The organism is Microbulbifer sp. JSM ZJ756 (assembly GCF_044383805.1).
GTDB lineage: Bacteria > Pseudomonadota > Gammaproteobacteria > Pseudomonadales > Cellvibrionaceae > Microbulbifer > Microbulbifer zhoushanensis.
Window position 1 is genome coordinate 113144 of record NZ_JBISER010000007.1, and the last position, 56993, is coordinate 170136.

Annotated in this window: 55 protein-coding genes and 1 tRNA gene (2 of these 56 running past the window's edge); 22 read left to right on the forward strand and 34 right to left on the reverse strand. The window is 60.8% G+C overall.

The window, feature by feature from the left end:
* From ACH6CX_RS12520 to ACH6CX_RS12540, 5 genes are all read right to left on the reverse strand, one after another.
* On the reverse strand, nt 1-1251 hold the 5' portion of the coding sequence (locus ACH6CX_RS12520) for a PKD domain-containing protein (RefSeq protein WP_396675503.1). 909 nt of this gene lie to the left of the window's left edge; the window shows 1251 of its 2160 coding nt (coding positions 1-1251); it begins with the start codon at nt 1249-1251; its stop codon lies beyond the left edge, outside the window.
* A gap of 379 nt (nt 1252-1630) precedes the next feature.
* The gene (locus ACH6CX_RS12525) at nt 1631-2266 is read right to left on the reverse strand and encodes a hypothetical protein (RefSeq protein ID WP_396675504.1); all 636 of its coding nucleotides are present in this window, start codon (nt 2264-2266) and stop codon (nt 1631-1633) included.
* Between the two features lie 634 nt (nt 2267-2900).
* Nucleotides 2901-3335: a VOC family protein gene (locus ACH6CX_RS12530; protein WP_334078435.1), complete on the reverse strand. Its 435-nt coding sequence runs from the start codon at nt 3333-3335 to the stop codon at nt 2901-2903.
* A 158-nt stretch (nt 3336-3493) separates the two neighbouring features.
* On the reverse strand, nt 3494-3949 hold the full coding sequence (locus ACH6CX_RS12535; protein ID WP_396675505.1) for a hypothetical protein: 456 nt from the start codon (nt 3947-3949) through the stop codon (nt 3494-3496).
* A gap of 144 nt (nt 3950-4093) precedes the next feature.
* A complete protein-coding gene (locus tag ACH6CX_RS12540) occupies nt 4094-5032 on the reverse strand; it encodes a DUF5655 domain-containing protein (RefSeq protein WP_237062015.1) in 939 nt (312 codons plus the stop codon).
* Nucleotides 5033-5393: 361 nt separating this feature from the next.
* Between ACH6CX_RS12540 and ACH6CX_RS12545 the strand changes: the two genes are divergently transcribed.
* The 4 genes from ACH6CX_RS12545 (at nt 5394) to ACH6CX_RS12560 (ending at nt 12889) form a co-directional block, all read left to right on the forward strand.
* On the forward strand, nt 5394-5837 hold the full coding sequence (locus ACH6CX_RS12545) for a DUF4145 domain-containing protein (protein WP_237062013.1): 444 nt from the start codon (nt 5394-5396) through the stop codon (nt 5835-5837).
* Between the two features lie 123 nt (nt 5838-5960).
* Nucleotides 5961-11489 carry a DUF4011 domain-containing anti-phage protein Hhe gene (gene hhe, locus ACH6CX_RS12550; RefSeq protein WP_396675506.1) on the forward strand — a complete coding sequence of 1843 codons (5529 nt, stop codon included), beginning with the start codon at nt 5961-5963 and terminating at the stop codon, nt 11487-11489.
* Nucleotides 11486-12487, forward strand: a complete 1002-nt coding sequence (locus ACH6CX_RS12555; protein ID WP_237062011.1) for a restriction endonuclease — start codon at nt 11486-11488, stop codon at nt 12485-12487. Before hhe ends, ACH6CX_RS12555 begins: the two co-directional genes overlap by 4 nt.
* Nucleotides 12488-12535: 48 nt before the next feature.
* Nucleotides 12536-12889: a hypothetical protein gene (locus tag ACH6CX_RS12560; RefSeq protein ID WP_237062010.1), complete on the forward strand. Its 354-nt coding sequence runs from the start codon at nt 12536-12538 to the stop codon at nt 12887-12889.
* A 390-nt stretch (nt 12890-13279) separates the two neighbouring features.
* Here the strand turns inward: ACH6CX_RS12560 and ACH6CX_RS12565 are convergent.
* The 6 genes from ACH6CX_RS12565 to ACH6CX_RS12590 form a co-directional block, all read right to left on the reverse strand.
* Nucleotides 13280-13355 (reverse strand) — tRNA-Phe (locus tag ACH6CX_RS12565).
* A gap of 186 nt (nt 13356-13541) precedes the next feature.
* The gene (locus ACH6CX_RS12570) at nt 13542-13817 is read right to left on the reverse strand and encodes an oxidative damage protection protein (protein WP_232939975.1); all 276 of its coding nucleotides are present in this window, start codon (nt 13815-13817) and stop codon (nt 13542-13544) included.
* 142 nt (nt 13818-13959) lie between these two features.
* Nucleotides 13960-15069, reverse strand: coding sequence for an A/G-specific adenine glycosylase (gene mutY / locus ACH6CX_RS12575; protein ID WP_396675507.1), 1110 nt, complete (start codon nt 15067-15069; stop codon nt 13960-13962).
* Between the two features lie 556 nt (nt 15070-15625).
* Entirely contained in the window at nt 15626-17671 is a 2046-nt protein-coding gene (locus tag ACH6CX_RS12580; protein ID WP_396675508.1) for an AsmA family protein, read from the reverse strand.
* A 185-nt stretch (nt 17672-17856) separates the two neighbouring features.
* Nucleotides 17857-20001 carry a TonB-dependent receptor gene (locus ACH6CX_RS12585; RefSeq protein WP_396675509.1) on the reverse strand — a complete coding sequence of 715 codons (2145 nt, stop codon included), beginning with the start codon at nt 19999-20001 and terminating at the stop codon, nt 17857-17859.
* 223 nt (nt 20002-20224) lie between these two features.
* The gene (locus ACH6CX_RS12590) at nt 20225-20554 is read right to left on the reverse strand and encodes a hypothetical protein (RefSeq protein ID WP_232939971.1); all 330 of its coding nucleotides are present in this window, start codon (nt 20552-20554) and stop codon (nt 20225-20227) included.
* Between the two features lie 109 nt (nt 20555-20663).
* On the opposite strand from ACH6CX_RS12590, the gene hisB reads away from it, so the two are divergent.
* The 6 genes from hisB to ACH6CX_RS12620 all read left to right on the forward strand — a co-directional run bounded on the left by hisB (nt 20664) and on the right by ACH6CX_RS12620 (nt 26043).
* The gene (gene hisB / locus ACH6CX_RS12595; protein WP_334078447.1) at nt 20664-21251 is read left to right on the forward strand and encodes an imidazoleglycerol-phosphate dehydratase HisB; all 588 of its coding nucleotides are present in this window, start codon (nt 20664-20666) and stop codon (nt 21249-21251) included.
* Between the two features lie 144 nt (nt 21252-21395).
* Entirely contained in the window at nt 21396-22070 is a 675-nt protein-coding gene (hisH, locus tag ACH6CX_RS12600) for an imidazole glycerol phosphate synthase subunit HisH (RefSeq protein WP_232939969.1), read from the forward strand.
* A gap of 128 nt (nt 22071-22198) precedes the next feature.
* The gene (hisA, locus tag ACH6CX_RS12605) at nt 22199-22930 is read left to right on the forward strand and encodes a 1-(5-phosphoribosyl)-5-[(5-phosphoribosylamino)methylideneamino]imidazole-4-carboxamide isomerase (RefSeq protein ID WP_232939968.1); all 732 of its coding nucleotides are present in this window, start codon (nt 22199-22201) and stop codon (nt 22928-22930) included.
* A 23-nt stretch (nt 22931-22953) separates the two neighbouring features.
* Nucleotides 22954-23712 (forward strand): imidazole glycerol phosphate synthase subunit HisF, encoded by a 759-nt coding sequence (hisF, locus tag ACH6CX_RS12610; protein ID WP_232939967.1) that lies wholly within the window; start codon nt 22954-22956, stop codon nt 23710-23712.
* Between the two features lie 673 nt (nt 23713-24385).
* Entirely contained in the window at nt 24386-25360 is a 975-nt protein-coding gene (locus tag ACH6CX_RS12615) for an alpha/beta hydrolase (protein WP_237061999.1), read from the forward strand.
* Between the two features lie 62 nt (nt 25361-25422).
* On the forward strand, nt 25423-26043 hold the full coding sequence (locus ACH6CX_RS12620; RefSeq protein ID WP_232939965.1) for a hypothetical protein: 621 nt from the start codon (nt 25423-25425) through the stop codon (nt 26041-26043).
* 318 nt (nt 26044-26361) lie between these two features.
* On the opposite strand, the gene rarD is transcribed toward ACH6CX_RS12620, so the two are convergent.
* Both rarD and serA read right to left on the reverse strand, forming a co-directional pair.
* Complete coding sequence (gene rarD / locus ACH6CX_RS12625) at nt 26362-27270, reverse strand: EamA family transporter RarD (RefSeq protein ID WP_232939964.1); 909 nt, start codon at nt 27268-27270, stop codon at nt 26362-26364.
* A 621-nt stretch (nt 27271-27891) separates the two neighbouring features.
* Nucleotides 27892-29124, reverse strand: a complete 1233-nt coding sequence (gene serA, locus ACH6CX_RS12630; RefSeq protein ID WP_232939962.1) for a phosphoglycerate dehydrogenase — start codon at nt 29122-29124, stop codon at nt 27892-27894.
* A 149-nt stretch (nt 29125-29273) separates the two neighbouring features.
* Between serA and ACH6CX_RS12635 the strand changes: the two genes are divergently transcribed.
* From ACH6CX_RS12635 to ACH6CX_RS12675, 9 genes are all read left to right on the forward strand, one after another.
* Nucleotides 29274-29936, forward strand: coding sequence for a fumarylacetoacetate hydrolase family protein (locus ACH6CX_RS12635; RefSeq protein WP_396675510.1), 663 nt, complete (start codon nt 29274-29276; stop codon nt 29934-29936).
* A 569-nt stretch (nt 29937-30505) separates the two neighbouring features.
* Nucleotides 30506-31033 (forward strand): asparaginase, encoded by a 528-nt coding sequence (locus ACH6CX_RS12640; protein ID WP_232939958.1) that lies wholly within the window; start codon nt 30506-30508, stop codon nt 31031-31033.
* Nucleotides 31034-31287: 254 nt separating this feature from the next.
* Complete coding sequence (locus tag ACH6CX_RS12645) at nt 31288-32799, forward strand: aldehyde dehydrogenase (RefSeq protein ID WP_232939956.1); 1512 nt, start codon at nt 31288-31290, stop codon at nt 32797-32799.
* Between the two features lie 159 nt (nt 32800-32958).
* The gene (locus ACH6CX_RS12650) at nt 32959-33264 is read left to right on the forward strand and encodes a DUF2007 domain-containing protein (RefSeq protein ID WP_232939954.1); all 306 of its coding nucleotides are present in this window, start codon (nt 32959-32961) and stop codon (nt 33262-33264) included.
* 33 nt (nt 33265-33297) lie between these two features.
* Nucleotides 33298-33696 carry a VOC family protein gene (locus ACH6CX_RS12655; protein ID WP_334078452.1) on the forward strand — a complete coding sequence of 133 codons (399 nt, stop codon included), beginning with the start codon at nt 33298-33300 and terminating at the stop codon, nt 33694-33696.
* A 293-nt stretch (nt 33697-33989) separates the two neighbouring features.
* Complete coding sequence (locus tag ACH6CX_RS12660) at nt 33990-34709, forward strand: SIMPL domain-containing protein (protein WP_233006703.1); 720 nt, start codon at nt 33990-33992, stop codon at nt 34707-34709.
* Nucleotides 34710-34719: 10 nt separating this feature from the next.
* Nucleotides 34720-35025, forward strand: coding sequence for a hypothetical protein (locus ACH6CX_RS12665; protein ID WP_232939952.1), 306 nt, complete (start codon nt 34720-34722; stop codon nt 35023-35025).
* 150 nt (nt 35026-35175) lie between these two features.
* Complete coding sequence (locus ACH6CX_RS12670; protein WP_232939951.1) at nt 35176-35559, forward strand: STAS/SEC14 domain-containing protein; 384 nt, start codon at nt 35176-35178, stop codon at nt 35557-35559.
* Between the two features lie 71 nt (nt 35560-35630).
* Complete coding sequence (locus tag ACH6CX_RS12675; protein ID WP_232939950.1) at nt 35631-36389, forward strand: TerC family protein; 759 nt, start codon at nt 35631-35633, stop codon at nt 36387-36389.
* Nucleotides 36390-37169: 780 nt separating this feature from the next.
* Here the strand turns inward: ACH6CX_RS12675 and ACH6CX_RS12680 are convergent.
* The 17 genes from ACH6CX_RS12680 to ACH6CX_RS12760 all read right to left on the reverse strand — a co-directional run bounded on the left by ACH6CX_RS12680 (nt 37170) and on the right by ACH6CX_RS12760 (nt 48165).
* Entirely contained in the window at nt 37170-37667 is a 498-nt protein-coding gene (locus ACH6CX_RS12680) for a hypothetical protein (RefSeq protein ID WP_232939949.1), read from the reverse strand.
* Nucleotides 37660-38148, reverse strand: a complete 489-nt coding sequence (locus ACH6CX_RS12685) for an FAD-binding oxidoreductase (RefSeq protein ID WP_232939948.1) — start codon at nt 38146-38148, stop codon at nt 37660-37662. Before ACH6CX_RS12685 ends, ACH6CX_RS12680 begins: the two co-directional genes overlap by 8 nt.
* The gene (locus ACH6CX_RS12690; RefSeq protein ID WP_232939947.1) at nt 38145-38780 is read right to left on the reverse strand and encodes a CDP-alcohol phosphatidyltransferase family protein; all 636 of its coding nucleotides are present in this window, start codon (nt 38778-38780) and stop codon (nt 38145-38147) included. Before ACH6CX_RS12690 ends, ACH6CX_RS12685 begins: the two co-directional genes overlap by 4 nt.
* 65 nt (nt 38781-38845) lie before the next feature.
* Nucleotides 38846-39448 (reverse strand): triacylglycerol lipase, encoded by a 603-nt coding sequence (locus tag ACH6CX_RS12695; protein ID WP_237061990.1) that lies wholly within the window; start codon nt 39446-39448, stop codon nt 38846-38848.
* On the reverse strand, nt 39445-40338 hold the full coding sequence (locus tag ACH6CX_RS12700; protein WP_237061982.1) for an MBL fold metallo-hydrolase: 894 nt from the start codon (nt 40336-40338) through the stop codon (nt 39445-39447). Before ACH6CX_RS12700 ends, ACH6CX_RS12695 begins: the two co-directional genes overlap by 4 nt.
* A gap of 30 nt (nt 40339-40368) precedes the next feature.
* Nucleotides 40369-41943: a serine/threonine-protein kinase gene (locus ACH6CX_RS12705; RefSeq protein ID WP_237061980.1), complete on the reverse strand. Its 1575-nt coding sequence runs from the start codon at nt 41941-41943 to the stop codon at nt 40369-40371.
* A gap of 323 nt (nt 41944-42266) precedes the next feature.
* The gene (locus ACH6CX_RS12710) at nt 42267-42608 is read right to left on the reverse strand and encodes a hypothetical protein (protein ID WP_232939942.1); all 342 of its coding nucleotides are present in this window, start codon (nt 42606-42608) and stop codon (nt 42267-42269) included.
* 17 nt (nt 42609-42625) lie between these two features.
* The gene (locus tag ACH6CX_RS12715; RefSeq protein WP_232939940.1) at nt 42626-43126 is read right to left on the reverse strand and encodes a GNAT family N-acetyltransferase; all 501 of its coding nucleotides are present in this window, start codon (nt 43124-43126) and stop codon (nt 42626-42628) included.
* 107 nt (nt 43127-43233) lie between these two features.
* Complete coding sequence (locus ACH6CX_RS12720; RefSeq protein WP_237061978.1) at nt 43234-43755, reverse strand: hypothetical protein; 522 nt, start codon at nt 43753-43755, stop codon at nt 43234-43236.
* Between the two features lie 33 nt (nt 43756-43788).
* A complete protein-coding gene (locus ACH6CX_RS12725) occupies nt 43789-44142 on the reverse strand; it encodes a hypothetical protein (protein ID WP_237061976.1) in 354 nt (117 codons plus the stop codon).
* A 119-nt stretch (nt 44143-44261) separates the two neighbouring features.
* Nucleotides 44262-44618 carry a hypothetical protein gene (locus tag ACH6CX_RS12730; RefSeq protein WP_396675511.1) on the reverse strand — a complete coding sequence of 119 codons (357 nt, stop codon included), beginning with the start codon at nt 44616-44618 and terminating at the stop codon, nt 44262-44264.
* A gap of 81 nt (nt 44619-44699) precedes the next feature.
* Nucleotides 44700-45338, reverse strand: coding sequence for an FMN-binding negative transcriptional regulator (locus tag ACH6CX_RS12735; protein WP_396675512.1), 639 nt, complete (start codon nt 45336-45338; stop codon nt 44700-44702).
* A 91-nt stretch (nt 45339-45429) separates the two neighbouring features.
* The gene (locus ACH6CX_RS12740; RefSeq protein ID WP_232939931.1) at nt 45430-45798 is read right to left on the reverse strand and encodes a DUF4870 domain-containing protein; all 369 of its coding nucleotides are present in this window, start codon (nt 45796-45798) and stop codon (nt 45430-45432) included.
* Nucleotides 45799-45873: 75 nt separating this feature from the next.
* The gene (locus ACH6CX_RS12745; RefSeq protein ID WP_396675513.1) at nt 45874-46212 is read right to left on the reverse strand and encodes a hypothetical protein; all 339 of its coding nucleotides are present in this window, start codon (nt 46210-46212) and stop codon (nt 45874-45876) included.
* A gap of 186 nt (nt 46213-46398) precedes the next feature.
* Nucleotides 46399-46758 (reverse strand): hypothetical protein, encoded by a 360-nt coding sequence (locus ACH6CX_RS12750; protein WP_334078459.1) that lies wholly within the window; start codon nt 46756-46758, stop codon nt 46399-46401.
* Between the two features lie 89 nt (nt 46759-46847).
* Complete coding sequence (locus tag ACH6CX_RS12755; RefSeq protein ID WP_237061972.1) at nt 46848-47090, reverse strand: hypothetical protein; 243 nt, start codon at nt 47088-47090, stop codon at nt 46848-46850.
* Between the two features lie 157 nt (nt 47091-47247).
* Nucleotides 47248-48165 carry a LysR family transcriptional regulator gene (locus tag ACH6CX_RS12760; RefSeq protein ID WP_232939927.1) on the reverse strand — a complete coding sequence of 306 codons (918 nt, stop codon included), beginning with the start codon at nt 48163-48165 and terminating at the stop codon, nt 47248-47250.
* Between the two features lie 205 nt (nt 48166-48370).
* Between ACH6CX_RS12760 and ACH6CX_RS12765 the strand changes: the two genes are divergently transcribed.
* The 3 genes from ACH6CX_RS12765 to ACH6CX_RS12775 all read left to right on the forward strand — a co-directional run bounded on the left by ACH6CX_RS12765 (nt 48371) and on the right by ACH6CX_RS12775 (nt 52127).
* The gene (locus ACH6CX_RS12765; RefSeq protein ID WP_232939926.1) at nt 48371-49816 is read left to right on the forward strand and encodes an NAD-dependent succinate-semialdehyde dehydrogenase; all 1446 of its coding nucleotides are present in this window, start codon (nt 48371-48373) and stop codon (nt 49814-49816) included.
* A gap of 126 nt (nt 49817-49942) precedes the next feature.
* Nucleotides 49943-51256, forward strand: coding sequence for an aspartate aminotransferase family protein (locus ACH6CX_RS12770; protein ID WP_232939925.1), 1314 nt, complete (start codon nt 49943-49945; stop codon nt 51254-51256).
* Between the two features lie 289 nt (nt 51257-51545).
* Nucleotides 51546-52127 (forward strand): HdeD family acid-resistance protein, encoded by a 582-nt coding sequence (locus ACH6CX_RS12775; RefSeq protein ID WP_232939924.1) that lies wholly within the window; start codon nt 51546-51548, stop codon nt 52125-52127.
* Nucleotides 52128-52178: 51 nt separating this feature from the next.
* Here ACH6CX_RS12775 and ACH6CX_RS12780 read toward each other — a convergent pair whose 3' ends face one another.
* The 4 genes from ACH6CX_RS12780 to gpmI form a co-directional block, all read right to left on the reverse strand.
* Nucleotides 52179-52469, reverse strand: coding sequence for a DUF6316 family protein (locus ACH6CX_RS12780; protein WP_232939923.1), 291 nt, complete (start codon nt 52467-52469; stop codon nt 52179-52181).
* A gap of 74 nt (nt 52470-52543) precedes the next feature.
* Nucleotides 52544-53896: a S41 family peptidase gene (locus ACH6CX_RS12785; RefSeq protein WP_305080368.1), complete on the reverse strand. Its 1353-nt coding sequence runs from the start codon at nt 53894-53896 to the stop codon at nt 52544-52546.
* 490 nt (nt 53897-54386) lie between these two features.
* Nucleotides 54387-55514 (reverse strand): murein hydrolase activator EnvC, encoded by a 1128-nt coding sequence (locus ACH6CX_RS12790; protein ID WP_232939922.1) that lies wholly within the window; start codon nt 55512-55514, stop codon nt 54387-54389.
* Nucleotides 55511-56993, reverse strand: partial view of a 2,3-bisphosphoglycerate-independent phosphoglycerate mutase gene (gene gpmI / locus ACH6CX_RS12795; protein ID WP_334078460.1) — the 3' portion only. Its footprint extends 56 nt past the window's final position; 1483 of the gene's 1539 nt are visible here — the last part of the coding sequence; the start codon falls outside the window, past its right edge; it ends in the stop codon at nt 55511-55513. Before gpmI ends, ACH6CX_RS12790 begins: the two co-directional genes overlap by 4 nt.

Below are 56993 nucleotides of genomic sequence, written 5' to 3' on the forward strand. Positions count from 1 at the left end.
GTTGGTGTCGGCGATGATCACGTCATACTGCGCCGATGCATTACGGGTATACATGGCCACAGTGGAGGAACCATTGGTGGCGTCCGGAGCCGGGTTGGCCGCGTCCTGCACAAAGGTGCCGTCGATGGTGGTGTAGGCCAGCTGGCGGTTCGCCTCGAAGTCATCCAGCACCTGCTCCTGCACCAGCTTCGGCGCCACGTACACCGGCAGGCTCAGGTCGGCGCTGCCGCAGCTGTCGCTCACGCTTACCGCCACATCGCCGCCGTTGCTGCCCCACTGCACGGTGATGGTGTCACTGCCGGCACCGGAGACCAGCGTGGCATCGGCAGGCAGGCTCCAGCTGAAGCCCCGGTTGCCGCCCACGGTACCGGCCACGGAATAGGTGGTGGTGGAGCCGTTCTCCACAATGCGGTCGCCAGTGATGGCCGGCTGGCCCTGGTCGTACACGCGCACGTAATCCACCTGCATGGTCTGCGGCAGCGCCGAGTCATCCACCGGGCCGCCCAGGTTGCCGCCCACCGCCATGTTCAGCAGGAAATGGTACTGGTAATCCTCGAAGGTCCAGTAGGAGGAATCGGTCAGATCCTGGGGCGTGAGGGTGGCGTACAGCTGGTCGTCCACATACCAGCGCATCTCGTTCGGCTCCCACTCCAGCGCGTAGGTGTGGAAGTCGGCCGACCAGGGCTCGGGCTGGGTCAGCAGCCGGTTGCCGGTAAAGGAATTGTCCGGGTAGGGCTGGCCGTAGTGCAGGGTGCCGGACACATACTCGTCCGCCTGGCCGGTGGACTCCATGATGTCGATCTCGCCACTGATGGGCCAGCCTTCGGCGGGATCAGTGGGCAGCATCCAGAAGGCGGGCCACATGCCGGCGCCGTCCGGCAGCTTGATGCGCGCCTCGAAGCGGCCGTTGGTCCACTCGCCGCCGTTGGGCATGTTGGCGGTGCGCAGGCGCGCGGAGGTATAGCCCTTGCTCTTCACCCGCTCCTTGCGCGCGGTAATGGTGAGAATGCCATTTTCCACTACGGCATTCTCGGCCTGGTAATACTGCAGCTCGTTGTTGCCCCAGCCGCAGATCCCGTAGGTGCAGCCGTCGCCGATCATCGGCTCCCACTTGGTGGTGTCCAGGGCGGTACCGTCGAAATTGTCTTCCCATACGGGAGTGGGACTCTGGCATTGCTGCCCGAAGGCCAGGGACGATGCCAGCATCGCCGCGCCGAACAGCACGCATTTATTTCTCTTATCGCTGTGCATACTCGATTTCCTCGATTTTATTTTCAAAGCACCGCCTCCAATTGGTGCGGTGCGCGCACCAAGTTAGCAACCTGCACAGCGGCGGGCTGTTGAAGCACTGGCCAAATCGCCGGGGCGGATCATATGCGCGGCGACGCGGAAGCTGTCGAGATAGACAAAAGTTAAAAAGTTGATCTGCGTGCCAGGAAATGTGACGCAGTTAGAACCGGGACGGGAAACAGGAAAAGAACCGCTGTACCGCAAAAAGAAACAAGGTGCCGAATCCGAACCGACAGCGGCCAGACCACACGTAAAATAAAAAGCCCCACCGATGAAGATGGGGCTTTGGGGGGGGCAGCAGTGCGCCTTTCAGCTCACACTACTTCATGTGCCGATATGCTTACTGGTGCAGCGAAGCGCTGTCATGCACGCGCAGACCGGCCACATACTCGGTAAAGAAGTAACCGGCATCGACATTGTCATCCAGCACCCAAGACATCAGCACTGTGCCGTCGTGGGATACCTGGTACCAGTAGCGCATATCCTCACCCGGGGTATAGACACCGTCATCGCCATAGAACTGCAGCTCCAGTGAAGAGCTGGCCTCGTCGACAACCCATTCCCCCAGCACCGACAGGTCGCCCCAGGTATCGTAGGACCAGGTTTCGTTCAGCTCTGTGCCGTTGTTCTGCTTCGCCTTCAGGTATTGCGGATAGGCGAAGGTGCCGTCGGAATTCAGCACAACCTGCCCAGTACCCATGCCGACAGTGGTCCAGCCCGCGCCCACCTCGCTGTCTTTCCAGTACATGCGATAAGTGCTGCCGGACATAAGGTCGGCGAGACTCATGTTGACACCGGCCTCGGCCTCCAGCTCTGCCACCCGTGCAGAGAGCGCCTCGATAGCGTCGTACAGTTCGGCCAGCTGCCCGCCACCGCCCGCGGCGGGACCGGGCTCGGCAGGCGGCTGCGCGGCCGCCGCGCCACTGAAAAGGATTGCCGCTGACAACAGTACGGAATTGATGCCCTTCAAGGTCATACTTGTTTCCCCAAACTTTATTAGTAAGCGTATTTAAAACTCCGCTTCTGGCCGTTGCTCTCGGCCAGGGGCCGAAAAAGCAGGCGCAGCACAGGCGGAGCTTTCCAGGCGGGAGGGGTAAGCCCGAAGAGAAGAGTGAATGGGCCGAACAAGCGGGCTGCAACGCTGCAACAGTGAACAGAGGCTAACCGGCCAAAGCACAGCGTCGCCCTGAGTGAAGGCAATCCATTACCTTAAATGTGAACTTCCCTGTCCCGTAAACCTCCTGTCTGCTCACGGTTACGGTGAACACCTACAAAGTGCCGACTGGCACACAAACCGTAAATAGCCCAATAGGGCTAAATTCAGGCCATTGGCGGCTCAATATCCCTCTGGGCGTACCAGTTACAGGCGATGAAGCAGAAGCGAAGAAAGTGATGTCGGCTGAAAAATTAAGGTAGGTGGGGGCAGTTAATTTATGACAGGTAATATAGAGCGAGCGTGGGTGCAGGGACGACGGGTCGGCCCCCGCGTCGTCCTGTCGCTGGGCCGGGACACCAACGCAGGCCGGCACCCCGGAACACCATAAGGTTAAAGGCCTATTGGGGACTGAAGGCGCGGCCGGCCAACGACCAGGTAATTGCCAGCAGGCAAGTCACTTGGCAAACAACTCCCCCTCAATATCCCGGAAGCCCTTGAACTCCAGCGCATTGCCACTGGGGTCCATAAAGAACATGGTGCCCTGCTCCCCAGGCTGCCCCGCAAAGCGGATATAGGGCTCAATCACAAACGCGTCCACAAAACCCCGTGCCCGCTCGGCAAACGCCTGCCACTGGTCGAACGGCAACACCACACCGAAGTGCGGCACCGGCACGCCATGGCCGTCCACATGGTTGGCAATGGCCGGCACCTGGCCGTCGCGGCCGATGGCCGGGTTCAGGTGCGTCACCAGCTGGTGCCCGAAGAAGTTCCAGTCCACCCACTGGTCCGAGCTGCGGCCCTCGGCAAAGCCCATCTTGGTGCCATAGAAATCCCGCGCCTCGGGAATATCGCGGACCTGGATGGCCAGGTGAAAGGGAGTCAGTTGCATGGTGCATCCTCAGCAGTTACAGCGTGGAGAAAGTATGCACGGCGAGGCAGGGGAAGGAAAAGAGAGTAAAGGCAGTAAAGAGAGTGTAGTGGGGGTGATGACTACCCCCACCAAGGCAAAGGGCCGCCAGTGCGGCGGCCCCCGGGGTCAAGTGGCGCTTACTTCCAGAACTGCCACCACTTCTTGCTGTTCTCCTCGCGGGCGGCCTGGCCCTGCTCGGAGCCCTTGCCGAGTTCCTTGCGCTCCTGCCCGGCCTTCTTCGCGGCCTGCTTGGCCATGCCCTTGTTGTCCTTGGCGTCCTCCATGTGCCCTTCGTGTGCCATGTCAGCCTTCTTTTCGGCCATCATGCGCTTGTGCTCCGCCATGGCCTTCTTCTCCTCGGCGGTCAGACGCTTCTCCTCTGAGACCGCGGCCTTCTCCTTGGCCTGCAGACGCTTCTGCTCCGCCATCATCTGCTTCTCTTCAGCCATGGCGCGCTTCTCGTCCATGCGGGCCTGGGCTTCTGCGGGGATCTTGGTTTCCTTCATCTCCTTGCCGGCAGCCTCGGGCTGCTGGGCCAGGGCCGGGGCAGAGAGAACCAGACTTGTTACCAGGTAGGGGAGTGCCTTCTTCATAGTCAGGCTCCTTATGGTTGGAGGAACGTAAAATTTTATAACTATTCGTAATTACAGCTCAGTGCAATGCCACAGCTGCCATACGAATGAAGCTTGTGGCGGAGGTTACGGAATTCAACCTTAATTAGAGCTGAATGGCCGCTGTTAGCTGCGTTCGTAACTTCTAGCAATCAGCTCTTTGGCAAGCTCTAATTCCGCTGGTTCCCTGACAACCAACTCAAAGTCACCGGTAGCCCAGTGACCGATATTGGTTACGTTTCGGGCATTCGGATATTCATCCGCTTGCTCACCGGGAAGCTTGAGGTAAATTACCAATCGCGGGTCACTATTACCGTGCACTACCAGCACAGAAGCGAAATTTTTGATTCTCTTGAATGCCGTATAAAGCTTCACCTCCTTCCGCTGAACCTCATCACCAAGCTGTTCGGCAAATTGACAGATTTCTTCATAGAGTTTTATCAGCGAATCAGGAGCATCTGCCAATCTTTCGGCCTGCCCCTTGTCTGGACCACGGTGCTTCGTACTTGGCTCCGTTGTCGTGACCGCGGCAGGTGTCGTGCTCGCAATCACCTGGTTCGCACTGTGGGCATTCACAAGCTCTAAGAGCAACAGTTCGTTACCAAAGTACCGATAGCGCATCAGCTCGATATTACGGTTTATTTGCTGTACTGCGTGTTCATCGAATCGATTAAAATCGGATGCGATGCAAATCAAGCGCGTTCCGGACCACTCAATATTTTCAGCGTTATCTTTTCCAAGCTTCTCCATCACCAGCCATTTGAACTCTGCTTGGTGATCCAGTAGCCAATCGAGATAGAAGAGTCCCTGGTTGATCACGTTCTCGTTCTTGTTACGCTTATATTCGATGATGACTGGGCAGCCATTTTCGTCGAGGCCCAGGGAATCAATGCGGCCTTTGTGTGTCTTGCCGGTACTGTATTCACTGGCTAAGAAGTGAACACCGAGGAACGCGAGCATGTGGGCTTCGATCTTTTCCTGAAGATCCCGTTCTAGTGGTGCTGCTGAACCTGGCAGTTCGATAACAGCGTCACTTTGAAGTGCAAATAGTTTGATATCGCTCATAGCCCCATCAATCCCAAGAGTCACTCGCTAATTTATCAACCGATAGCTGTGACTGCTACGGCCCTTGTTCATAGGTAGCGCAAATAGTTAGCTTAATGCTTAACCAGCCAGCCTTCTAAAACTGTCTGCAAAGAGGGGTTGGTTGATTTATGATCAAGATGTACAAATTATTTTGATGAGAACTATGTCACGTTATTGCTCCCAGTTGCCGCCCTAAGTACCATGTGGCGTTGGTCAACTTCTAGGATTAGAAGGGACATTTACTGGTTCTGATGGGTTTGTAGATACCAGGGCAGAATAAGAATCTACGGGGATGGGGGACTGCGGACTGACTTTGGGGATGTGGTCAGTCGTTCTCGATATGAATAAAAAACAATCACCCAACTTCAGCTTCCTGAAACAGCACGAATCGCTGTTGCTCCAGCTTGCCACGACTGCAGAGCAGGCATTTATAGCCGATCCAAACACCACCCTTCTCAAACTGCGCCAACTAGGCGAAGCAACTGCACAAGATATCGCCAGCAGCCTGGGTATCCAGCTGGAGGAGCGCACTAGCCAGCATGAGTTATTGCGCAAAATTCGCGATGAAGTTGAGCTCGACAGGGAAGAGGTAGAAACCTGCCATGCCATCCGTGTGGTCGGTAACGAAGTCAATCACGAGTTCATATCCAAGGATCCAAACGATGAACCCGCTAGCGAACTGATGGCCAGTATCCAAAAAGAACGTGAAGCTGCAGCCACGTTCGCTGAGGCCGCGAAGAAAGCCACAAGCAAACCGCGCATTAAGAAGGCGGCAGTAGTCTGAATACTACTTATCCTAGTGGTTGAGTCCAGTTGTTATTTGGCTTAATCACTGTAACTGCGAGATTCGCAATAACTATAAGAACGCTTGCTTCCAGGCAAGCCGCGCATCGAGTTAGGTTTGAATATGACGGTCTCCTCCACCGAAGATCAGAAAGCCCTACAGGCGCTAGAGAACTTGCGCACGCGCCTGCTGGATCTCACGGCCAGAAACCGCTTGATCAACTTCCGCCACACTAAGGGTGGCAGCCTGCGCGTTATCGACGAATTGCCCGATCAGCTGGTGAGCCAATTGCTGGATGGCAAGGAGCTGCGCTTTCAGGCGGTGCCGGAACCCAAAGAGCGGGAACTGATAGATGCCGGCTATCTGCGCTGGGATGAGGAAACGCGCAAGCTAGAGGAGCTGCGTAAGAGCCCGACCGCGGAAGAGTGGGCCAAGCATCTGGGATTATCCACCAGTTACGAGATGCCGTTCCCCGGCTCTGAGGAAACGGCTGCGCCCGACAAGCATACCGACGATGCCATCCAGACGCTGTTTTATCCCTATGAGATGGAGGCGCGCCTCAAGACCTTGTTGCAAAGCGCCGAATCCGCCATTCAGGAAATGGGCACCAATATCCTGTATCTGGCGTGCGGCTTCCTCGACTGGTATGAATCCAATGACAGCGATGCGGTGCGCCCGGCGCCCCTATTTTTGGTGCCGGTAAAACTGCGCAAGGGCACGCTCAATCGCCAGGCCGGCACCTACGAATATACTTTGACCTATTCCGGTGAGGACTTGATTCCCAACCTGTCGCTGCGGGAGAAGCTGCGGCAGGACTTCGGACTAGCACTGCCGGAGCTGGATGAAACGACGACACCGGAAGATTACTTCGCGCGCGTGCAGGAGCTGATCGACGAGACTCAGCCCCGCTGGCGTGTGCGGCGCTACATCTCCCTGGCGCTGCTCAACTTCAGCAAATTGCTGATGTATCTCGATCTGGATCCCGATCGCTGGCCGGAAGATGCCTCTCTCCTCGATCATGCCCTCGTCTCCCGTTTCCTGTCGGGGCTGCAGCAATCCGAGCAGGAGCGCGACAGTGAGTTTGGCTTTGAAGAAGAACACCCGATCGACGAGCTGGCCAATGTCCATGACAACTATCCGCTGATCAGTGAGGCGGATAGCTCCCAGCACAGCGCGTTGGTCGATGCGATCGATGGTAAAAACTTGGTGATTGAGGGGCCACCGGGCACTGGCAAATCGCAAACCATTACCAACTTGATCGCCGCCGCCATGGGGCAAGGCAAGAAGGTGCTGTTCGTGGCGGAAAAGCTGGCCGCGCTGGAAGTGGTACGCAGCCGCCTCGATGCGGCGGGACTCGGTGACTTTGTCCTCGAGCTGCACAGTCACAAAACCCAGAAGCGCAAACTGCTCGACGATATAAGCCGCCGCCTGCAAAAGCACCGGCGCTTCCGGGCTCCCAAGGATATCGAGCTGGAAATCCAGCACTATGAGCAATTGAAAGTCGCGCTGTCCAGTTACGCCGAAAAAGTAAACAAGCCTTGGCAACAGACGGGCAAGAGTCTGCATGAGATCTTTACTGCCGCCACACGCTATCGAACGGAATTAGCCCAGGATGCCGAGGCCTACCGCCCGAAAGACTTCAATGCGGCGAGCTATACAGCGCTAGAGCAACGCCAACAGCTCAATCTGACCAGCAAATATCGCAACGTATATCACGCAATAGCGAATCAACTGGGTGAAGATGCAACGCTTGAGCAACATCCCTGGTGCGGCATCAACAACACCAGCCTGCAAGCCTTCGAATATCCCGCGGTGCAACAGTCGTTGGGCGATTGGCAGCAATCCATCCAAGACCTGCAACAGCTGCTAGCAGACTACGCTGCTCAGTTTGGCTGTGATATGGCTGAACTCGCTGAAAGCCCTGAGGATACGCGCGAGCTACTCACGGCTATAGACGCGTTGCCGGAGCTCAGCGGAGATGAGGTACTCGAGCCCTTACCAAAGCTCCGCGGCGAATTGTACAAGGCGACTCGGGAATATTTTGAGCTAACCAGTGCGATACAGCGTAATTTCGCAGAGCTATCGAAAGTAGTTCCAGCAGAGTTGCTGGATGATCCGGCGCTGGCGGATAAGGCCCACAAAGGTGGCAAAGCACTTGGGGAGTTGGTTGTCGAGGACGTACCGCTACACCAATTGCGCGATGGCCTCCAGCGCATGGCGACAGCGGAAGAGACGCTCGGCTGGATGGAAGAGCCTCTGGGGCAAGTGAAATCCGCGTTGGGTAGTGGCGCCGCAAGCTGGGAAGTGAATACTCCCGATGGCCTTGTGCAGCTCAAGCAGGCTATTGAGCTGGTCGCGGCACTCGACAGTACCTATAGCAGCCAGAGAGATGATCTGTTTGAAGAAGAAGACTTGGATCAGCTGCTGCCAGCGCTTGCGAGTGAGCTGAAGGAACTGCGTGCACAGAGAGCGGGCCTCGAGAAGCTATACCAGATCGAACAAGCACCGGGTGCGGAAGAGCTTCGCAAGCTCCAGTGCACTTTGCAGTCCGGTGGACTATTCCGCTGGTTTAGTGGTGAGTGGCGCACTGCTCGTAAAACAGTCAAGGCGTTCTTTATACACAGCTCTAGCAGCATAAATATTGCCGCTGCAAAGCTCGAAGAACTCGCGACTTTTCGCGACCGACTAATGCAGTTGGAGCAGAACAAAAAGTATCAGCACAGGTTAAGGGCACGTTTTGAGGGTCTGGATACCGACGACGAGGCCCTGATTGCCTTGCGCAAGTGGTACAAGCACGTGCGTGATGTGTACGGTATCGGCTTTGGACCGCAGGCCGCTGTCGGCGACGCCATTCTCGCTATGACGAGTGGCACTATGAAGGCGATACGCGAGCTAGCCCGTAAAAAGGTGCCGGAGCAGATTACCAGGATCAAGACGGATATTGACTGGTTAAGAACCTTATACAAACCCGCAGCGCGCCTGCACAAGGAAAATATTACGTTGCGCGGTGCGAATAGTATTTATCGCGATTTGCAGGAAAAAACAGAAGCTGCCTTGCGAGATTGCGGCTCCGGAGCCGCTGATGGAAATCTGACGATAAAAGCGCTGCAAGACCTCCTGCAGTCGATTTCAACGCTACATAGCAAAGTACAAACTTGGCAGCAACTGGATCTCGATCAACGCTATTTTGGTGGCGCTTTTGAACTGGCCATCGGCCGCGAAGTTAACGCGCAACAGAGTCTGAGAAGGCTTGAGACTACTTTGAGGCTGTCGGCTCAAATAGCTACCGCTATCCCCAGTAGCGGGGTGCGAGAGTTTATCTACAGCAATCCGCGCGCAGAGTCCTTCGACCTACTCGCGCAATTTCAACAGCATGGCAACGCTGCCCTAGAGGTATATGAGAATACAAAGAGCGCATTTGATCGCTTAGTGAGCCTCAACCTCAAACAGTGGACATCTCACTTCGGCAATGCTTTCGACGGGTTGATCGCCAAGAACGACGTCGCATTGCGTCAGCCGGAGTGGATCGACAGTTGGCTCAGCTTTATTCGAGAGAGTGAGCTGATGGCGGCCAGTGGTCTGGAAGCGTTGGCGAAATCGGTAATCGATGGTGAGCTATCCATCGATCAGCTTGACCTTGCGCTGAAAGCTGGTGTTTATCAAGCCTTGGCAAAAGCTGCCCTTTCATTAGATCCTGAACTAGCCCGCTTTTCCGGCCATTCACAGGCCGCGCTGCAACAGCAGTTCAGGGAGTGCGACAAAAAGCTGCTGGATTTACAGCGAGAGCAGCTGGCTTGGAAAATCGACCGCGTCAAGGTGCCTGCGGGCCAAGATGGTCGCGCCAGTGATCGGACAGAAAGAGTACTTCTCGAGCGTGAGATCAGCAAGAAGACCCGACATATCCCGATTCGCCAGCTGGTGCGCCGTGCCAGTGGCGCCCTCAGCGCATTGAAACCCTGCTTTATGATGGGCCCTATGTCGGTGTCCCAGTATCTTGAGCCTGGCGAAGTATCCTTCGACTTGATCGTAATGGATGAAGCTTCGCAGATTCGTCCACAGGATGCTTTGGGTGCGGTTGCCCGGGGCGCGCAGCTGGTGGTCGTGGGTGACCCAAAGCAGCTTCCCCCCACCAGCTTCTTCGATAAGCTTGTCGATGACGACGCTGAGGATCCAACTGGCCTGGAGGAATCTGAGAGTATTCTTGATGCGACCTTACCGATGTTCCCTGCGCGCCGCCTGCGCTGGCATTATCGCTCGCAGCACGAGAGCCTTATTGCTTTTTCAAATGCGTCTTTTTACGAGAGCAACTTAGTGCTCTTCCCCTCGCCTCATAAAGAGTCGCCACAGTACGGAATCCAATATCAGCGGATTAAAGGTGGGTGTTTTGTAGGGCGCAAGAATATCAAGGAAGCCCAAGCAATCACTGCCGCTGTTCGTCGGCACTTATTGTCTTGCGCCAATGAAACTATCGGCATTGTTGCAATGAATGCCGAGCAGAAACGCCTAATCGAGGATTCCCTAGAAACACTGGCCAAAGAAGACGCGCATTTCGGCGAAAAACTTGCTGCGAATCAAGCTGGTGAGGAAGGTCTGTTCGTCAAAAACCTGGAAAATGTCCAGGGTGATGAGCGCGATGTCATCCTGATCTCAATGACCTACGGCCCAGCGGAACCAGGGGCGAGGCCACATCAGCGATTTGGACCGATCAACTCCGATACGGGCTGGCGCCGGCTGAATGTACTCTTCACACGCTCTCGTAAGCGGATGCAGATCTTCAGTTCCTTGGATTCTGATGACGTCGTCGTCGGATCCGGATCAAGGCGTGGTGTGAAGTCTCTGAAGGAGTTTCTCCGCTATTGCGAGCGCGGCATGCTCGTACCTACCGAAGAAATATCCGGTCGAGGGCCTGACAGTGACTTCGAAGTGGCTGTAATGAATATGCTGCGGGACGAAGGCTTTGAGTGTGTCCCGCAAGTCGGTGTGGATGGATTCTTTATTGACATTGGCGTACTCGATCCGGGCAATCCCGGCAAGTACCTTATGGGCATAGAATGTGATGGCGCCACTTACCATTCAGCTAAGTCGGCCAGGGACAGGGACCGCTTACGGCAAAGCATTCTCGAACGACTTGGTTGGAAAATTCGCCGAATCTGGTCGACAGATTGGTTCAAAAATCCGCATGGCGAATTGCAGCCAATCGTACGTGAGCTGCATGAGCTGAAAAGTGAGCCCGCTACCGCTCCGCACGTAGAAGAAGAGAAAGGTGCTGACGTTCGGCAGCTTGAGGATGAACAGCCTGGACTCTTCGACGATTCGTTACCCGAAAGGTCAAACTCGTCAGAGTCTGTGCAAGCTGAACTTGTTTTGGATGGTGCGTTAGAGGAAGAGATTGATCTACGAGAGGCGTTGCTCAAGCTTGATCGTGAGATGATCAGGGCGGATCTGCCAGATACACCTGAGGAACGCCGTCTGCTCCGCCCGGCAATGCTCGAGGCGTTTCTGGAGTTTGAGCCAACAAGCAAGTCTGAATTCCTGGAGGTAATTCCTGGATATTTACGTGAAGGGACAGAACCGGAAGAAGGGAGGCGTTTCCTAAATGCGGTCTTTGCCCTAATCAATGGATATGAGCTAGAGGAGCTGGATCAAGTATGAGTGATATCAATGGCTGGATGGTCCGTGCGGGGCGTGGCGGTAAGTATTTTGAAGAGTTTGCTGAAGGCAAAGTAGCCATAGGTTGGAATGCTCTGGGTGATCTCACTCAGTATGCGAATATCGATGCTCTGCGTGAGGCCTATATTGCGGAATATGGGAACGCCAAGCCCAGTCAAACCAATAACGCCGTTGCCATGCTCCGAAAATTTCGGGACGAAGTTCGTGAAGGTAACGTGGCGATCACCTACAGCTCTGAGACCCGCAAGTATCTCATTGGCACTGTGAGGTCAGAGTACGAGTATTGTCCACCCGATGAAGGTGAAGAAGGCTTTGCTCAAGTCCACCGGGTTCATTGGCGTGGTGAAGTGTCACGAGATCTGCTCAGCACCAAGACCAAAAACTCCCTCGGTTCCACTCTCACGCTCTTCTCACTCAATCAGGAAGTGATTAACGAGCTTGAGGGGGCACTGTCTGGCCGCCCGCCAGAGCCTGCGGCATCTGAGGGTGCTGGTGATGAAGTAGTTGACCTGAAAGACCAAGTTGTTTCACAGAGTCACGAACTAATCAAAGACAAGTTACAGTCGCTTGGACCGGAGGAGATGGAGGAAATGGCTGCGGCCGTGCTTCGAGCCATGGGCTACAAGACCAAGGTTTCACCCAAGGGACCAGACCGTGGTGTCGACGTGCTGGCCTCCCCTGATGGCTTAGGACTTACTCAGCCGCGGATCAAAGTCGAAGTAAAGCATCGTGAAGGAAGCATGGGTGCTCAGCAGCTTCGAAGTTTTCTCGGTGCGCTCCGTGAAGGTGACACCGGTCTTTACCTCAGTACCGGTGGTTTCACTAAGGATGCGCGTTACGAAGCTGAGCGCGCGACCATGCCGGTGACATTAGTTGACATGGATGACTTGGCCGATCTTGTGGTGGCTCATTATGAGAATTTCGATCTTGAAGGAAGGGCTTTAATGCCCATGATCCGTCTTTATTGGCCAGCAGAATAGAGGTAGTTTCTATAGATGCCTTAGTCGTATGGACGGAGTACTGATTAAGTGATGGATAGAGTAAAAATTTCTGAAGTCGCCTTTCGGGTGAGCCAGGCATATTTCAATGCTTACGCCTCGGTCAGCGGTAAGGTCGATTCGTCATGCCTGGATCTCGATAGTTCTGTGCATTTCGAAATTACGTCTGTGCCAGATCAATTTGATTTTTATTCGGATAGTAAGCGTTTCAGGAATGAAAAATTAAGAATCAAAGAGCTTAATAAATTTCTATGCTTTTTGACTCCAGAGGGGCTGAATATTGCTGAGCTTCATGAAGGTAAGGCGGTTGGTTTCGAGGCGGCAAAAACTAAGCTCGCCGAATATGGTATCGATTCAGCTATCAGTTGGAGTTTTCGTTATTAGAGGATCAAAAATGGTATTCTGTCGTATCGAAGCATTTTTGCTAAAAGCTCTAGAGCTTCCTCCACATAATAGCCCCTAGAGGGCCGTGAGTGCAGTGGTGTGGCGGAAGAATCGGAACAGCCTATGGGCTGTTATGACCCTCCGGGCTTCGCACGTTGCGCTCGTTTCAAATTGCCCGCGCAATTTGTCGAACCGCGGTGGGTCCCATCCGGTCTCTGGAGCCGGAAGAATCGTAACAGTCTAAGGGCTGTTACGACCCTCGCGGGCTTCGCGCTGGGCGCTCGTTGCTAGACGCTGTCGCGTCTGGTCGAACCACATCGGTGGTTCTCATCCCCCGCCAGACACCAAGCATAAAAAAAGCCCCGTCCGTGAGGACGGGGCTTTGTTTTATGGTGCCCGGAGGCGGAATCGAACCACCGACACGGGGATTTTCAATCCCCTGCTCTACCGACTGAGCTATCCGGGCTTCGCTGTTTGCGGGGCTTCCCCTGCGTCGCGAGGCGCGTATTAAACCCGCTCTGGCGGGGAGAGTCAACCCCTTGATTGCACAATAGTTTTTCCGGTTAGCGAGTGCTCACTATTTGGCCGCCTGAGGGGCGGTAGGTGGGTGTGAGCGCCCGCCTTCCAGTCTAGCTGCTCCCCGCTGATTCGCTTACTGCTCTTCCGGTGGGACGTAGCCTTCGGCGGCGTCGTAGCTTTCGCCGCTCAGGAACTTCTGCATCTGCTCCGCCAGGTAGGCGCGGGTGGAGGGTTCCATCATGTTGAGGCGCTTTTCGTTGATGAGCATGGTCTGGTGGGCCAGCCATTCCTGCCAGGCCTTTTTGGAGACGTTCTCGAAGATGTCCTGGCCTTTGGGGCCGGGCATGGGGGGCGCGTCCAGGCCTTCGAGTTCCTGTTGGTATTTGCGACAGAATACGGTTCTGGACATGTTGGTCTCCGGGGTTGGGTTGTTTGGTTTTGCCGTGGCCGTGGCGTCCGTCGGTTATCGCAGCCAGCGGCCGCTCTTACGGGTCAGTGCCTCGATCTGGTTTGATCGCGGCCATGGGCCGCTCCTACGGCGTTGTGGCGCGTTACATAGGCTCTAACAAGGGGGCGCGGAAGGCGTCCAGTTGTTTGGCCAGTTTGGCGATCGGGGCCGGCAGGCCCAGGTCCTGTGCCGCCCTGGGGCGGTTGAGCTGGCGCAGTTTATACCAGTCGCCGCCGGGCTCTGTCACCCGGCCGGCCTCCAGCTGACTCCGGCTGGCCAGCTGGATCCATACCGGGCTGATGTCCAGGTGGAAGTGGGTGAAGGTGTGGCGCATGGGGGGCAGCGGCTGTACCTGGCTGGGGTCGATATCCCGCGCGGCCAGCCATTCCTGGGCGCTGGCCTCCCCGCCGTCGTCGCCCTCCAGCTGCGGCGGTACCCACAGGCCGCCCCAGATGCCGCTGGGCGGGCGCTGTTGCAGGTAGAGGTCGCCGTCGCACTCGAGCAGCAGCATGGTGGCCAGGCGCACCGGCTTTTCCTTCTTGGGCTTCTTGCCCGGGTAGTCCTGGGGGTTGCCCTGGGCGCGGGCGACGCAGTCGCTGGCCAGGGGGCAGGCATCGCAGCGGGGCCTGCTGCGGGTACAGACGGTGGCGCCCAGGTCCATCATGGCCTGGGTGTAGTCGTTGCAGCGCTTGCTGGGTGTGTAGCCCTCGGCCAGGGCCCAGAGTTCGTTGGCCACCTTGGTCTGGCCGGGCCAGCCGTCCACGGCGTGGAAGCGGGCCAGTACGCGTTTCACGTTGCCGTCCAGGATGGGGGCGTTGATGCCCATGCTGATGCTGGCGATGGCGCCGGCGGTGGAGCGGCCGATGCCGGGCAGGCTGGCCAGTGCCTCCACGTCCCGGGGGAATTCCCCCCCGTGTTCTTCCATCACCGTCTGCGCGCATTTGTGCAGGTTGCGGGCGCGGGCGTAGTAGCCCAGGCCGCTCCAGTGGGCCAGGACCCGGTCCTGGGAGGCGCTGGCCAGGTCTGCCAGGGTGGGGAAGCTGGCCATGAAGCGCTGGAAGTAGGGGATGACGGCGGTGACCTGGGTCTGCTGCAGCATGATTTCCGATACCCACACCCGGTAGGGGTTGATGTCCTGTTGCCAGGGCAGGTCCTTGCGGCCGTGTCGGTCGAACCATTTGAGGACGGCCTGGTGGAATTGGGTTGGGGACATCGCGGGTGGTGGTGTGGGGTTGCTGCGGGTTTGGGGAGTTTATCAGAGGTGGTGGGGGGTTGGCTTGGGGCAGAGGTTGGGGGTTGTGTCTGTGGTGGGTCGCGGCCAGCGGCCGCTCCTACGGGGTGTGTAAGGTTTCCTGGGGGGCGGATCTTGTATTCGGGCTTGTGCCTGCGGGTGGTTGGGCGCACACAAGGTGCGCCCCTACGGGTGTGGCGCATTGATTGGGTTGGGTCGCGGCCATGGGCCGCTCCTACGGGGTGTGTAAGGTTTCCTGGGGGGCGGATCTTGTATTCGGGCTTGTGCCTGCGGGTGGTTGGGCGCACACAAGGTGCGCCCCTACGGGTGTGGTGCATTGATTGGGTTGGGTCGCGGCCATGGGCCGCTCCTACAGGGGGCGGCGTTGGTCCGTCGCGGGGTTGTAGGGGCGGATCTTGTATCCGCCCTTGTGTCTGCGGTGAGCAGGGCGCACACGAGGTGCGCCCCTACGGGGGATACGAACGGGGAAAGAAAAAGGCCCCGGGTGGGGGCCTTTTTGTAGGCTGGGCTGAGGGGATCAGTTGCGGTCGAAGAGGCCCTTGAATTTGTCTTTCAGGTCGTCGACTTTTTCTTTGACCTTGTCGCCGTACTTTTTCTCGGCCTTGTACTTCAGTTCGTCGCGCAGCAGGTCGTCGGTGCGGCGGCTGTCGGGTTTACAGCTGCCGATGCCGGCGTCGGCGAAGCTGTCCTTGCAGCGCAGGGGCAGCGGGCGGTTGCGCCAGCGGTCGTTCTGCACGCTGCAGCCGCTGGCGGAGGTGCGCTGGCCCACCAGGGACAGGCCCAGGGCGAAGTCGAAGTCGGCCTTTTCCAGGTCCACTTCACCGTCACCGGTCAGCGCGATGTTCTCCACCCCGGCGAGGATTTCCTGCACCTTCACCTGGTCGCCCTCAACCTTGATGTTCACCCGCAGGTCCTGCAGGCGGGTCTGGGCGGGCCATTCCTGCTGTGACAGCGGGGTCTTCTCGACGAAGCTCACCAGCTGGCACATGCCCTTTTCCAGGTTGAACGGCGCCAGGGCCAGCTGCTCGCTGGATACCTGTACCGCGGCGCGCAGGTTTTTCTGCAGGTCCTGGTCGGTCTTGCCCTTGGTCTGGGCGGCCCAGTTGATGGTGGACTTGCCGGAGACCTGCACCCGGTCGCTGGGGAACAGCACCTGCTGCACCTTGGAGATCTCCACGCCCACCAGGCCGCCGGTGACCTGGCCGGTGGCGGTCTGGCCACGGGCGTTGAACTGGCCGTTGGTGCTGAACTCGCCGTCGTAGATATCGGCGCTCAGTTCCTGCAGCTGGTACAGGCCGTTGTCGATATTGAGGCGCAGCAGCGGGGCGTCCAGCTGCAGCTCCAGGGCGTTGAGGCGCTCCAGGGCCAGCTCGATATTGGCGGTGAAGCCGCGCATGGCGGTGAGCGGCAGCTCAACCGGCTCGGCGGGCGGGGCTTCCTGCTCGGGTTGCTCTTCTTCCTGTGGCGAGGGCGGCGGCAGGTAGTCGTCCAGTACCAGGGCGCCGCCGCGCAGGGTCAGGTCGATGCCGGGGATCTCGGCGTTGCGCAGCTGGCCGCTGCCGGAGAACACGGTCTCGTCCAGCTGCAGCTGCAGCGGGGTCAGCTTGATCTCTTTCTCGGTGCCCTCGACGTTGGTTTCCATGCTGAACTTCTGCAGCGCGGAGCCGCTCTGGGTCACCAGCTCGGTGCCGGTGACTTCCAGCCACGGCCGCAGCGGGTTGGCCTCGGCGTTCATGGTGAACTGCAGCTGCCAGGGCTGGTCGTCGGCGCTGCGGCGCACGTGGCCGCGCAGGTAGAGCCTGGCAGCGGCCGCGCCGCTCTTGGCACGGAATTCAAACGGCTGCAGGCGCAGGCCGTTGAGGCCCTCGTCCACTGCCAGGGTGCTGTCGATATCCAGGGTTACCGGCTGTTTCAGCGCGCTGCCGCTGACTTCGGCAGTGGCCTGCACCTGGCCGGCATCGCCGCCGGGCACCAGGTTGTCGGCAGAGACGCTGAGTTTCTCCACGGTGTATTCGGTCTTGGCCTTGGCATCGGCATAGCGGATCACGCCGTCCTCGATGCGCAGCTTCTCCAGCGCCAGTTTCAGGTCCTGGGCGCCGGGTCCTTTCTCGGGCTCCACTTCCAGCTGCGGCGGTTCCTCGGCCTCGGCCTCGCGCTTGGCCTCCATGGCCTCGGTCAGCAACTCCCAGTTGCCCTTGCCGGACTCGTCCACGCGCAGGTCGATCTGCGGGCCCAGCAGGACGATTTCCTGTGCCTCGATGCGCTTTTTCAGCAGCGGCATGACCGCCACGCCCACGGCGATGCGGTCGGCCTTCACCAGCGGCTGGTCCGGCACCGGCAGCGGCGCCAGCTGCACGCCTTCCAGCTCCAGCGCCAGGCTGGGCCAGATCTGCCAGCCGATATCGCCGTCCAGCTGCAGGGCCACGCCCTGCTTGGCGGCCATCTGCTCCAGCTGCGGCTTGTAGCGATTGATGTCGATGCCCCCCAGCAGCCAGGCGGCGGCACCGGCCAGCAGCAGGAGGACGATCAGCAGGAATATCAGTGTGTTCTTGATCCAGGCCATGGAGTGGGTGATCCCTGTTATTTTCTGTGGCTGGCAGCGGGCTGCGGGAGGCGCCACGCACTGGCGCCGCACCGTCGCCGCTGCGCGTACTTCTTCATACGGTTGGGCAATTGTAGGAAAAAACGGTTCCGCCGCATATGACGGAACCGCAAAGGTGGGGAAATGAGGGGAAAAAGCGTGATCGCTTAGAAAATAAACCTAACGCCAGCTTCCAGGCTGCGGCCCGCCTCGGGGGCGAAGTCGCGCAGCAGTGAGGTGGAGTTGCGGATCTCCTCGTCCAGCAGGTTGCGGGCGCTGGCGAACAGCACCGCATCGCTGCCGCCCACGTTGATGTTGTAGCGCGCGGTCAGGTCCATGCGGGTGTAGCCGTCGGTCTCTTCCTCGAAGGCGCCCGGGCGGTCCTGGTCAAAGGCGTGGGTGGTGCGCCATTCCCAGTTCCACTGGCTGTAGTCGCCGCCCAGGGCCAGGCCGGTGCGCAGCGGCGGCATGCGCGGCACGTCGCGGCTTTCACCTGGGACCAGGGTGTCATCGAACTGCGCACGCACGCTGTCGCCGAACAGGGTGAGGAAGTGGCCGCCCGCCAGCGGGAATTTCACCGAGGCCTCGGCGCCGTAGAAGGTGGCGTCGCGGTTGGCGTAGGCGTAGATGGGGAACTCGCTCTCCAGGTCTTCCTGGCCGGTGTTCTGGGCGTAGATGTAGTCGCTCACCTGGTTGTAGAACAGGTTGGCCTCCACCCGCGCGGCGTGCCAGCCGCTGGCCTCCTCGTTGTGGTGGTGGTAGCCCAGCTCCCAGTTGATGGAGTTTTCGGTATCCAGGTCGGCGTTGCCGAGGATAAAGCGGGATTCCGCCAGGTGGGCGCCGTTGGCGTACAGCTCCTCGGCCACCGGCGCGCGCTCGGCGCTGGTGAGGCCCAGGCTCACGTGCTGGTGCTCCGCCAGGAAGTACTGGATGGCACCGCTGGCGCTGACCAGGCTGAAGTCGCGGTCGCTGCCGGTTTCCGGGCTCACTTCCACCCGCTCCAGGCGGCCGCCCAGGTCCAGGTGCCAGTCGGCCCAGCTGCGCTCCTTCATCACAAAGGCGCCGGCGCTGCGGGTGTTGGAGGGCTGGATAAAGGCCTCGTCGCCGATGGCGGAGAAGTCCTTGTCGGACAGCTGCAGGCCGTAGGCGCCGCGCCAGGCGCCACCGTCGTCGTGGGTCAGCTCGATGCGGCTTTCCCAGGCGTCGTTGGTAAAGCGGGTGCCGGGTTCGCCCTCTTCCAGTTCCACGTGCTCGTAGTCGTTGTGGCCCAGGCGCACGCTGAGCTTGTCCCAGTAGTCGTCGTCGAAGCGGTGCTCGCCTTTCAGGTCGTAGCGGGTCTGCTCCATGGCGATACGCACCGCCTCCGGGCCCTCTTCCTCACCGGCGTGGGCTGCGTGCTCCTCGGCGGTCTCGCCCGCGTGCACTTCTTCCTCATGCGCATGGGTGCCGAAGGGGATGCCGTAGTTCTTGCCGGTCTGGTTCACCGACAGGCCGATAAAGCCGCTGTCGGTAATCCACGAGGCACCGCCGCTGTAGCTGTGGCCGCGGCCGCTGGTGTTGCCGACGAAGCCATCGGTGTTGAACTCCTCCTCTTCGGCGTGCGGTTCGCCGGCGAGGGCTTCCTCTTCGTGCGCGCCGTGTTCTTCCTCGTGGTGGCGGATGGCCAGGCCGGGGATCTGGGTGTCGCCGTTCTCGCGGTAGGTGCCGTCCAGGTACCAGGCCAGCTGGCCCGCACCGCCGCCCAGGCGGAAGACGCCGGCATCCTGTTCGTTGCCGGTGTCGTGGCGCATTTCCAGGGCGCCCTCCAGCTGCTCCGGTACCTCGGTGGGAATGCGGCCGTCGATCACGTTCACCACGCCGCCGATGGCGCCGCTGCCGTAGCGCAGGGCGGCCGGGCCGCGCAGGATCTCGATGCGCTTCGCCAGCAGGGCCTCCACGCTGCTGGCGTGGTCGGAGCTGGTGTTGGAGGCGTCGGCCACGTCCAGGTTGTCGTTCAGGACCTTCACCCGGTTGGCGGACTGGCCGCGGATCACCGGCAGGCCCACGCCGCCGCCGAAGGAGGCGTTGGCCACGCCCAGTTCGTCTTTGAGGGTGTCGCCCAGGGTGGCGGCGGCCCTGTCGCGCAGCTCGTCGCCGGCCAGCACCGACACCGGGGCGGCCACGGCGTCGGCAGGCTTGTCCAGCGGGGAGACGGTGACGTTCACCTCTTCCAGTGCGGAGCTGGCCTGGCCCTGCTGCTGGGCCTGGGCGAAAGTGGCGGATACGGTCAGCGCGCCGGCTACGGCCAGCGCCAGTTTGTTGGACTTATACATCAGTTGTTATACCTGTCTCATGGGCGTGCACGCGGGCTGCCACCTGGGGCGCGGGCGCGCATCGCCGGAATTCCTGTTCGATTGTGCGGCGCGCGCGGGCGCCGCGGTTCCTTCCCGGAGTCACAGGCTTACGGCGACACTGCGCCGAAACGGTAATTCTGTGGTCCGGGTGGCAGGCCACGCGCACAGTTGTGCGACGGTCGGGCCGCCGGATCGATCGGTTTTAGTGGGACAGGGAGGCTGGGGGTGCGCGGGCGGTCTGGCGCTCGGGCTGGCTGTCGCCGGGGACCGGGGCGCTCTGGCGCAGGTAGTGGGTGACCGGGGCCGGCATAATGGCCCGGTATTCACTGCCCGCCGCGGCGGACATCTGGTGGAAGCACACATCGCACAGCTCATGCGACGGGTCCACGAAGTGGATATGCTCGGCCAATACCGGCTGTGCTGACAGCAGGGCCATCAGCAGCAACAGGGCGGTCCACAGGTTGGACTTATGGCGTGAGCGGGTGTTCATGGCTGGTATCATATCCACCACACCGCATGAATCAAGTTTCATCTGACACTATCCGGCCACAGCGGCGGCGTTCTTCTCTATAATTCGCGCCTCTGTTCCTGAAGTGCTCTATACAGGCACTGCAACGCATCATATAAGGACCGTAACGCTTATGCGCAAGGCCAGCGTCAATCGCGACACCCTGGAAACCAAGATCAAGGTCAGCCTGGACCTGGATGGCCAGGGCAACGGCAAGTTCGATACCGGGGTGCCCTTCCTCGAGCATATGCTCGACCAGATTGCCCGCCACGGCATGATCGACCTGGATATCACCTGCGACGGCGACGTCCATATCGATGACCACCACACGGTGGAGGACATCGGCATCACCCTGGGTAAGGCCATCGCCGAGGCGATCGGCGACAAGAAGGGCATGACCCGCTACGGCCACGCCTATGTGCCCCTGGACGAGGCGCTCTCACGGGTAGTGATCGACTTCTCCGGCCGCCCGGGCCTGGTGATGAATGTCCCGTTCACCCAGAAGCGCATCGGCAACTTCGATACCGAGCTGTTCTACGAGTTCTTCCAGGGCTTCGTGAACCACGCGCTGGTGACCCTGCATATCGACTGCCTGCGCGGCCACAACGCCCACCACCAGGTGGAGACAGTGTTCAAGGCCTTCGGCCGCGCCCTGCGCATGGCGCTGGCAGAGGACCCGCGCATGGCGGGTACCATGCCGTCTACCAAGGGTGTGCTGTAACGGCCGCCCGCTCGAGGATTCACTGCGCCGGCGGGCGCAGGTACGGGCAGCGCTGATCCGGGTCACCGGCATCGGCGTAATCTGCCCCTTTGCTTTCCCGGCCCTCGCGCTGCTGCGCGGGGCCGCGGTCACAGGAGAATATCGGTGCAGAAAATCGCAGTACTCGATTACGGCATGGGCAACCTGCACTCGGTGGCCAGTGCGCTGCAGAAGGTGGCGCCCGGCGATGAGGTGGTGCTGGCCACCACGCCGGAACAGGCCACGGGTGCCGACCGCCTGCTGGTGCCCGGCGTGGGTGCCATCCGCGACTGCATGGCGGGCTTTACCGATGCCGGTTTCGCGCCGCTGCTCAAGGACGCCATCGGTTCCGGCCTGCCGGTGCTGGGCATCTGCGTGGGCATGCAGATCATGATGCAGCGCAGCGAGGAAAATAACGGGGTCGACTGCCTGGGCATATTCCCCGAGCCGGTGAAGTTTTTCGGCACTGATCTCCGGCATGGGGGTGAACGGTTAAAGGTCCCGCATATGGGCTGGAACCAGGTGTGGCAGAAGCAGGCGCACCCGCTGTGGAACGGGATCGAGGACGGCAGCCGCTTTTACTTTGTCCACAGTTACTATGTACCCGCTGAGGCCTCCGCCGCGGGCGTTGTGCCAGCGGAAAACAACCCGGATATTGCCGGCCAGGCCGAGTACGGCGTGTCCCTGGCCGCCGCCGTGGCCCGGGAGAATATCTTCGCCACCCAGTTCCACCCGGAGAAGAGCGCCGACAGCGGCCTGCGGCTGCTGAAGAATTTCACTGCCTGGAACGGCAGGGTTTAACCACATTACCGTGTAGGAGCGGCCCATGGTCGCGATCCCGGCTTGCTGAATGCCCGGGGCTGTCGCGGCCATGGGCCGCTCCTACAGCGATCACACAATTTGATACACCGCCAACAGAAAGACTGACCATGATTGTAATTCCCGCGATCGACCTGAAAGACGGCCAGTGCGTGCGCCTGCGCCAGGGCGAAATGGACGATGCCACCGTATTCTCCGACGATCCGCTGGCCACCGCGCAGCACTGGGTGGACCAGGGCGCGCGTCGCCTGCACCTGGTGGACCTGAACGGTGCCTTTGCCGGCAACCCGGTCAACGGCGAGGCGGTGAATGCAATCGCGAAGGCCTTCCCGGACCTGCCGGTACAGATCGGCGGCGGTATCCGTGACCTGCCCACCATCGAGCGCTACCTGGACGCGGGCGTGACCTGGGCCATTATCGGCACCGCTGCGGTCAAGAACCCGGAGCTGGTGAAGGAAGCCTGCCGCGAGTTCGAGGGCCACATCATTGTCGGCCTGGATGCGAAGGACGGCCTGGTGGCCACCGAGGGCTGGGCCCAGGTGTCCGACCAGAAGGCCACCGAGATGGCGAAACGCTTCGAGGACTGCGGCGTGAGCGCCATCGTCTACACCGATATCGCCCGTGACGGCATGATGCAGGGGGTGAATATCCCGGCCACGCTGGAACTGGCCCACGCGGTGAAGGTGCCGATCATCGCCTCCGGCGGGGTCAGCTCCATCGAGGATATCGAGCAGCTGCTGGAAGCGAGGGATATCTACGGGGCCATTACCGGCCGCGCCATCTACGAGGACAAGCTGGACCTGGGCGCGGCACAGAAACTCTGTGACGAGTGGGGCCAGTAAGGGATTAGAGAGGGGTAAGTCATATGCTCGCCAAACGAATCATCCCCTGCCTGGACGTCGATGCCGGCCGCGTGGTGAAGGGCGTTAACTTTGTCGATATTCGCGATGCCGGCGACCCGGTGGAAATCGCCCGGCGCTACAACGAGGCGGGTGCGGACGAGATTACCTTCCTCGATATCACCGCCACCCACGAGGGCCGCGACACCATGCTGCACACCGTGGAGCAGATGGCCTCGCAGGTGTTTATCCCGCTCACCGTCGGTGGGGGTGTGCGCACCATCCAGGATATCCGCAACCTGCTGAACGCCGGCGCCGACAAGACCGCCATCAATTCCGCCGCGGTGAAAAACCCCGAGTTCGTGCGCGAGGCCGCCGAGCGTTTCGGCCGCCAGTGCATCGTGGTCGCCATCGATGCCAAGCAGGTGGGACACAGCAAGTGGGAGATTTTCACCCACGGCGGCCGCAAGCCCACCGGTATCGATGCGGTGGAGTGGGCGAAGAAAATGGCCGGCCTGGGCGCCGGGGAAATCCTGCTCACCAGCATGGATCGCGACGGCACCAAGAACGGCTTCGACCTGGCCCTGACCCGCGCCGTGTCCGACGCGGTGCCGGTACCGGTGATCGCCTCCGGCGGCGTCGGCAACCTGCAGCACCTGGCCGACGGTGTGCTCGAGGGCGGTGCCGACGCGGTACTGGCAGCCAGCATCTTCCACTTCGGCGAATACACCATCGCCGAGGCCAAGCAATATATGCACGACGCCGGCATCGAGATGCGGCTCTAATTCCAACCCCGGTCCATGTAGGGGCGGACCTCGTGTCCGCCCGAGGTGCCATCTCCTGCAAGGGCGCACACAAGGTGCGCCCCTACGGGTGGCTGCGGTAATGGGCCCGGAATCATCGCGGCCAGCGGCCGCTCCTGCGGTGTTCGGAAGGCGGCGGTAACCGCAGACGATTTCCTGGCTCCAATCCCGTCGTAGGGGCGGACCTTGTGTCCGCCCGAGGTGCCATCTCCTGCAAGGGCGCACACAAGGTGCGCCCCTACGGGTGGCTGCGGTAATGGGCCCGGAATTATCGCGGCCAGCGGCCGCTCCTACCGTGTTCGGAAGGCGGCGGTAACCGCAGACTCTTCCCCGGCTCCAATCCCGTCGTAGGGGCGGACCTCGTGTCCGCCCGAGGTGCCATCTCCTGCAAGGGCGCACACAAGGTGCGCCCCTACGGGTGGCAATGAGATGGCCCTGTACCAGTGCCTGCGGTATTGGGCCCGGAATCATCGCGGCCAGCGGCCGCTCCTACGGTGTTCGGAAGGCGGCGGTAACCGCAGACCCTTCCCCGGCTCCAATCCAATCGTAGGGGCGGACCTTGTGTCCGCCCGCCCCCCGGCCTCCTCGATAGCACCATGGCGTTACCGTGACACGCCAGGATTCCCCCGCTGGCAAAATGCAGTACCATTGAAATATGGATCTATTGCAGGAATTCTCCGCCGTTGAACACAGCCCGGTCTTCAGTCGACCGGACTTCTCGGCGTTGCGTAACGAACTGGCACCGCTGGACTTCAGTGGCTGCGAGCTGTTGCCGGCCCTGCAGGAATACCGCAACTTCTACCAGCTGAATTTCCCCCAGGCGAGCAAGACCGGTGTCGGCACCTTCGAGGTGGCCGGCTACGAGCTGGTGGCCCAGTACTGGCTGCTGGAAAAGCCCCGCGGCACACTGTTTATCTGCCACGGTTATTTCGACCACACCGGTATCTACGGTGCCGCCATCCGCTTCGGGCTGGAGCGCGGCTACAACGTGGTGATCTTCGATTTCCCCGGCCACGGCCTGTCCAGTGGCGAGCGGGTGGCGATCGATTCCTTCCTGCAGTACCGGCAGGTACTGGGGGCGCTGCTGCACATTGCCCGCGACCGCCTCCCGGGCCCCTGGCATGCCATGGGGCAGAGCACCGGCGGCGCGGCACTGCTGGCCTACCTGCAGTACAGCCGCTGGCAGCCGTTCGACAAAATCATGCTGCTGGCACCGCTGGTGCGCCCGGCGCGCTGGCATGTGCGCAAGTGGATGTTCTACCTGGGGCGCTTCTTTATGGTGGCCCCCAACCGCGGCTTCAATATCAATACCCACGATGCCGAGTTCGCCCGCCGCCAGGCCCACCGCGACCCGCTGCAGTCACCGGTGATGTCCATGCGCTGGCTGGCGGCCATGGTGGACTGGCTGAAGACCTTCCCCAAAACCGCAGTCAATGAGAAGCGCATCCTGGTGATCCAGGGCACCGGTGACGAGACCGTCTCCTGGCGCTACAACATGCGTGCCATCCGCTCGCGTTTCCCCAATAGCAAGCGGGTGATTATCCGCGGCGCGCGCCACCAGATGATCAACGAGACCCAGCCCTACCGGCACCAGATCCTCACGGCGCTGGACGACTGGTTAATGCAATAATCCACAGGGTATAGTCGGGCCGGTAAAATATTTCCGTTAACCCGCCGGGGAAAGGAGTTCCCATGTTGCATACCCTGCACCGCAGTTCCGCGGTGATCATCGCCCTCTTCGCCATGTTCCATATCGCCAACCACGGGTTTGCCGTGGCCGGTGTCGAAGCCCATATCCAGTTGATGGAGAACCTGCGCCAGGTGTACCGGTTGCCGCTGGTGGAGGCCCTGCTGATCGGCTGTGTGCTGTTCCAGGTGTGTTCCGGCCTGTATTTTGTCGCGCGGCGGTTTGGCCAGCGGCAGGATTTCTTCGACCGGTTACAGGCAATATCCGGTTGTTACCTGGCGTTTTTCCTGCTGGTACATGTGAGCGCGGTGCTGTTCGGGCGCTCGGTGCTGGGGCTGGATACGAACTTCTTCTATGCCGCGGCGGGGATGCATGTGTTCCCCTACTCACTGTTCTTCCTGCCCTACTACTTCCTGGCGGTAGCGGCGATCTTCGCCCACCTGGCCTGCGCCGCCCACTGGCTGCTGCGCAATCGCATGGGGGCTGTGGCGAGGGACCGCCTGGGCTATGGCATGTGCGTGGCGGGGCTGCTGCTGTCGGCGGTGATCATCACCGCTTTTTCCGGTGGCTTCAGCGCGGTGGAAATCCCGGGGGAGTACCTGGCCACTTATGGCCAGGCCCAATAGGCTCGCAGCGTTGCCGCAGGAGTGGCCGCTGGCCGCGATTGGGGTGGCAGGATGCGCGAAGGTGTTTCCTGTGCGGGGTATCTCGGGGCTCCATCGGGCGGACACAAGGTCCGTCCCTACGGATATGGGATCCCGATGTGCTTATCCCGGCCGCGTGTCCTGTGGCAACGCGACCGTAGGAGCGGCCGCTGGCCGCGACCCGGATTTGCGGGATGCGTGGTGGGTCCGGGGTATCGCCCTGGGCCCCGCCGGGCGGACACAGGGTCCGCCCCTACGAAAAGGGCGCGCTGTAGGAGCGGCCCATGGCCGCGATGCCCGTCAGATCGCCGCCTGCCGCAGCGCCCTGTCCCTGCGCCGCTGGGCCAGGGCATCGGTGGAGTAGAGGGCCAGGCCGAACCAGACGAAGGCGAAGGTCACCAGCTTGGTCTCGCTGAACGGCTCGCCGAACAGCTGGGTGGCGATCACCAGCATCAGCGTCGGCGCCAGGTATTGCAGGAAGCCAACCGTGGACAGGTTCAGCCGGCGCGCGGCGATATTGAACAGCAGCAGCGGCAGCAGGGTCACCGGGCCGGCGAGCAGCAGCAGGCCGTTCAGCTGCCAGTCGTTGTTGGCCATGTTGCTGCTGGGGCTGGTGCTCAGCACCAGGTAGGTCAGGGCAATGGGCAGCATAAACAGGGTTTCCATGGCCAGGCCGGTCAGGCTCTCCACCGGTGCGCGCTTGCGCACCAGGCCGTAAAAACCGAACGACAGCGCCAGGAACAGCGCCACCACCGGCAGCTCGCCGAACTGCCACAGCTCGTGCCCGATACCGATGGCCGCCAGGGCCACCGCCAGCCACTGCAGCGGTCGCAGCCGCTCGCCCATAAATAGCACACCCAGCAGCACGTTGATCAGCGGGTTGATGTAGTAGCCCAGGCTGGCGGACAGCAGGTGATTGCTGGTCACGGCCCAGATAAACACCAGCCAGTTGCTGCCGATCAGCAGGGTGGACAGCGCCAGGGTGGTCATGCGCTTGCGGTCGCGCAGGGTGGCCATGAAGTCCGGCAGCTTGCCGATGATTGCCAGCACCACCATGGCCAGCACCAGCGCCCAGATACTGCGGTGGGCGAGGATCTCCGGGGCGGAGATGCCGTCCAGCAGCTTGAAGTACAGCGGGGCCACGCCCCACATCAGGAAGGCAGTAACACCGGCGAGCAGGCCGGCTGCGGCGGAATCTCTCTCTGGCACTGGGGGGATCTCTATTTTGGGCTCAGGGTGCAGTTCGAGCTCAGGGCTGCTTCTGGTGACCTGGCGCGGAAACACATCGGGGGGCGCGTCGGGAGGCGATTCTAACTCCCCTGCGCTGGCCGGGCCACCGGCAGGGCGCACACAAGGTGCGCCCCTACGGGGGCGGGCCCGGAGATGACGGTGTGGTTGGGCCTGAACGATGGGCCGTAGGGGCGGATCCTGTATCCGCCCTTTTCGTGCCAGCGGCCGGCAGGGCGCACACGAGGTGCGCCCCTACGGGGGCGGGCTCGGAGATGACGGTGTGGTTGGGCCTGAACGATGGGCCGTAGGGGCGGATCTTTTATCGGCCCTTTTCGTTCCAGCGGCCGGCAGGGCGCACACGAGGTGCGCCCCTACGGGGGCGGGCTCGGAGATGATGGTGTGGTTGGGCCTGAACGGTGGGCCGTAGGGGCGGATCCTGTATCCGCCCTTTTCGTGCCAGCGGCCGGCAGGGCGCACACGAGGTGCGCCCCTACGGGGGCGGGCTCGGAGATGACGGTGTGGTTCGGTCTGAATGGTGGGCCGTAGGGGCGGATCTTGTATCCGCCCTTTCTTGCCTGCCTTGCCTGTGGCCCGCGACGGTTAAAACAGTACGCGGCAGCGCAGGGTGCCCTTGACGTTCTTGAGCTTCTCCAGTGCCAGGTCGGAGTACTCGGCATCCACGTCGATCACCACGTAACCCAGGGTCTCGTTGGTCTGCAGGAACTGGGCGGAGATGTTGATGGCGTTGTCCGAGAACACCTTGTTGATCGCGCTCAGCACGCCGGGCACGTTCTGGTGGATGTGCAGCAGGCGGTGGGCGCCGGCATGGCCGGGCAGTGCCACCTCGGGGAAGTTGACCGAGCTGGTGGTGGTGCCGTTGTCGGAGTAGAGCGCCAGCTTGTCCGACACCTCGATACCGATATTTTCCTGCGCCTCCATGGTGGAGCCGCCGATATGCGGGGTGAGCAGGGCATTGTCGACACCGCGCAGGGGCGACTGGAACTCGTCCTCATTACCGCGCGGCTCCACCGGGAATACGTCGATGGCGGCACCGGACAGGTGCCCGCTTTTCAGGGCTGCGGCCAGTGCATCGATATCCACCACGCTGCCGCGGGAGGCGTTCAGCAGGATGGCACCGGGCTTCATGCGCTCGATCTGCTCGGCGCCCATCATCATCTTGGTGGACGGCAGCTCCGGTACATGCAGGGACACCACGTCCGCCTGCGCCAGCAGCTCGTCCATGGAATTCACCTGGGTGGCGTTGCCCAGCGGCAGCTTGGTGACCACATCGAAGAAGATCACGCGCATGCCGATGGCCTCGGCCATCACCGACAGCTGCGAACCGATGGCACCGTAGCCGATAATACCCAGGGTCTTGCCGCGGGCCTCGAAGGAGCCCTTGGCGGATTTCTGCCAGCCGCCGCGGTGGCAGACGATGTTCTTCTCCGGGATGCCGCGCAGCATCAGGATGGCCTCGGCGATGATCAGCTCGGCCACGCTGCGGGTGTTGGAATAGGGTGCGTTGAATACCGCAATGCCCAGGTCGGTGGCGGCCTGCAGGTCCACCTGGTTGGTGCCGATGCAGAAACAGCCGATGGCGATCAGCTTGTGCGCGTTCTCCAGCACCTTGCGGGTCAGCTGCGTGCGCGAGCGGATACCCACGAGGTGGGCGTCGGCGATCTTCTCGATCAGCTCGTCTTCGGGCAGCGAGGTCTTGAGGTACTCCACATTGGTATAGCCGCGCGAGGCCAGCAGGTCGACAGCCGACTGGTGCACGCCCTCCAGCAACAGAATACGAATCTTGTCCTTTTGCAATGATGTTTGCGGAGCCATATACACTCTCTTGACTATGGGCAACGGGTTTGGAGATAGAATTTGCGAAACCGGGAATCCGGCGAGGGCGCGATCATACCACAAGCGGCCCGGAAAGCTTTATACGAAATATCCATCCTAACTATAGGCAAGAGGAATAGAAGATAGCTATGTACCAGCACCGGTTTACCTGCGGCTCGGAGACGGGACTAGCGCCCGGCAAGATCGTCTGTGTCGGGCGCAACTACGCCGCCCACGCCGCCGAGCTGGACAACGCCGTGCCGGAAGAGCCGCTGCTGTTCATCAAGCCGGCCACCGCGGCGGTGCCCTTCGAGGCGCCCATCCACCTGCCGCCGGGGCGCGGCAGCTGCCATTTCGAGGGGGAGCTGGCCCTGTTGGTGGGGGAAACCATCAGCAATGCCAACCCCGGCGACGTGCCCCCCGCCATCGCCGGCCTCGGCCTGGCGCTGGACCTGACCCTGCGCGACCTGCAGGCAGAGCTGAAGCAGCAGGGCCACCCCTGGGAAAAGGCCAAGGCGTTCGATGGCGCCTGCCCGCTGTCGCCGTTCGTGAAGCTGGACTGGCTTCCGGACTGGGACGGGCTCAGTTACTCCCTGTGGCTGAACGACGAGCTGCGCCAGCGGGGCAAGACCAACCATATGCTCACGCCCATCCTCGAGCTGGTGGCCTATATCAGCAGCTATTTCACCTTGCAGCCGGGGGATGTGGTGCTCACCGGCACACCGGCTGGCGTGGGGCCCCTGCACAGCGGTGACCGGCTGGTGATGCAGCTGGAGGACGACTGGCTGCGGGTGGAGACCAGCGTTGCCTGAACCGGCCATCGCGGCCATGGGCCGCTCCTACAGGGTCCTTCTTTCGTAGGGGCGGGCCTCGTGTCCGCCCTGCGGGGGCATGGCGCGATACCCAGCTGGCGAGGATCGCGGCCAGCGGCCGCTCCTACGGTCGCATGGCCATAGGACGTCCGGCCGCGATAAGCACATCGGGATCCCGTATCCGTAGGGGCGGACCTTGTGTCCGCCCTGCGGGGTGCGGGGCACAATACCCCGTGCGGTAAACATCTCTCGCATCCTGCCAGCCGCGGATCGCGGCCAGCGGCCGCTCCTACGGAGTGGGGATGGGGTGTCGCAAAATGCACAGGTCCCGGGGGGCGCCGCGCGATCGCGACCATGGGCCGCTCCTACAGGGTCCTTCCTTCGTAGGGGCGGGCCTCGTGTCCGCCCTGCGGGAGCAGAGCAGCCATAAGCGGGGCTAATATTGTCCCCATCGTCCCGCGGCACTATGATGCCGCCGGCCGGGCAAACCTCCCGGCAACCATTCCAGCAGCATGGCCCACAAGGCAGCTGTGGACCAGCAGCCAATACCAGCAGGGAGACAAGGCGCGATGACCGACCTGAACCCGATTAACACCGTCCGTATCCTCACCACCGGCGGCACCATCGAGAAGAGTTACAGCGAGGAGGAGGGCACCCTCAAGAACCGCGCCTCCATTATCCGCGAAGGGCTGATCTCCAGCCTGCGCCTGCCCTACACCCACCTGGAGCTGGAGAGCGTGGTCAACAAGGACTCGCTGGATATGGACGACCGCGACCGGGCGCTGATCGCCGAGGCAGTGGAGCGCACCGCGCAGCAGGGCGACCCCATTGTGATCCTGCACGGCACCGACACCATGGCCGATACCGCCGAGTTCTGCTTCAAGAAGATGGGCCAGCCCCCGGTACCGGTGGTGTTCACCGGTGCCATGAAGCCCATGGGCTTTATCGACTCCGACGCCCGCCAGAATGTCACCGAGGCCCTGCTGACCGCGCGCCTGATGGAGCCGGGTTTCTATATCGCCTTCCACAACCGCGTGTTCGCCGTGCCCGGCGTACGCAAGAATCGTGAAGAGGGTACCTTCGAGGCGGTGGGCTGAAGCTCCCCCCTCCCTGAGTGGGGTAAATCCTGTATCCGCCGGGCCCGGGCGGATACAGGATCCGCCCCTACGGGCACCTTACATAACTGAATCCCTTCCCCTCCCGGCCTCCTACACTCAATCTGTTCCCGAACCGTCTTCGCACGGCCGCCATTCGCGCGTTACAATACAAACCCTTTGAATTGTGATCACATTTTCAGTATAAACTGAATAATCATTCAACTTTTGCCCTTCGACAATCTGAGAGGTGCGCCATGTCAGAACAGAATAAGACCCCGGAAACCCTGCAGGAGTGGCTGGCCCTTGCGGACAGCCTCAAGATCGAGGGCCGCGCTTTCATCAACGGTGAGTATGTGGACGCCCTGTCCGGCGAGACCCGCCCCACCACCAGCCCGGCGGATGGCCGCGAGCTGGCGCAGGTGGCCAGCTGTGGTCCCGAGGACGCCGAGCTGGCGGTGAAGATTGCCCGCAAGACCTTCGAATCCGGCAGCTGGTCCGCCATGCCGCCGATGGAGCGCAAGAAGATCATGGTGCGTTTCGCCGAGCTGATTGAGCAGAACCGGGACGAAATCGCCCTGCTGGAGAGCCTGGACGCCGGCAAGCCGATCAGCGACACCATGAACGTGGACGTGCCCGGCGCGGTGACCACCATCCGCTGGAGCGGCGAGGCGGTCGACAAGATCTATGACGAAGTCGCGCCCACCGGCCCGGACGAGCTGGCCCTGATCCAGCGCATGCCACTGGGGGTGGTAGCCGCCATCGTGCCCTGGAACTTCCCGCTGTCCACCACCTGCTGGAAACTGGGCCCGGCGCTGGCCACCGGTAACAGCGTGATCCTGAAGCCCGCTTCCAACACCCCGCTCACCGCCATCAAGCTGGCCGGCCTGGCGAAGGAAGCCGGCATCCCGGACGGTGTGCTGAACGTACTGCCGGGGCCGGGCAGCAGCCTGGGCAAGGCCCTGAGCCTGCACATGGATATCGACTGCCTGACCTTCACCGGTTCCACCGAGGTGGGCAAGACCCTGACCGAGTACTCCGGCCAGTCGAACCTGAAGCGCACCTTCCTGGAGCTGGGCGGCAAGAGCCCCAATATCGTCTTCGCCGACGCCGACCTGGACAAGGCGGCCGAGGCCGCGGCGCTGGCGGTGTTCTATAACCAGGGTGAGACCTGCACCGCCGGTACCCGCCTGCTGGTGGAAAAATCCATCGCCGGCGAATTTATCGAGAAGGTGAAAAGGGCCAGCGCCCGCTTCAAGCCGGGCCATCCGCAGGACCCCAACACCGTGATGGGTGCGCTGATCGACCGTAACCAGTTCGACACCGTCGAGCACTACGTGGCCAAGGGCAAGGAAGAGGGCGCGCAGGTAGTCTGTGGCGGTGCCGCCGCGGCAGCCGTGGAAGGTGGCCACTACTACGAGCCGACGATCTTCAGCGGTGTCACCAACGAAATGACCGTGGCCCGCGAGGAAATCTTCGGCCCGGTACTGGTGGCGATCGAGTTCGAGACCGAGGAAGAGGCACTGCAGATCGCCAACGACTCCATCTACGGCCTGGCCGCCGGTGTCTGGACTCGCGACATCAGCCGCGCCCACCGGATGTCCCGCGACCTGCGTGTCGGTTCCGTGTGGGTAAACAACTATTTCGGCGGCGACATCACCGTGCCGTTCGGTGGCTTCAAGCAGTCCGGCAACGGCCGCGACAAGTCGCTGCACGCGCTGGATAAGTATTGCGAACTCAAATCCACCTGGATCGATATCTCCGGCTAAGCTGCCGGCGTAATCCGGAATAAGAGCAAGGGGCCGCATCTGCGGCCCTTTTTTTATGGTGTGGGCGGGCCGGCCTGTGGCAACCTGTGTGGAATACTCTCAATGGCGTAGGGTGCAATAAGCGCAGTGCATTGCACCGACGGAAGCTGATAAAAAGCTATGAAACTGGTATTCACGCACGAAAACCGCCTGCTGGTGGAACTGGCAAAGAGCAAGCTGGAAGTGGCCGGCATCGCCGTAGTCCTGAAAAACGAGTTCGCCCAGGGCGCCACCGGCGAGCTGGCGCCGCATCAGGCGTGGCTGGAGTTGTGGGTGGAGCGCGACCGGGATTACGAGCGGGCGGTGCAGTTATTGCGCGCCGACGAGCACGCGGGGGAGGAATGGTCCTGCCCCGGTTGTGGTGAGCACAACGGCGCGGCATTTGATTACTGCTGGCATTGCGGCCATGTGCGACCGGCCGGGTAGTGAGACGGTTAGCGAAGTAGAGGTAAAGAAAAAATGGACCTGCTGGTAAATATCGACGTCGATGACCTGCCCGGAGCGGTGGATTTCTATACCCGCGCCCTTGGCCTGCAGGTGGGGCGCCGGTTCGGCAGTGATGGGGTCGAGCTGCTGGGTGCCAGTGCGCCCCTGTACCTGCTGGCGAAAGAAGCCGGGTCCGTGACCGCGGGCGGCGATGAGCGGTGTTACCGGCGCCACTGGACCCCGGTACACCTGGATATGGTGGTCAAGGATGTGGAAGTGGCAGTGGAAAAGGCGGTTGCCGCCGGGGCGAAACTAGAGTCGCCGGTCAGGGTCAATAACTGGGGCGCGATCGCGGGCCTGGCGGATCCCTTCGGCCACGGCTTCTGCCTGCTGGAATTCCGCGGCCGCGGTTATGACGAGATCAGCGACTGACTGGCGGAAGCGGTTGTAGGTTCAGGCTGGATTCAGGGCCCGGGGGCGAATCTGTGTGCGGGCCCGGATCCGGACGGATAGATACAAGATCCGCCCGTACAGCCTCTTTGCCGGGCGGGGAACGCAATAGATGGCAGCGCCATACACCGTAGGGGCGAACCTTGTGTTCGCCCTCACCTCGGGCTTGGAACCGGCACGGGGCGGATACAAGATCCGCCCCTACGATCTGTTTCCCGAGCGGCCAACGCAATTCGCCCCCTTTTGACTGGACCAGGGAAGACCTAGTGACAGAGATGAAAACGCCGAACAGCGCTCCCGCTGCCGTACTCGGTGCCGGGATACTGGCAGGCCTGCTGGCGCTGGGCTGGTTTGCCGTGGAGGCGGTGGAGCGCTTCAAGGGTTACGAGCGCACGGTCACCGTAAAGGGCCTGGCGGAACGGGAGGTGCCGGCGGATATCGTGATCTGGCCGATCCAGTTCACCGCTGCCAGCAATGACCTGCAGGCGCTCTACCGGGATATCGCCGCCAGCAGCGAGCGCATCGAGAAATTCCTGGCGGAGCAGGGTATCGCCGCGCAGGCGGTTTCGGTTTCCCTGCCGGCGGTCACCGACAAGTCAGCGCAGAGATATGGTGGTAACCAGCCGGCGCCCTTCCGCTACACCGCGCTGCAGACAGTGACGGTCTACTCCGATGAGGTGGAGGCGGTACGGGCGGCCATGGACCAGCTGGCCCAGCTGGGACGCGAGGGCATAGCCTTCTCGCAGGGCAATCACCAGGGACAGACGGAATATATTTTCACCGGCCTGAACGATCTCAAGCCGGAAATGATCGAACAGGCCACGGTCGAGGCGAGACAGGTGGCACAGAAGTTCGCCGAGGACTCCGATAGCGTGCTGGGGAAGATCAAGCGCGCGTCGCAGGGACAGTTCAGTATCCGTGATCGCGACAAGAACAACCCGCATATCAAGAAGGTGCGGGTAGTGTCGACAATCGAGTATTACCTTTCCGACTGAGGACAGCAGTATGTACAGGATCATGATTGCAGCGGCCCTTGGCGCCGCAGTGGCCTTGAGCGCTTCCAGCGCCATGGCCAAGCCCAACAACGACCTGCCCCCGGGCCTGCAGAAAAAAGCCGAGCGCGGCGGCGAACTGCCCCCGGGCTGGAAGAAAAAGCTGCAGGTAGGCCATGTGCTGGAGCACGATATCTACAGCCATGCGGTGATCGTCAAGCCGGTGGATCGCCACGGCCTGGTGACGGTCAGCATCGAGGGCGAGATCGTGCGCCTGATGCATCACAGCCGTGAGATCGTCGAGATCCTGAGCCACTGACGATTTCCTCCCGGCGGGCGGTTGGCCCGCCGGGACCTGTCTCGCCCCGCCTTCAACAACCCTTCTCCTCTCTGTTAGCCTGCCCGCCCGGGTCACTGGTCTATAAAGTAAGATCTGTAACGACTGCCAACGCTGCTGACGGAGGTATTCATGACGATCAAGCGACACGGGCTGTCTGTGGGCCTGGAGCGCATCGACGACGACCTGTTCCTGTCCCTGCGGGTAAAGGGCAAGCTGACCCACAGGGACTACGAGGCTATGGTGCCGATCCTGGAGTCGGCGCTGGCCGAGGCCCGGCACCCGAAGATCAATGTGTTTTTCGACGCCACCGAATTGGAAGGCTGGGAGGCCCGTGCCGCCTGGGACGACCTCAAGCTGGGCCTCAGGCACGGGCGCCAGTTCCACAAGGTGGCGATGGTGGGCCACAAGCGCTGGCAGGAGCTGGCCACCAGGGTGGGTGCCTGGTTTATCGGTGGCGATGCGCGGTTCTTCGAGGATGAGGAGGAAGCCATGGCCTGGCTCGCATCGGATTGATGCAAGCCGGGGCTTGCCTGCCGTAGAATCAGCCGCTCAGAACAACAAGCAACGGCAAAAGGAAGTTTTGCATGTTCGAGTGGATGGCAAGCCCCGAGGCCTGGGTGGCACTGGCGACGCTGGCGGCGCTGGAAATCGTCCTGGGTATCGACAATATCATTTTCATTTCCATCCTGGTGGGACGCCTGCCGGAACACCAGCGCGAGCCGGCACGGTTTATCGGCCTGACCCTGGCCATGGTCACCCGGCTGGCACTGCTGTTTTCCATCGTCTGGATCATGGGGCTGGTGGAGCCCTGGTTCAGTGTGCTGGGCCATGAGATATCCGGGCGCGACATCATCCTGGTGGGCGGTGGCCTGTTCCTGCTGTTCAAGGCGGTGCATGAAATCCACCACAGCCTCGAGGGCGTGGAGGGCAGCAGTGATGCCAGGGTAGTGTCGAGTTTCGGCATGGTGCTGGTGCAGATCGCCATCCTGGATATCGTCTTCTCACTGGATTCAGTGATTACCGCGGTGGGCCTGGTGGACCAGATATCCATCATGGCAATTGCGATTATCCTGGCGGTGATCGTGATGCTGGTGGCAGCCAAGCCCATTGGTGATTTCGTCGAGCGCCACCCGACAGTGAAGATGCTGGCCCTGTCCTTCCTGATCCTGGTGGGCTTCACCCTGATGCTGGAAGGCTTCGACGTGCATGTACCCAAGGGCTACATCTACTTTGCCATGGCGTTCTCGGTGGCGGTGGAGATGCTCAACCTGCGCCTGCGTAAGAAGCAGGGCAAGCCGGTGGAACTCCATAAACCGTATACCGAAGAGGACAAGGCCGCGTAGGGGCGGATCTTGTATCCGCCCTTCCAAAGTGCGGGATTCGGGCCCGGGCGAACACAAGGTTCGCCCCTACGGTGCATGATTTCCGGAGGGTGATTCGTCCTAGGGGCGGATCTTGTATCCGCCCATCCCCAGTGCGGGTATCGGGCCCGGGCGAACACAAGGTTCGCCCCTGCGGTGCATGATATCCGGAGAGTGATCCGTCGTAGGGGCGGATCTTGTATCCGCCCATCCCCAGTGCGGATATGGGGCCCGGGCGAACACAAGGTTCGCCCCTGCGGTGCATGATTTCCGGAGGGTGACCCGTCGTAGGGGCGGATCCTGTATCCGCCCTCCCAAAGTGCGGGATTCGGGCCCGGGCGAACACAAGGTTCGCCCCTACGGTACATGATTTCCGGAGAGTGATTCGTCGTAGGGGCGGATCTTGTATCCGCCCATCCCCAGTGCGGGATTCGGGCCCGGGCGAACACAAGGTTCGCCCCTACGGTACATGATTTCCGGAGGGTGACCCGTCGTAGGGGCGGATCCTGTATCCGCCCTCCCACAATGCGGGATTCGGGCCCGGGCGAACACAAGGTTCGCCCCTGCGGTACATGATTTCTGGAGGGTGACCCGTCGTAGGGGCGGATCTTGTATCCGCCCATCCCCAGTGCGGGTATCGGGCCCGGGCGAACACAAGGTTCGCCCCTACGGTGCATGATTTCCGGAGGGTGACCCGTCGTAGGGGCGGATCTTGTATCCGCCCTCCCACCAGTCAGCAGGCTGTTCGCAACACCCCCCGATTCAGAGAAAATACAGCCCGGTATACACCAGCAGCGAGATGGCGATATAGCCGTGTTCCACCTTCCTGCGGCGGTCTTCATCCCGGCGTGCGCCGAGCAGGTCGATCACGCCCTGGCGCAGCAGGAAGGTGTACATCACGTAATAGGTGAACGGGACCGCGTGATACAGCGGGCTGACGTCGTCGAGCGAGCGGCCGGTGAAGCCGAGCAGCAGGTCCAGCTCGTTGTAGATGCCCCAGATGCCCAGGCCGGCATTGATAAACATCCAGCGGATGGCATCGCGCCCGAAGATGGCGTTATAAAAAAATATATAGACATACAGCCCGAACCCGCCGAACAGGAAGATACTGCTGAAAGAGGGATCGTCGCTGAAGTAGGCCTGGTAAAAAGGCACCGACCCGAACACGCCCATATGGACCAGGAAAAACGGGTAAAGGAACCCTTTCTGGGCCTGGTTGGTTTCGATATAGGGTTTTGCACCGGCCTCGCCACTACTCACGATTCTTTTTCTCCTTGTCTGTATGTTTTCCCGCATCCCGCGGGTCGGTTCCGCCCAGGGCTGCCCTGATGGCCGAAAGTTCCTCTTCACTGAGCGCCTCATAGCCGCGCAGGTAGGGCCAGCCGTAGCCCCAGCGAAAGCTGGTGGGCAGGAATGGTGAGCCGCCGACCCGCACGCCGGCCAGCATCAGGCCGGCGATTTCCGGCTCGCCCGCATCGGCCACACAGGCCTCAAGTTCCCGGTCCGCCTCCAGCCTTTCGCGATAGGTGCCGCCCCGCCAGTAGGCCAGGTCGTGAGCCCGGCAACAGTCCAGCCACAGGGTCTCTGCCTCGTGCGTGCCATCGGGGAACAGGCTGCAGCCGTCGGAAGTGAATGGCGCTATTTCTGTGCTTGCCCACACCGGCAGGGCGGTTAGGATCGACAGGCCCGCTGCCATTATGCCGGCCAGCCGTGTTGGTGATAGCGCAATCGGAAATTTCACGGTTTTCCTCCGGAGTTCGTATCCCCCGCGCGCCGAATCGCCAGGGCTGCGCCGATATGTTTTACGTCGTGGGTCCAGCGCGGCAGGATCAGCGACATCGACAGGGCCTCGAGCTGCGCGTAAAGGCCGATAACGATGGACAGCCACAGTGTCCAGTGTGGTTGTCCGCTGGTCATGACCAGGATGCCCGCCGGGATAATCGACAACCCGAACAGCTTCATGCTCCAGGCGTGATAACTGGCACGCTTGCCGAAGCGACGCCAGTCAATGATTGCCCGCATCGCATCGAGGGCCAACAGCGACAGGATGCCCGGCAGGTGGGCCAGCATAACCTGCGGTGCGGCAATACAGAAACAGCACAGGCAGGCCAGGGCATAGAACGTGTCGACCATGCTATCCGCGCGGCGGAGAGCGGGCGAGGCTGTACCCCAGCGACGTGCGAGCCGGCCATCGTAAATATCGGAGATGATCGCCATCGCGAACTGGCCCAGCCAGATGGAAGGCGGAAACTGTAACCAGGTGATAACAATTGATAGCGGTGCCAGCAGTCCCCTGAGGGCGACAAGGGCCCAGGGTAATATCGCCTGGTAGCCGGGCATGCCTGTCGAAGCCCGCGCAGTGGGTAAATCCAATAGCCTTCCTTGTATTTCTTCCCGGGAAGACTGTTTATATCAATGATGACCGTGAAGGGGAAAGTTCAACGTGGTGCGGGTGCCGTGCCAAGTTCATCGGAGACAATATCAATCACGCGCCGGTCCAGCGGCACCCAGCGATGCAATGCCACTGGCACTTCATAGGTATTACCCAGCGGCAGGAGCGCGCTGCGGTGTGGCAAAATGGTGGCGTCGTAGCGGGTCCAGATGGAAACCGGCTCGAGCGGTTCGAGGCTGTGTATTTCCCGGTTCAGGCGCGCCAGGAATTCACTGCCCACGCTCAGCTGGCGCCCGCCCCGGTAGGGCAGGCAGTTGGCCCAGACGCTGCCGAAGTGGGGGCTGGCGATGGAAATATACTTGTGGACCCGTTCCTGCCCGCCCAGTACCTGGATATAGTGCCGGGCGACAATGCCGCCCATGCTGAATCCTACCAGTGCACAGGTCTGGTCCGGCTCCACCAGTTCCTCCACCTGGCTCTTCAACTGGTGGGCGAGGAATTCCATTCCGTACCAGCCGGAATTGTATTGCAGGTGGATGTAATATGCGGAGAAGCCGGCACTGTCCAGCACTGCCTCCATGCGGTGCATGGACTTGCCGCGGTCGAAGATGCCCGGGATTAGCAATACTACCCTCCCCCTGTTGCTCATGGGCTGTCGACATCCTCGCGCATCTTGAGGTAGGACATATCTTCCAGGGTACGGTATACCCCCGCGATATTGAGCGGCAGCCATTCGTCATACATTTCCAGGTCCCGGAACTCCGGCAGGCGGATTTCCACCTGCAATGCCTGCAGGGACTTGCCGGCCAGCATGCCGTCGCGCACGGCGTCATAGAGCGCTTGCAGGTAGGTGAGGTAGCGCTGCACATCTTCGCGGTCGCCGGTCCCGGCATGCCCGCCGACAAATACGTCAAAGGGCTCGCCCGCCAGCACCTCACGGGTCGAGCGGATCATGCCGTGGATATCGTAGCCCGGCAGGTCCCGGTAAGGCATGCGGCCCACCACGATCCAGTCCACAACGAACAATACATTGGCGGGCATAAAGCGCATGCTCACCGAGCCGCGGCCATTATTGGGACCGTGATAGCGCAGCCTTACCTGGCCTTCGCCGAGGTTGACGGTCAGTCTCTCGCGGAATGTGATGTCCGGCAGGGCGGTGGGGACCCGGGTCCAGGCCAGGTCCTCCGCGGCATACTGGTGGGCAATGATGGTGGTGCCACCCCGGGCGAAGACTTCACCGCCCAGGGTGTGGTCCACATGATTATGGCTGTACGCCATATAGCGTACCGGCTTTTCGAAGCGCCGGCTTAATTCACCATGAAGCCATTGCGCGGCAGCGGCGGAAATCGGGTCGGCGAGGAAGATGCCCGCGTTGGTAACCATAAAGACGGAGCGGTAGCTGCCGGCAGTAAAACGGTAGACATTGGCCTTGACCGGATCGATACGGTATTCCGGCGCCTGCTGCGCAGCCCGTGCACTATCGTGGTCGAACAGCCCGAGCAGGAAAGCAACAAGGGAAAGCGCTAGCGCTGGCTTCATGGGGACCTGCCGCAATAAGGTGCATCGTAATCAGCGGTCACCATCGATAACATCGCGAAACTTGTCAACGATATTGCGCAGGTGGGTCCTGACGGTGGACTGCTTCTTTTTTGGTGCTTGTTTGGACCTGCGTGCGACCGGTTGCGCTGCATCGACCTTTCGCACTTGTTGCCGGTGCTGTTGCTGTTGCCTTTGCTGTCTCTGCTTGAGTTCGTCGCTGAGTGACAGGAGTACGTCATTCTCCGGCTGGATACTGAGACCGCTATCGACGTAGAAGTGGGCATTGCGTAAATCATTCTGGTCGATTTCCACCCTTGCCAGGCGGACAAATTCGTCGATTACCCGGGCGATCCCGGCATTGGCCCTGGCATTGTCCTGGTCGAGCGCCAGTGCCTGGCGGTAATAGTGCAGTGCATTGTTTCCTTCCGGCTGCTGCAACCGGCCGTCCTGCAATGCCTGTGCACCCTGCTTCAGGTAGCTATCCAGCTGTTTTTTCTCGGCGGTCTTGCGGCCCAGGATCGCTTCCAGGTTGGAGTTATCCAGTGCCAGCACCTGGCTGTAGTAATTACGCGCGTTATTACCTGCCGGTAACATAAAGCGCCCGGCGTCCATGCTGAGCTGCGCCTGTTCCAGCAGCCGCTCGATCTCACGCTCGGTTGGGGTTTTATAGAAAAAGCCGAAATATACAGTAAGCAGTAGCACGCAGCTTGCCACTGTCAGCAGTTTTGCCTTTTGTCCAGCGGGTCCGGCAAGCCTGCGCTGGCGGATAAAGGGCAGCGTTATATCAGTTTGTTGGCTATCGTCACCTTCCAGTACCCGGTCGATATCCGCAATCAATTCGCGGCAGGAGGGATAACGGTCCCGAGGGTCTTTCGCCAGCATCCGTTTCACCAGCGGCGCCAGGTAGTCAAACTCTTCCGGGAGTTCCGGTACCGGCAACTGGATATGGTTCAGTGCTGTACTGGTGTGGCTGTCGCCCTTGAACGGGTTTCGGCCCAGTAACAGCTCCAGCAACACCACACCCAGGCTGTAGATATCGGTGGTGATATCGAGTGGGTGACATTGCGCCTGTTCCGGACTGCTATAGGACGGACTTCCCAGGCTGAGGCCGCTCTGGGTAAGGTCCGAGTCACTCTCGACATTCTTGGCAATACCGAAATCTGTCAGCACCGCGGTGCCGTCCGCGCGGAAGAGAATGTTGGTGGGCTTTACGTCCCGGTGGATGATGCCATTGTCGTGGACAATGGATAGTCCCTCGGCCACCTGGCGGATCAGTGCGAGAATCGGTGCCGGACGTGTAAAGCGATCGACATTCTCGATTACATCGCCGTTGCCGACAAATTCCATGGCGATGTAGTAATCGCCGCTTTCCATGCTCGCAACATCGTAGATGGTAATGAGATGGGGGTTGTTGAGGCCGGCGATAAAACGAGCCTCATTGATAAAGCGCTGACCAAACTCGGCATCGGCGCAGTTGCGCAGCACTTTTATCGCTACCTTGCGATCCAGGGATTCCTGGGTGGCGAGATAAACAGACGCCATGCCGCCGTGGCCGATGGCGGCATGAATGGTGTAGCCGGGTATCTGAATATCGGGAGAATCCATATACGCCTGTTTTGCCTGTTATCCATACGAGGACCGCGGCCAGCGGGCATTGCCCGCCACAACTGCTTGCCAGCAGCGGGCGTATTCCCTGCCCGGCCTGGATATGCAACTGGCGTGAAACCTGGCTACGCCGTCTCTGCTGTGGGCAGGAGAGACTGTATGGAGAGTCAATCGGGAATAGCGTGCTGGCCGGGGAAGCCGATCCGGCCCGGCCATATCAAAGCTTGTATAACTAGATAGACGACGGGCTACGACTTTACAATCGCGGCAGGGATTCCCCGGAAAAAAGAGGCGTCGTCTATCTGGGCGTGGGAAGTGGAAGCTTATTTTTCATCCGGGTTCCGGTCCCGGGGCGGCAGGCCGTGATACCAGTCGCGGTAGGGGGTGTTCTTCACCATGTAGCGGTTATAGTCGGGTGCGCCGTCATGCCACCAGGCTGGCCCGCGCTCACCGAGCGCCACCTTGGCTGCATGCACACCCTCGCGGGCGGCTTTTTCCGCCACCTCGTTGGCTGCTTTCCTGGCGCGTCCCACGGCGGAGCGGTGGCGCATCAGTTCTCGGGTCAGTCGCTCGCGCTCGCCCTCCGTAAGCGCCGGGTTACTCATGCGCCACAGCCTGCCCCGGACCACAAAGTAGCGGCCATCGGGTGTTACCGGGTAGCGCATATTCCCTTCCGCTCCTCCTATTCCTGTTCGGTCCTGTAAACCTGCATACCGCGGGCACGGTAGTTATCCAGCGCACCCTCATGGTCCAGCGAGCAGGTATGCACCCATACGCGACGGGTGTTGCCCCAGTCCCACGCCGACTGCAGGGCGTGGGACAGCAGGTAGCCGCCAAAGCCGCGGCCAATAAACCGTGGCGCCAGGCCAAAGTAGGCAATCTGTACATTGCCTTCCCACTGCTTTTCCAGCTCATAGTAGCCGGCAATGGACCCGCGGTAATACGCCACCCAGGTACGCAGGGCCTGGCGTTCCGCATATGCCTTCCACTCTGCATCTGGCAGCGAGAGCCGGTCCACCCATTGCCATGGCTCCCCCACCAGCTGGTAGAGGTAGCGGTTGAAGCGGAATTCCTTTTCCTCTGCCTCTACCACCTCCAGCCCCTCGGGTTTGGGCTTGCTTTTGAGGCTTTGCTGGTCGGTCATCTCCAGGTAGTAGGTGGTGACTGGTTCAATATTGCTCAAGGTTTTGCTCTGGTAAAAAAGTTGCAGTGCAGCCGGCCGGTAGCCTGGTTCCGGGTAGCCCGTGAGCCTGTCGATCAAGGCGGTTACGCCGGTGGATTGACAATAGGTTATGTCGCGTTCCGTAACCTCCATAATAGTGCGCTGAATCCACGGCTGCGCAGGGAGAGGAACAGGCCGATAGCGATTTCCACAAGGGTGACCAGCAAGGTGATCATTGTACTGGCATAACGATCCCCCAGCTGATGACGCTCGGCGGTGTAGTACCAGAGCCAGATACCATTGTCGACCAGGTCGGGAAGCGCCCAGGAAAGTATATAGACACCCAGGATACAAAATGCGACAGCGAGTATGTCGGTAGCGCGGTCGGAGAAACTGATGGGATGCGAACTTTCAAACGGCAGCAACTTTCCGGCGACAGACATCGGGAAACGCATGAATATTGCGCTGGCAGCAAAGATGATGGCCAGTTCTGTCACGGCCAGGTAGGCAATAGCCGTGGTATCCCCGAAGTTGCTCTGGTTCAACATTGCAAAGGTTGCGTGGTGGCTGGAAATCGACTTGAGACCAATGATGGCCAGCATAATGCCGCATATCCTGATGCCTACGGCCAACAGTTCGATTGGTTTCATGGTGACGGACTCCCCTGAATTGCCATCTTTCTTCTAGCCCGCTCGGCTGCCATTCGGGACCGGGGATTCGGGGATGGCCAGGCACGGGCTGAGGCCATCCTCATAACCGATGTCGAACAGCATACCCTGTGAGGTCTCCCCAGCCATCTCTCTTTCCGGGAGGTTTACCACGAACAGCGCCTGCCGGCCCGTGATCGCCTGCGGGTTGTCTCGCTCCTGGCGGATACCCGCGAGGATAGAGCGCTGGTGGTCGCCAAAGTCCACGGTAAGCTTCATCAGCTTGCGTGATTGCGCGATCTCCGCCACCTCCAGAATGGTGCCGACGCGGATATCGAGCTTATCCAGAACCTCTACTGTAACCATGTCTTTTACGGGGGCAGGTCTCAATGTGATCTCTCCCTTACGATAAAGTTTTTCGTATATGCCCGGCACTCAACTGAAACCGGGCGTTCCTGCGATTTGCGCTTGTACAGGTGAAGCGGGGCAGGTTGAATAACTGGTTTCACTTATGAGGGGTAAGAGTCACAGCGGCGCTTGAACCAGCCGGTACGGCGCTCATGGTTGACGGGGCAGTTGTCCTGGCAGTTCTCACCGAGGTCATCGATGCTTGTGGCGTCGGGGTAAGTGGCCACCACTTCCCCGTCGATCACGTGGCTGTAGCCCGGATTACTGCTGTCGATCCTGAAGTGGTTCTTTTTCTCACCGATCAGGATCATATTGCCTGCGAGCGCGTAAACATCGAAGCGCCACATGCCCCAGGATGTCCAGTCGTACATTATCAGGCATGTGGACATGCTTTTCAGTGGTTCCTGCTTTTCCTGAGCATATCCCGGCGCGGAAAAAACCAGGGCGATTATTATCATTTTTATTTTTTTCATATGGCGTCTGCGCGAAATCTTGCTTGGTCGTTCCCTGTGGCTTCAGGGGCTACCTAAAATACCATATCAGCCTTCAGTCATACATGACGAGGCCAGTTCACCAATTTTGGTCTTATTCGTATCGTCAGATTTTCCCAGGGCACCAATCACGGCATCCCTGTTGCGTGCCGGTTGGTTCTGGCTCAATTTCCATTGTCCCTCTATCGATATCACCTCGATTTCCAGTCCGACCACAGCCTTCAACATCTTCTGGATATAGTCCTCCGGCGCATCACTGATTGACCACGCCTCCTCACCGGAGCCTTCCTGTTGGGCCGTCAGCTTTTCGAGGGTCTCATGGGTCCAGGCGGGATCATGCACAAAGTGCATGTTGCCTCGTATATGCACACTCACATAATTCCAGGTGGGAACTGCCCTGCCGTGTTCCTGTTTGGTTGGGTAAAGACTGGGAGAGATATAACAGTTTGGGCCATTAAAAATCAGTAGCACTTCGGCGCCATCGCAGGCTTCCCGCCACAGGTGGCTTGCCCTGGCGATATGCCCCTGCAGGACCAGATTGCGATCACGTTCGGCAATAACCAGTGGCAGGTGGAATGCCTCAACCCCTGCTCCGTTACCGGTGACCAGGGTCGCAAGTGGATACTCGGCAATAATTTGTTTGATTTTTTCCGGGTCGGCCTGCCTGAATGGCTTTGGTGTATACATCTGCTGGTTTCACAGTTGTGCTGGTAAAAGCGCCCCTGACTCCGGGCGCCAATTTGGAGTGTCTAAAGGTCACTCGCCCGGGTTGTCCCGGCTATGCACCCGGGACCTGAAAGAACTTGATGCTGAGCGGGTATTGCCATAGTTCGCCTTCACTGGCCTTGACAGCTGCGATTACCACAAAAATAACCTCGACTAGCAGCAGGACGAAAAAGCCCAGGATGCCGATGACAACAAAAACCAGGATAGAGCAGATCAGGGCGTAGATGATTAAGCTGATCATCCAGTTGAGGATCACCTTCCCATGGCGATCAATCTCGACAGACTGATCCTTGTTGGTGGCCCACATGATGATGGGCAGCGCAAACCCGGCGACTGGCAAAAAGAAGCCGGTCAGCTGGCTGAGGTGCATCAGCATCAGGAATGTATTTTTATCCATTCCCCATGGTCTTATTTCATTCATTCCTAATCCCTCTCATTTCTTACTGCTCTTTGAATGGCTAGTGATTGTTCAAAGCGGTTTTTTTCGGCGAGTTAATTAGTCATCGGTAGCCCTGAAGTTATAGCCAGGCCGGATTTTTGCTTTGTTCTTCTCAGCCAGCCGCTCAACTGCATTGGCATCATTGTTTATCAGCTGTTCGAGCGCTTTGACCAGCTGGCCGCGTGATACCGATACCCACCTGTTCTGCCCGACAGCCCCGCACATGAAAATCGTCGCAAGCGTAGCCAGGAAAATTGTAAGATTGTGCTGAACACCAAGCACCTCCAGGGCAATCAATATCACCAGTGCCGTGATTGAGAGTGCCTGCAGGCCGTAAATGACAGCCTGCTCTTTTCTCGCTTTTATCAGTATGTTTATGGTGTCTTCGCTGATCATCTTGATATTCTCCCCTGGTCGAAAGGTGTCGCGGCATGAGGGCGGTTCGTTGCCTCTGGCCCTGTCAGGCTTTCGCTCTGGAAGTGCTGCTCCATAGCGGCCACTTTTCATATCAGGGATGCTTTACCGTATGTCATTCAAGTGGCGTAGATGGAGCGCCTGTCCTTTAAAATTAGCCGAAAGGCACTAGGTCCAGCTGCCGGCTGCAATAACCGGGTACCAGATTAGAGCGACATAAAGCAGCGGTGCGCCAATTGCCACCACTGTCAGTGACAGGCCAGCATGCGGATAGAAAACCCTTTCATTAAAAACGATATGACTATTCAAAAGCCCGGCAACGTTGGTCAGGGTGGCTTTAAGTCGCAGAAGCCTTTCCCTAAGCAGTAACATGGATTGTTTCAGGTAGAGCAGTAAAAAGCCAATGGCGAACTCCGCACCCGCCAGCTCCGCAAGCATCACCACTTCGACAGCAAATGGCGCAATCAGGATAACGATTGACCAGAATAGAATCGCTCTTATTTGATGTCTGCCGGGCTTTATTTTCATGGCTTCCCTGTGCTGGTTTCCTGAATCCAGTATCGCTGGGCTACTGGCCGCGCCCGGAGTAATTCCGGCGGTACGTTATGTGGACAGTGCTATGTGCCGGCTTCCCCATTAAGCAGCTGGTACCCGGCATAGGAGGCAGCAATGACCAGAATCCAGAACAGGATGCTGAGTACAACAACCAGGAAACCGTCTGGCTGCCTGCCAGGTTTCGTAAACGGTTTACATAACCAGTAGCCGGGCACCTGGAACAGGATTTCAGCCGCTATCGAAAATACAATTTCAAACAGGAACCGGCCCAATACCCGGAATATTCCTGTGAATACCTCTTCCATGAAGCTCCTCTCATTGCTCGGCAGGTTTTACCTGCCTGTCTCAGGCATGGTCATATCCCGGTTAATGGCAGTGTCGGGATGTGACTGTTTTCTTCCGTATGGACCCTATTTAACCACGCCGGATCGGTGTAATCCCGTGTAATTTCTGCGGGCTCAGTCAGCCGGTAATTACCAGCGCCTTTAGAAACAACAGTACCGCCGGATGGTCGGCGGCGGTGCGCTTGAAGGTGGCGGCGTTCTGGATTTCGTATTGGAACTGGTCCGGGCGCAGGGCGATAAGCTCGCCGTCCTGCTGGTGGCGCCTTGCCAGGTAGGAGGGAAGGAAGCCGATGAACTTTCCTGACTGGATCATGGCCAGGCGCGCTGCCATATGGTTGGCGGTGCTCTTGTTGGGAAACAGGCGATACAGGTGGGCGGCGCCGGAGAGCACCGCGTGGCTGGGGGCCGCCAGTTCTTGCTGGGTCAGTAACTCCTCACTAACGTTGGGTTCTGAGGCCAGCGGGTGGCTGCGGTGACAGTAGAGTAGTGACTGGTGGTTGAACAGGGGGCGGTAATCCAGGCCCGGACGCCTGGTGTGCAGTGGGTTGATACCCACGTCCGCGCGACCGGCAAGGATTTCCAGCTCCAGTTCCTGTGGCGCGGCCAATTGCAGGTCCAGTTGCAGCTGGGGCGCACGTTCGCGGATGCCGGCCAGGGTGGCAGGCAGGTCCAGCTGGGGAATCTCCAGCGCGTCGTCCGGCAGCACGATGCGCAGGCTGCCGGTAAGCTGGGACTGGATGGCGTTGACCTGGCTCTTGAAGGCGGCCAGGTGGCCGTCCAGTTCGCCGATTGCCTGGTACAGGGCCTCGCCATCCGGGGTCAGCTTGAAGTCTGCGCGGCCTCGGGAGCGCAGGCACAGTTGCATGCCCAGGCGGGTCTCCAGGTCGGTGAGGTGCAGGCTGATGGTGGAGCGGCTGATGTTGAGTGCCACCTCTGCCGGGGCCAGTCCGCCCGCACGCACCACCTCGCGGAAGACCCGCAGCAGCCGCAGGTCCATATCGGTGACTCGCCCACCCAGTGCCTTCTTGCCGCTCATCAGGTTATCCACTCTCGTTGAAAGACGGGTTTCCCGCCATGTCCGCGGGGCCCTGATGCGGGGAAACACCAGGGTAGGCGGCAGAATAGACCAAAGTTTGACAGGGGTAAATTTTAGTTGGAGAAAATACACTATGCGTCCTCTCGGCCCCCGTCCAGAATTCCGGGTATCTGCCCAAAGTCCACTAGATGCAAGGAGTCCGATAGTGCAGCTGGCAAAACCGGAATTGTTGAAGACACAGAACTATATCAATGGCCAGTGGCGGGATGCCGCCTCCTCTATCGAGGTGCGCGATCCGGCCAATGGGACGCTGCTGGCGGAGATCGCCGACGGCTCCGCGACGGACGCCGGGGCGGCGGTGGCTGCGGCCCATACCGCTTTGCCGGCCTGGCGCGAGAAGACCGCGGCCGAGCGCGCGGCGGTGCTGAAGCGCTGGCACCAGCTGATCATGGACAATGCCGATGACCTGGCCCGCATCCTCACCCTGGAGCAGGGCAAGCCTCTGGCGGAGGCGAAGGGCGAGATCGCCTATGGCGCGTCCTATATCGAGTGGTATGCGGAGGAGTGCCGCCGCGCCTACGGCCAGACCATCCCCACCCACAATCCGGCCATGCGCCTGCAGACCATCCGCCAGCCCGTGGGCGTCGTGACCTGCATTACGCCGTGGAACTTCCCCAATGCGATGATCACCCGCAAGGCGGCACCGGCACTGGCAGCCGGCTGTACCGTGGTGATCAAGCCGGCCTCCGAGACGCCGCTGTCTGCGCTGGCCCTGTGCCAGCTGGCGGAGGAGGCGGGCCTGCCGGCGGGCACCATCAATATGGTGGTGGGATCCGACGCCCCGGCCATTGGCAGGGTATTGACCGAGGATGAGCGGGTGGCCAAATTCACCTTTACCGGCTCCACCGCCGTGGGCAAGATCCTGATGGCCCAGTGCGCCACCGGTGTGAAAAAGATGTCCATGGAGCTGGGCGGTAATGCGCCGTTTATCGTCTTCGATGACGCCGACCTGGACACCGCGGTCAGCGCCTGTGTGGCCACCAAGATGCGCAATGCCGGCCAGACCTGCGTGTCCACCAACCGCATCTACGTACACGAGTCAGTACACGACGAGTTTGTGGAAAAACTGCGGGCAAAGGTGGCGGAACTGCAGGTAGGCCATGGCACTGACGAGGGAGTTACCGTGGGTCCGTTGATTCACCGCCGCGCTGTCGAGCGGGTGGCGCAGCTGGTGCAGGACTCGGTCGACGCGGGTGCCACCATCGAACTGGGTGGCGACTTCCTGCCGGCGGGCGAGAACTACTATGCGCCCACGGTGATTTCGGGCGTAACCGATGACATGCGTATCGCACAGGAAGAGATCTTCGGCCCGCTGGCACCGGTGCAGAAATTCACCGACGAGGACGATGTAATCCGCCGTGCCAACAATACCCCCTACGGCCTGGCGGCTTATGTGATGAGTGAAAACATCCGCCGCGCCAACCGGGTGGTGGAAGCGCTGGAATACGGTATGGTGGCCTGTAACACGGGCGTATTCTCCACCACCGTGGCGCCTTTCGGCGGCAGCAAGGAATCCGGCATTGGCCGCGAGGGCGGTGTCGAGGGTATGGCGGAATTTTACGAAACCAAGTACTGCTGCTTTGGCGCCTGATATTGAACGACACGCAGGAGCGGCCAGCGGCCGCTCCTGCGGGACTGAAACAAAAGTATGTGATCGGCCATAATGACGGTCACGGCACAGAGAGATAACACAAAGGGAAAACCCGGAGTAAAGACTATGTCCGAAATGAACAGTGATGCATTCTGGATGCCATTCACCCCGAATCGCTCCTTCAAGGCGGCGCCGCGTATTGTCGAGCGCGCCGAGGGTATTTACCTGATGGAGAAGGATGGCCGCCAGATTATCGACGCGACCGCCGGCCTGTGGTGTTCCAACGCCGGCCACTGCCGCACCGAGATTGCCGACGCGATCCACCAGCAGGCGAAGAAGCTGGATTACAGCTCCATCTTCAACTTCGGCCACGAACTGAGTTTTGAATATGCCAACCGGCTGGTGCAGTACACGCCGGACGGACTCAACCGGGTATTCTTCGGCAATTCCGGTTCCGAGGCGGTGGAGAGTGCCCTGAAGATTGCGCTGCAGTACCAGCGCGCCCGCGGCAAGGGTACCCGCACCATGTTTATTGGTCGCGAGAAGGGTTACCACGGGGTGAACTTCGGCGGCATTTCCGTGGGCGGTATCGCACCCAACTACCAGAGTTTTGGCCAGCCGGTGAAGGCCAACCATATGCGCCATACCCTGGATATCGAGCGCAATGCCTTCAGTCGCGGCCTGCCGGAGCACGGCGTGGAACTGGCGGAGGACCTGGAGCGGCTGGTGGCCTTCCACGGCGCCGACCAGATCGCCGCGGTGATTGTCGAGCCCTTCTCCGGCGCCGGCGGTGTGGTGCTGCCGCCCAAGGGCTACCTGAAGCGCATCCGCGAGATCTGCGACCAGCACGACCTGCTGCTGATTTTCGATGAGGTGATCTCCGGCTGGGGCCGCACCGGTTCCGCGTTTGCGTCCATCGAGTGGGACGTGACCCCGGACATGATTACCTCGGCCAAGGGCATTACCAATGCCGCCGTACCGCTGGGTGCGGTGTTTGTGCACGACCATATCTACAACACAGTGATGAACGCCGCCCCCGAGGGCATGGTGGAGTTCTTCCACGGCTACACCTATTCCGCCCACCCGGTGGCCTGTGCCGCGGGCATGGCGACCCTGGATATCTACGAGCGCGAGGGCCTGCTGACCCGCGCCTCGGGCGATATCGGCAAACACTGGGAAAATGCCCTGCACAGCCTGGCGGACCTGGACAATGTGATCGATGTGCGCAACTACGGCCTGGTGGGCGCGATCGAGCTGCGCGCGCCGGCGGAGCTCAAGGGCAAGTTCGGCGGCAAGGCTTCCATGGCGGCCTGGGATGCGGGTGTGATGGCGCGCGGCATCGGCGATGCCCTGTGCATGTCCCCGCCCCTGATCATCGAGGAGCACCAGATCGACACCATCGTCGAGAAACTGCGCGGTGTGATCCAGTCCCTGGCGTAACGGCCAACGGGCTTTTGGCGACAGGCGGGCTTTGCCCGCTTCCTGTCGCCATTGCCTACACTGAAAGAGGGCCTGTTAGCAGGCCCTTAATGCGGCCCGGTGTCGCGATCCAGGCGTTTGCAGAGTCGGCTGGTGATCGCGATTCCCGGGCCGCGCCTGTGTCCGGTTGTCCCGGGCAGTTTCCTGTCCCCATCCTCTTTATCACGATAGCCGCTCCCCGGTCACTTTGGACAGATATGCTCCCGCACTACAATCCGTGAGTATCAATGTCCCAGAGGGAGACCATTCCATGGACTATGAAACCACTACCATGGCCACACGCCCGGTACTGCGGGTACTCACCGAGAACTGGTGGGTGCTGCTCCTGCGCGGGGTCTGCGCGGTGCTCTTCGGTATCCTCGCCTTTATCTGGCCGGGGCTGTCACTGCTGACGCTGGTGATCCTGTTCGGGGCCTTTGTATTCGCCGACGGTTTCCTCGCGTTGGTGGCGGCGGTGCTGGGACGGCATGAATCCACGCCCCTGTGGTGGCTGATCATTGCCGGGCTGGTGAGTGTTGCGGCGGGTATCGCGACCTTTATCTATCCGCAGGTGACCGGACTGGTGCTGATGATCTTTATTGGCAGCTGGGCACTGGTGCGCGGGGTATTCGAGGTAATCGGGGCCATCCGCCTGCGCCAGGAAATACAGCAGGAATGGTTGCTGATCGCCTCCGGCCTGCTGTCGGTGATTTTTGGAATTGCGGTACTGGTGAGTCCCGGTGCGGGGGCGCTGGCACTGCTGTGGGTAATTGCTGGCTATGCCATTGCCTTCGGCCTGCTGGAGATCTGGCTGGCGCTCCGGTTGCGCAAATATGGCCGGGCGGCGGCCTGACGGCAAGATGCCGGAAACCGGTGCTGGCGACAGGACCCCGAAGCGCCTGGATCAGTCCCGGCGATTGAAGCGGTGCCAGCGTCTTGCGCGCTGGCTGCCAAACGGATGCACGACTGCGCCCGGGCCGGTTTTACGGCCGCAGGCGGCGTAGGGGTTAGTGCGGGAGTCCCTGCCGGTGCCGAAGAAATGCTGTACCGCCTGCTCGGCTTCCGCGCGGCATGGGTAGGGGCCGAAGCACCGCCCACCGCGTACCTGGAAATACCAGTCGTCCCCGAGCTTGTAGAAACGGTCCGATCGCGGCGGGATGCCGCGGCCGGTTTCACCGGCGCGATGCTGGTGCATGTCGACCCTCCTGGAAACCGACCGCTACCCTGCGCCGGTTTCAGACTGCCTGAGGTACTGCTGCCAGGCGCTGGCTAGCGCCCGGCTTTGGCTACCCTCGGTTCCTGCTCGCGGTAGCGCACCGCGTAGAGATTCAGGCCCTTGAGGACATTCAGGGCCTCGAAAATCTGGTTGTCGTCCGCATACCACAGTTCGCGGCCGGCCTTCTCGCGCTGGCGATCGGCCGCTGTGCGGTCCTCGCCACCGTTGCCGTTACCCAGGTGGCCCGCCAGGTCCGCCTCGGTGGTGCGCGCGGGGCCCTCCATGCGCGTCACCTTGACCCGCTCGACTACAATATCCGGTGTAATGCCCTGGGCCTGGATGGAGCGGCCATTGGGGGTGAAGTAGAGTGCGGTGGTGAGTTTGATCGCGCGCTCATTGTTGATCGGGATCACGGTCTGCACCGAGCCCTTGCCGAAGCTGTCTGTGCCCATGACCACCGCGCGGCGATGATCCTGCAGCGCGCCGGCGACAATCTCTGCGGCAGAGGCGGAGCCGTCGTTGATCAGCACTACCAGCGGCACACCGTCGGTGAGGTCGCCGGGTTCTGCGGAGTAACTCAGGTTGGCGGATTCGCTGCGACCCTCGGTGTAGACCACCAGCCCTTCCTCGAGGAAGGCATCGGCCACTTCCACGGATGACTGCAGCACCCCGCCGGGATTATTGCGCAGGTCCAGCACCAGTCCTTTCAGTTTACCCTTGTCCTGCAGCTTGCGAATTTCCCGCATCACATCGGTGCCGGTGTCCAGCTGGAACTGGCTGATGCGCAGGTAACCGTAACCCTCGTCCAGCACTTTGCTGCGGACACTGCGCACGCGCACGGTATCGCGCTTGAGGGTGACATCGAAGGGTTGCTTGTAGCCCTTGCGGGCAATGGTCAGGGTCACGGAGCTGCCCCGCGGTCCACGCATACGCTCGACTGCCTCATCCAGGCTCAGTCCCTTGAGGGACTTGCCGGCGAGGCGCAATATCACGTCGCCGGCCTTGAGCCCGGCGCGCGCCGCTGGTGTGTCGTCCATGGGAGTGATTACGGTGATATGCTCGTTCTCGATCCCCACCTCGATACCCAGGCCGGCAAACTCGCCGGTGGTATTGGCCTGCAGGTCGTCAAACGATTCGCGGTCGAGGTAGGACGAGTGTGGGTCCAGGCCCTGGAGCATGCCGCGAATGGCATATTCCAGCAGGGTGCTGTCATCCACTTCCTCGATATATCCCTGGCGTATCTGTTCGAACACCTTGGCAAAGCTGCGCAGGTCTTCCAGGGGCAGGCGTGTAGTGGCGGAGGGTATCACCTGTTCGGCCGGGTCCCCCTCGCTGAGCCCCATCAGAGGCAGGGCGGTGAGAGCGGCTGCGCCCAGGAAGGTGGTCAGCGCCTTGGGTTTGAACATAACGTCGGGACCTCTGCCTTATTGCTCGCTTCTTTGCAAAAGTGTAGACCGCGGCGGCTGGCAGAGTTTTCAAGTTGGCGCGACACTCAACCGTGTGCAAAAACGGAGTGCCACTTGCTGACACGGGCGCCGAAAGCGGTTCGATGCAGCGGCCCGCTTTCTGCCCCGCCCTGAAGCGCGCTTTTCATTGCCTTTTTGCCGGGCTCAGGAAAGCGCGGTTATCGCGATGATAGACAAAAAGTGCGCGCGTCATCGAAAGCCCGGTGGGGCCCTGCGGCTGGACTTTCCAGTTTGTGTTATTCATGTATTCACCGCTGCGCCGCCGGGCCGGCACACGGGATTCGATCCGCGACACGGTTATGTTTTCGGCGGGAAGTCACCGGGTCAGGTTGTTATCGGGGTATGCGAATCCCGGCCCGCGCCGGGATGGGGAAACTGGCTGGTGGTGCGGCAGGCTAACGGCGGGGCAGGGAGGACTCGACGGGGATAATTATCCCCGGCACCAAACCGTGGGGTCCTGCGGTTTGCCGCGGTGGCGGATTTCGAAATAGACGCCGCTGTATTCCAGCCCGCCGCTGTTGCCCACCCGTGCAATGGTCTCACCGCGCTCCACCCACTCGCCCAGGCTGCGGGTGAGCGACTGGTTATGGGCGTAAAGGCTCATGTAGCCGTCGCCGTGATCGAGGATCACCAGCATGCCCTGGCCGCGCAGGTAATCGGAAAAGACCACGCGGCCGCGGTGAATCGCCCGTACCGGTGTGCCCTCGCCGGCGCGGATGGTAACGCCCTTCCAGGTGATGCCATTGTTGCGGCGCTGGCCAAAGGCGTTGGCGCGGCGGCCCTGGGCCGGCCACTGCATGCGGCCGCGCTGTTTGGCAAAGGGCATCTGGTCCTCGGGGTTGACCAGTGCCGCGATGGCCCGGCCCACTTCATCCACCAGCCGCTGCAGGCGGCTGCGGTCACCCTGCAACTGTTTCAGTTCACCACTCTTGTCGGCCAGTCGCGCGGCCAGCTTGTCGAGCGTCGCCTGGCGCGAGCGCTGCGCACTGACCAGCTGTTGCTCGCGGTCTTCCAGTTGCTTTCGCTCTGCGTCAAGCGTGTCACGCTCGTGCCGAATACTGGTGCTGACGGTGTCGAGATTGGTGAGGGTTTCGAGGTAGTCGTCGATAACGCGGCTGCGTTCTTGGAGGAAGTATTCGTGGTAGCGGAGCTGGCGGGCGATGTGCTGCGGGTCTTGCTGGTTGAGGAGCAGCTTGACCTGCTCCTGTCTGCCGAGTCGGTAAGCGGCGGCGACTTCCTGCTCGACCCGCCGCTGCATACTTCGTCGCGATTCTTCCAGCTGCTGCTGTTCTTCCTTCAATTCCTTCAGCTTGTCGGTGCGACTGCGCATGTCGTTCTTGATCTTGTCGATGCGCTTGTGCAGTTCGGAAATATCGCGCTCGTTACGCTCCAGGTCCTTGAGCAACTGGTCGCGCTCGCTGCGGACCTGGTTCAGCTCTTCCTGCAGCGACTCGATACGTTGCTTGATTTCCCGCAGCCGCTCCTGCTGTTCCTGCTCGCTCTGGGCGAACGCCGGCAGTGCCAGCAGGGTGGCGAAAACAATTACCAGTAACTTCATGCTTTGAATTGCACCAGGTTTTTTCCAGTCATTTCTTCCGGCTGCTGCAGCCCCATCAGGGCCAGCATGGTCGGGGCCACGTCCGCCAGGCTGCCGCCGTCGCGCAGGCTGACATCGCGCTTGCCGACGTAGACGAAGGGCACCGGCAGGGTCGAGTGCTGGGTGCTGACCTGGCCGGAGCCGGCGTCGAACATTTCCTCGACATTGCCGTGGTCGGCGGTGATCAGTACCTCGCCCCCGGCGGCCAGTGCCGCATCCACCACGCGGCTAACGCAGGTGTCCAGGGCCTCGACAGCCTTGACTGCCGCCTCGAACACGCCGGTATGGCCCACCATGTCGCCGTTGGCGTAGTTGCAGATGATCGCATCGTAGTCGCCACTGTCGATGGCTGCCACCAGCTTGTCGGTGACTTCCGGCGCGCTCATCTCCGGCTGCAGGTCATAGGTAGCGACATTCGGTGACTTGATCAGTTCCCGTACCTCGCCCTCGTACGGTTCCTCGCGGCCACCGCTGAAGAAGAATGTGACGTGGGCGTACTTTTCCGTCTCGGCAATACGCAGCTGGCGCTTGCCCTGCGCGGCCAGGTACTCGCCAAACGAATTGACCAGCTTTTCCGGCGGGAAAGCACAGCTGGCCTGGATGTCGGCCGCGTACTCGGTGGTCATGACGAAGTCTGCCAGCCTGGGTGCGGACTGGCGCTCGAAGCCGTCAAAATCCGCCTCGGTGAATGCGCGCGTCAGCTGGCGCGCGCGGTCGGGGCGGAAGTTCATGAATACCAGTGCGTCGCCGTCGGCGATCGGCGCGGCCTCGCCCACCAGGGTGGGGGCTACGAACTCGTCGTTCTCGCCGCGCTCATAGGCGGCATCCAGGCCCGCCATGGCGTCCGGGGCACTGTGCGCGGCCACGCCCAGGGTGAGCATGTCGTACACGGACTGGGTGCGGTCCCAGCGCTGGTCGCGGTCCATGGCGAAGTAGCGCCCGGCCAGGGTGGCAATGCGGGCGTTGCCCACCGAGTCGCAGACCTGCGTGAGGCGCTCCAGCGAGGGCCTGGCGCTGCGCGGCGGGGTATCGCGGCCGTCGAGGAAGGCGTGCAGGTAAATCCGTTTGGCGCCGCGCTGGGCTGCCAGGGTCACCATGGCCACGATGTGGTCCTCGTGGCTGTGCACGCCGCCCTCGGACAACAGGCCCATGATGTGCACGGCGCCGTCGTTGGCGATCGCCTTGTCCACGGCTGCGGTGTAGGCCGGGTTGCGGAAGAAGTCGCCGTCCTCGATCGCCTTGTTGATGCGGGTGAAGTTCTGGTACACGACCCGGCCGGCCCCGAGGGTCATATGGCCCACTTCCGAGTTGCCCATCTGGCCTTCCGGCAGGCCCACTGCCATGCCCGAGGTCTGGATCAGGGTTTTCGGCTGTTCGGCCCAGATCCGATCCCATACCGGGGAGTTCGCCGCAGAAATGGCGTTGTGCTCGTTGGTGTCA

Bases quoted from the DNA above. Each gene is read 5' to 3' on its own strand.
- ACH6CX_RS12525 (WP_396675504.1), bottom strand. From the start codon at position 2,266: ATGACCTTGAAGGGCATCAATTCCGTACTGTTGTCAGCGGCAATCCTT.
- ACH6CX_RS12530 (WP_334078435.1), bottom strand. From the start codon at position 3,335: ATGCAACTGACTCCCTTTCACCTGGCCATCCAGGTCCGCGATATTCCC.
- ACH6CX_RS12535 (WP_396675505.1), bottom strand. From the start codon at position 3,949: ATGAAGAAGGCACTCCCCTACCTGGTAACAAGTCTGGTTCTCTCTGCC.
- ACH6CX_RS12540 (WP_237062015.1), bottom strand. From the start codon at position 5,032: ATGAGCGATATCAAACTATTTGCACTTCAAAGTGACGCTGTTATCGAA.
- ACH6CX_RS12545 (WP_237062013.1), top strand. From the start codon at position 5,394: ATGAATAAAAAACAATCACCCAACTTCAGCTTCCTGAAACAGCACGAA.
- hhe (WP_396675506.1), top strand. From the start codon at position 5,961: ATGACGGTCTCCTCCACCGAAGATCAGAAAGCCCTACAGGCGCTAGAG.
- ACH6CX_RS12555 (WP_237062011.1), top strand. From the start codon at position 11,486: ATGAGTGATATCAATGGCTGGATGGTCCGTGCGGGGCGTGGCGGTAAG.
- ACH6CX_RS12570 (WP_232939975.1), bottom strand. From the start codon at position 13,817: ATGTCCAGAACCGTATTCTGTCGCAAATACCAACAGGAACTCGAAGGC.
- mutY (WP_396675507.1), bottom strand. From the start codon at position 15,069: ATGTCCCCAACCCAATTCCACCAGGCCGTCCTCAAATGGTTCGACCGA.
- ACH6CX_RS12580 (WP_396675508.1), bottom strand. From the start codon at position 17,671: ATGGCCTGGATCAAGAACACACTGATATTCCTGCTGATCGTCCTCCTG.
- ACH6CX_RS12585 (WP_396675509.1), bottom strand. From the start codon at position 20,001: ATGTATAAGTCCAACAAACTGGCGCTGGCCGTAGCCGGCGCGCTGACC.
- ACH6CX_RS12590 (WP_232939971.1), bottom strand. From the start codon at position 20,554: ATGAAACTTGATTCATGCGGTGTGGTGGATATGATACCAGCCATGAAC.
- hisB (WP_334078447.1), top strand. From the start codon at position 20,664: ATGCGCAAGGCCAGCGTCAATCGCGACACCCTGGAAACCAAGATCAAG.
- hisA (WP_232939968.1), top strand. From the start codon at position 22,199: ATGATTGTAATTCCCGCGATCGACCTGAAAGACGGCCAGTGCGTGCGC.
- hisF (WP_232939967.1), top strand. From the start codon at position 22,954: ATGCTCGCCAAACGAATCATCCCCTGCCTGGACGTCGATGCCGGCCGC.
- ACH6CX_RS12615 (WP_237061999.1), top strand. From the start codon at position 24,386: ATGGATCTATTGCAGGAATTCTCCGCCGTTGAACACAGCCCGGTCTTC.
- ACH6CX_RS12620 (WP_232939965.1), top strand. From the start codon at position 25,423: ATGTTGCATACCCTGCACCGCAGTTCCGCGGTGATCATCGCCCTCTTC.
- serA (WP_232939962.1), bottom strand. From the start codon at position 29,124: ATGGCTCCGCAAACATCATTGCAAAAGGACAAGATTCGTATTCTGTTG.
- ACH6CX_RS12635 (WP_396675510.1), top strand. From the start codon at position 29,274: ATGTACCAGCACCGGTTTACCTGCGGCTCGGAGACGGGACTAGCGCCC.
- ACH6CX_RS12640 (WP_232939958.1), top strand. From the start codon at position 30,506: ATGACCGACCTGAACCCGATTAACACCGTCCGTATCCTCACCACCGGC.
- ACH6CX_RS12645 (WP_232939956.1), top strand. From the start codon at position 31,288: ATGTCAGAACAGAATAAGACCCCGGAAACCCTGCAGGAGTGGCTGGCC.
- ACH6CX_RS12650 (WP_232939954.1), top strand. From the start codon at position 32,959: ATGAAACTGGTATTCACGCACGAAAACCGCCTGCTGGTGGAACTGGCA.
- ACH6CX_RS12655 (WP_334078452.1), top strand. From the start codon at position 33,298: ATGGACCTGCTGGTAAATATCGACGTCGATGACCTGCCCGGAGCGGTG.
- ACH6CX_RS12660 (WP_233006703.1), top strand. From the start codon at position 33,990: ATGAAAACGCCGAACAGCGCTCCCGCTGCCGTACTCGGTGCCGGGATA.
- ACH6CX_RS12665 (WP_232939952.1), top strand. From the start codon at position 34,720: ATGTACAGGATCATGATTGCAGCGGCCCTTGGCGCCGCAGTGGCCTTG.
- ACH6CX_RS12670 (WP_232939951.1), top strand. From the start codon at position 35,176: ATGACGATCAAGCGACACGGGCTGTCTGTGGGCCTGGAGCGCATCGAC.
- ACH6CX_RS12675 (WP_232939950.1), top strand. From the start codon at position 35,631: ATGTTCGAGTGGATGGCAAGCCCCGAGGCCTGGGTGGCACTGGCGACG.
- ACH6CX_RS12695 (WP_237061990.1), bottom strand. From the start codon at position 39,448: ATGAGCAACAGGGGGAGGGTAGTATTGCTAATCCCGGGCATCTTCGAC.
- ACH6CX_RS12700 (WP_237061982.1), bottom strand. From the start codon at position 40,338: ATGAAGCCAGCGCTAGCGCTTTCCCTTGTTGCTTTCCTGCTCGGGCTG.
- ACH6CX_RS12705 (WP_237061980.1), bottom strand. From the start codon at position 41,943: ATGGATTCTCCCGATATTCAGATACCCGGCTACACCATTCATGCCGCC.
- ACH6CX_RS12710 (WP_232939942.1), bottom strand. From the start codon at position 42,608: ATGCGCTACCCGGTAACACCCGATGGCCGCTACTTTGTGGTCCGGGGC.
- ACH6CX_RS12720 (WP_237061978.1), bottom strand. From the start codon at position 43,755: ATGAAACCAATCGAACTGTTGGCCGTAGGCATCAGGATATGCGGCATT.
- ACH6CX_RS12730 (WP_396675511.1), bottom strand. From the start codon at position 44,618: ATGATAATAATCGCCCTGGTTTTTTCCGCGCCGGGATATGCTCAGGAA.
- ACH6CX_RS12735 (WP_396675512.1), bottom strand. From the start codon at position 45,338: ATGTATACACCAAAGCCATTCAGGCAGGCCGACCCGGAAAAAATCAAA.
- ACH6CX_RS12740 (WP_232939931.1), bottom strand. From the start codon at position 45,798: ATGAATGAAATAAGACCATGGGGAATGGATAAAAATACATTCCTGATG.
- ACH6CX_RS12745 (WP_396675513.1), bottom strand. From the start codon at position 46,212: ATGATCAGCGAAGACACCATAAACATACTGATAAAAGCGAGAAAAGAG.
- ACH6CX_RS12750 (WP_334078459.1), bottom strand. From the start codon at position 46,758: ATGAAAATAAAGCCCGGCAGACATCAAATAAGAGCGATTCTATTCTGG.
- ACH6CX_RS12755 (WP_237061972.1), bottom strand. From the start codon at position 47,090: ATGGAAGAGGTATTCACAGGAATATTCCGGGTATTGGGCCGGTTCCTG.
- ACH6CX_RS12760 (WP_232939927.1), bottom strand. From the start codon at position 48,165: ATGAGCGGCAAGAAGGCACTGGGTGGGCGAGTCACCGATATGGACCTG.
- ACH6CX_RS12770 (WP_232939925.1), top strand. From the start codon at position 49,943: ATGTCCGAAATGAACAGTGATGCATTCTGGATGCCATTCACCCCGAAT.
- ACH6CX_RS12775 (WP_232939924.1), top strand. From the start codon at position 51,546: ATGGACTATGAAACCACTACCATGGCCACACGCCCGGTACTGCGGGTA.
- ACH6CX_RS12780 (WP_232939923.1), bottom strand. From the start codon at position 52,469: ATGCACCAGCATCGCGCCGGTGAAACCGGCCGCGGCATCCCGCCGCGA.
- ACH6CX_RS12785 (WP_305080368.1), bottom strand. From the start codon at position 53,896: ATGTTCAAACCCAAGGCGCTGACCACCTTCCTGGGCGCAGCCGCTCTC.
- ACH6CX_RS12790 (WP_232939922.1), bottom strand. From the start codon at position 55,514: ATGAAGTTACTGGTAATTGTTTTCGCCACCCTGCTGGCACTGCCGGCG.